The following is a 55263-nucleotide window of genomic DNA, read 5'->3' on the forward strand; positions in this document are numbered from 1 at the left end:
CGAAAACAAGGTAGCCTTTCTGATTATCCAGTTTTTCGATGCCTACGTTCACGAGGTGCGTAAGCACATGGAATACGAAAACGAGAAAGTGTTTACGTACGTCGACCAACTGTTACGCGGAGAGCATCCTACCGAGTATAACATCGGCGTGTTTGCCCGTCATCATGACCAGATAAATGCAAAGCTCACCGAACTGAAGAATATTATCATCAAATATTATCCGGCGGGTGCCGACAATCAGTTGCTGAACGCCACGCTGTTTGATATATTTAGCTGTGAAGAAGATTTAGACTCGCATAACCGGGTAGAGGATTACTTGTTTGTGCCTGCCATTATGGAATTGGAAAAAGAAATAAAATGAAATCGCAGGAAACCATACATGTAGCCATAGCCGAAACGTCGTTGATAATCCGGGGAGGACTGGCCGTGGCATTGAAACGTTTGCCCGAACTGAATGTCCAGACCGTCGAAATTACATCGAAGGAAGGAATTTTACATTGCATGGAGGCGCATCAGCCCGATATACTGATTATCAATCCGCTGTTCGAAGGCTGGTTTGATGCGGAAGATTTTAAGGCGCAATATCCCCATTCGGAAATGAAATTAGTGTCGCTGATATCCACGGTAGTCGACGCCAACCAGTTGAAAGGCTATGATGAAAGCATCAACCTGTTCGACGACATCGACTCTTTGGAACATAAGATAGCCTCATTGATGAACGTCGATAACGAAGAGGATAATGACCAGAACTCGTTAAGCCAACGTGAAAAAGAAATCGTGGGCTGCATCGTGAAAGGAATGACGAATAAAGAAATAGCAGAAAAACTTTTCATCTCGGTACATACCGTGATAACCCACCGGCGTAACATTACGCGCAAGTTACAGATACATTCTGCCGCAGGTCTTACTATTTATGCGATAGTAAATAAGCTGGTAGAACTGAATGAGGTGAAGCTAAACGAGTAAATACCAAGATTTAGGTATTGCGCAATACGCCCGAACCCCTTAACTTTGCAGTGTTAGTCATATAGAAATTACGTAAACCACAAAAAGTAAAAGAAGTTAGTTATTAGTTGGGTACGCCTTGCGAAGTGATTCGCGAGGCGTACGCATGTTTATCCGTTAGTTTTTTATTTTCATCCCATAGAAATACGCCGTAAAACGCTACCCGTAGCGTTGCCTGTTTCTAACGGTAGGACTTACCAATTCATGCGGTAAGACCGGGCAGTCCTACCGCATGTGTTTCTCCGCCTTTTCGCAGGCATTTTAAAAGCAAATTTTTTCCGTTTTTGATTTTAATGCCTACTTTTGTGCTACCGCATGTAATGTAAACCGAATTTAAACAAAAAAGCACATGAAACATTTATTCTTTATTCTACTATTATCCTGCTGCATCGGGTGTTGGGCAGCGCAAGAAATAACCATTATTCCGAAACCCCTCCGCCTCACCGTAGAGCAAGGTAAATTCTTGCTTCGCCCCCAAACGGTTATCAGTTACGAAAAAGAACTGTATCCGCAGGCAGCATACTTGCAAGAGGTCATCGGCGGATCTACCGGTTGGGACTTGAAATTGCAGGAAGGTACTGCTGAGGGAAGTGCCATTCATCTGGAGACGGCCGATAAGATACGCTGTGCCGAAGGTTATGAACTGACGGTACAGCCCTCCGGAGTACGGATAACGGGGGCAGACGCGGGCGGCGTGTTTTACGGAATCCAAACCCTGTTACAACTGTTCCCGTCAGAAATATACAGTCCTCTCCGCCAGAAAAACATCGTTTGGGAAGCTCCCTCAGTGAGTGTTTATGATGCTCCCTCCCATCCGTGGCGCGGGATGATGCTCGACGTGGCACGCTATTTCTTCGATAAAGATTTTGTAAAGAAATACATTGACATGATGGCGATGTATAAGATGAATAAGTTCCAATTCCACCTGATAGACGATTCCGGCTGGCGGTTGGAGATTAAGAAATATCCGAAACTAACCGAAGTAGGGGCGTGGGCTGGTAAAGACCAGAACCGTTTGGGCGGATATTATACACAAGAAGACATCAAAGAGATTATAGAATATGCCAAAGTAAGAAACGTGGAAGTCATTCCTGAAATAGAGTTTCCTGCCCACATGCTTTCGGCAGTGGCGGCTTACCCGTGGCTGAGCTGCAAGGGCGAACCGCGCGAAGTACCCACCCAGCACTTCATCAGTCGCGATTTGATTTGCGTGGGAAAAGAATCTTCTTTCCGCTTCCTGCAAGATGTGTTAGACGAAATGGTGGCGCTTTTCCCTTCTCACTACATAAACATCGGAGGCGATGAGGCGGTTTACGATAATTGGGAGAAGTGTCCCAAATGTCAAGCCGTAATGAAAGAAAACGGACTGAAAGAGGCTTCACAGTTGCAAGGCTATCTGACTAACCGTGTGCTTCAGATGATGAAAGCAAAAGAGCGTACGGTAATCGGTTGGGAAGAAATCATCAAGCGCGGCGATTTGGACGGGCAGGTGGTTGCACTGATTTGGCACAATGAAAAAGACACTGTGATGGCGGTGGAAAAGAATCACTTGGCTATTCTTACGCCTGCCACCCATGCGTATCTCGACTTTCCGGAAGGTAAAACTCCGGGAGAAGTGAAAGCTGCTACGTGGATGCCTCCTATTTCGATAGAGAAAAGCTATTCGCTGGCAGCCAAAGACTATTCGGAGGGGTCGCATGTACTGGGAGTGCAAGGCTGTATGTGGTCTGACCAGTTTATCCACGGAACCATTCTGCAAGAGATTGTGCCGATTAACGAAAACCGCTCAGAGAATTATGTGGAATACTTCACCTTCCCAAGAATGTTGGCTCTGTCGGAAGTTGGTTGGACGAAAGAAGCCAATAGGGACTACGGTGATTTTGCGCATCGCCTGACTTACCATTACGCGCGTTTAGACCGGAAGGGGTGTAACTATCGCGTCCCCGAACCGTTTATAGCGTCGATGAAAGAAACGCCTGAAGGTGTTACATTCACGTTGTCAGAAAGTGTGAAAGGAGCTTCCATCCGTTATACTACCGATGGCAGTTATCCCACCATACATTCTCCGCTTTATACATCACCGGTAACCGTCGATACAAAGAATAATTTTCACGCCATAACGGTAGTCTCTAACCGTCATTATTCGTTACCCATACATTTTGCATATAATTATGAAGACTATAAGCAGTACGGCGAGTTTGCAGCAGAATGGAAACCGGCGCTTGTATCTGCTGAGAAACCAGCTCCGTGGAAAGTAGACGTAACCGGAAAGGTTTCGGGAAATGGAACTTACGAAGTTACTTTTGTTCAAACAGAAGGTAACCACGGTTTGGCGGTGAGCGGCATCAATGTATTCAAACGTGACGAACGGTTAGTGCATATTGCTCAGACGCAGACGGTAAAGAAATCGCAGGTAGCTGCCTTCCGTTTTAAAATCGATTCGTTTGAGGCAGGTACTCCATTTTATTTAGACGTGCAAATGGCAGGCGTAGGAGGTACTAACACAAATGGTGCGGTATTTATTAGAAAGATATCCGAAGAATGATGTCAGAGGATATTTAAAGAAGCGAAACAAGTTTTCATACAGCAAGAAAGCAAATCCCGCTATGCCGGGGTTTGCTTTCTTGCTGTATGAATGTCTCAACCAATAGTTTTCTTATCGTCCATAGCCCGTTTTTTAGCTATGTGTTTGGCTTGTACTTCCGCCAGTTGCTCACGGGTAAGTCGTTGTTTCCTGTTTTGCGCCGATGCTGCGCCGTTGAAAGCTGTAAATGAAATAACGAATAGCAATAATCTGATGATATGTTTCATATTTCTTTTTTTTATTCGTTTATGAATACGTCTTCTTGATAGACTTCAAGCAGATAGGTCTGGTCCTCATGACTGAGGTTGGCGAAAGCCTGTTCCACTTGAAGAATTGCTTTGTGCTGATAATGAGCTTGTTCTAAAATTTCGTCCGGCTTGCTCCGGAGGCTGAAAAACGCTTGCGGTAGAACAGGTTAACGCTATGGGAAGAAATGGTCAACACATCCGCATGGGATGAGTGACGCTAACGGTAGCGTTTTATATTGTAAAATAGGGCATCTCAGAAAGCCTTCTGAAAAAGTGTATTATATGTGATTTGGGTAGATTTTGCTTTGATTTGGGTAATTTCTTTTCAAAATAAAATCCCGAACTTTGCAATGTGTAATAATAATAAATAGAGAACCGTAATGAATAATAAGTCTTTTCTTTTAACATTTATAACTGTAGCAATGTTTTCCGGCGGTGCGTCGTGGGCACAAAGTGATACAACCCGCATTACCCGTAACTTTTCGCTTGACGAAGTGGTGGTTACCGGTACACGAAATGAAACAGACGTGCGCCATTTGTCACAAACGGTATCTGTGGTCGATCGCCTGACGATTGAAAACAGTATGCAACCGTCGCTTTTGCCTGTGCTGACCGAACAAGTACCGGGGCTTTTCGTAACCGAACGCGGCGTGATGGGGTACGGTGTTTCCGATGGAGCTGCCGGAGGTATTTCTTTGCGCGGACTGAGTGGGGGAAGTGCCCGGCTGATGGTGCTGATAGACGGGCATCCGCAGTATGCCGGTATTTTCGGACATCCCATTTCGGATGCCTACCAGTCGCTGTTGGCTGAGCGGGTTGAAGTCTTGCGTGGACCCGCTTCCGTTCTTTACGGTTCTAATGCGATGGGAGGCGTTATTAATATTGTAACTCGTAAGATGCACGAAGACGGGGTGCGTACCAATCTTCACGCGGGTTATGGTTCGTATAACACGTTGGAGACAGAGCTGACTAACCGTATTCGCAAAGGGCGTTTCAATAGCGTAGTGAGCGGTTCGTATAATCGTACAGACGGACACCGCGCCGACATGGGGTTTGAACAGTATGGCGGTTATGCCAAGTTGGGTTACGACATGACAGATAACTGGAATATGTATGCCGATGTGAACGTGACGCACTTTAATGCCTCTTACCCCGGACCGGTATCGGCACCGTTGGTAGACGGTGACCAGCGCATCACGCGCGGGGTGACTTCTTTTTCACTCAATAATAAATACGAGAAAACTTCCGGTGCGCTGAGTTTCTTCTACAACTGGGGAAACCACTGGATTAACGACGGCTATACGCCCAGTGCAGGTGAAACATCGCAGGACGGGCGTTTCAATTCACGCGATAACATGATGGGGGTATCGCTCTATCAAAGCACACAGTTTTTTGAGGGAAACCGTATAACGTTAGGTTTCGACTGGTTTCGTTATGGTGGTAAGGCTTGGACGGACTATGTGGCAGGAGAGAACGCAGGAACACGCAATGACTTGGTGGATAAGCATGAAGACGAAGTAGCCGGATATGTAGATATCCGTCAGGACATCGGACGCTGGCTGACGCTGAACGCCGGACTGCGTGTCGATCACCATTCGCGCGTGGGCACGGAATGGGTTCCGCAGGCAGGGCTTGCTTTCCATTTGCCACACGCCTTTGAACTGAAAGCATCAGCAACAAAAGGTTTCCGTTACCCCATCTTGCGTGAAATGTATATGTTTCCACCACAAAATCCTGACCTCAAACCGGAGTCTATGTGGAATTATGAAGTATCTTTGTCGCAGACGCTCCTGAACGGACGTTTAAGTTACGGGATAAACCTGTTTTATATTGATGGTAAAAATCTGATCGTAACATTACCTAATCCGAACGGAACGGGGATGCTTAATCAGAATACCGGCACGATAGACAATACCGGTGTAGAGCTTCAGGCGGCTTACCGCATCAATCAAAAATGGTCGGTGGATGGAAATTACAGCTATTTACACATGGAGAACCCTGTAATAGCCGCACCTGAACATAAGTTGTATGCCGGAGCAAGTTTTAGCAAAGGACGTTGGAACGTGGCTTCCGGACTGCAATACATAGCCGGATTGTATACAGCAGTGGGCGATAATCCTCAAACGGAAAATTTTGTCCTTTGGAATTTGCGCGGTTCTTTCCGTGCTGCCAAGTGGTTGGATATTTGGGTGCGTGGAGAAAACCTGCTGGCACAAAAATACGAAATCAATGCCGGCTATCCGATGCCGAGAGCAACAGTAATGGGAGGTATAAATGTCACTATTTAAAAATAATGTACAATGAAAACAACAGTAAGACTTTATGATTTAGGCTATGCCGAAGTTAGAACTTATTTGGCTGCCGTATTGTTCATCGTTGGTAATGTAGCTCTGCCGCAACTTTTTCATCTGATTCCGCAAGGGGGTGTAACGTGGCTGCCTATTTATTTCTTCACCCTTGTAGGGGCTTACAAGTACGGTTGGAAAGTGGGACTTCTGACAGCAGTCTTTTCACCGGTAGTCAATTCTTTGATGTTCGGTATGCCTGCATGGGGAACACTTCCCGCCATCGCTCTTAAATCTGTATTGTTGGCTCTTGCTGCCGGATATGCAGCCCGCAGATGGCAGAAGGTATCTTTACCGCTTGTGCTGGCTGTGGTATTGTTTTATCAGTTTTTCGGAACGTTAGGCGAGTGGATGATGCAAGGCAGTTTCTATAATGCCATTCAGGATTTTAGAATAGGCATTCCGGGGATGTTGTTGCAAATTTTCGGCGGTTATTTGTTCGTAAAATACCTGATACGCAGATAACGATGTTTGAAAGACGGATGCAATTATTTAAGTAAATCCGTACGTTTCCTGCAATTATCTCACAGATTTTATGTAAGTTTGCCGACGAAATAGATATATAAAGAAGAGATAATAACAGATGATTACAGTATCAAACGTAGCCGTACAGTTCGGTAAAAGAGTGTTGTATAACGATGTGAACATGAAGTTCACCAATGGTAATATTTATGGTATAATTGGTGCGAACGGAGCTGGAAAGTCAACTTTTCTGAAAGTAATTTCCGGAGAATTGGAACCTACAAAAGGAAGTGTTACTTTAGGTCCGGGCGAGCGGCTTTCGGTATTGAGCCAAGACCACTTTAAGTTTGATGCTCATACGGTACTCGATACCGTATTGATGGGACATACCGTTTTATGGAACATCATGAAAGAGCGTGAACAACTTTATGCCAAAGAAGACTTTACTGATGAAGACGGCATTCGCGCAGCGGAGCTTGAAGAAAAGTTTGCAGAACTGGAAGGATGGAACGCCGAAAGCGATGCGGCTATCCTGCTGGGAGGCTTGGGAATTAAAGAAGACAAACATCAGATGTTGATGGGCGATTTGAGCGGTAAAGAAAAGGTGCGTGTGATGTTGGCTCAGGCGTTGTTCGGAAATCCCGATAACTTATTGCTCGATGAGCCTACCAACGACCTCGATATGGATACTGTAACATGGTTGGAAGAATATCTTTCAAACTTCGAGCATACAGTGCTTGTGGTGAGCCATGACCGACATTTCCTTGACTCGGTTTGTACGCATACGGTGGATATTGATTTTGGTAAAGTCAATCTCTTTGCCGGAAACTACAGCTTCTGGTATGAATCGAGCCAGCTTGCTCTTCGTCAGCAGCAGAACCAGCGTGCGAAAGCCGAAGAAAAGCGCAAGGAGCTGGAAGAGTTTATCCGTCGTTTCTCTGCCAATGTAGCTAAGTCGAAACAAACTACCAGCCGCAAGAAGATGTTGGAAAAACTGAACGTCGACGAAATCAAACCGTCTTCTCGCAAATATCCGGGTATTATATTTACTCCGGAACGTGAACCGGGAAATCAGATATTGGAAGTATCGGGATTGCGTGCCGAAACAGAAGACGGGGTTGTATTGTTCAACGATGTGAACTTCAACGTAGAAAAAGGCGACAAGATTGTATTCCTGAGCCGTGACCCGCGTGCCATGACTGCTCTGTTCGAGATAATCAACGGTAACCGCAAGCCTCAGGCTGGACATTATAATTGGGGCGTAACGATAACTACGGCTTATTTGCCGCTCGATAACTCCGATTACTTTAACTGCGACCTTAATCTGGTAGACTGGTTGAGTCAGTACGGCGAAGGAAATGAGGTTTATATGAAAGGATTCCTCGGCCGTATGCTTTTCTCAGGCGAAGAGGTGTTGAAAAAAGTAAACGTACTTTCCGGAGGAGAGAAGATGAGATGTATGATAGCGCGTATGCAGTTGCGTAACGCCAACTGTCTGATATTGGATACGCCTACCAATCACCTTGATTTGGAATCAATTCAGGCTTTCAATAATAATCTGAAGATTTATAAGGGGAATATACTCTTCTCGTCTCACGACCATGAGTTTATCGAAACGGTAGCAAACCGTATTATTGAGCTTACTCCGAATGGCATTATCGACAAGATGATGGAATATGATGAATACATTACGTCCGACCACATTAAAGAGATGCGGGCACGGATGTATGGTGATAATTAAACATATAGCAAAAGCGACACAAACTTACGGCTGTATATTGGCGGTGGTTTGTGTCGCTTTATTTTTTTAATTGTCCGCTAACTTTATTCTATGGAAAACGCAAAACCTATGCTTAAACGCGAACACATCGTGTGGTTAGACGTTGTTCGTTTCGTGGCAATGTTTACGGTAGTATGTTGTCATTCTGCCGATCCGTTTAACTTTTATCCGGGAGAACCTCCCGCTAACATCGACGACATCAAGTTTTGGGGAGCAGCTTACGGCGCATTCCTGCGTCCTTGCGTCCCGCTTTTCGTAATGATAACAGGCGCATTGTTGCTTCCTGTTAAAGGAGATACTTCGGCATTTTACAAGAAGCGTATTAGCCGTGTGTTTTTTCCTTTTCTTATTTGGTCGGTTATTTACAATCTGTTTCCGTGGGTAACAGGTTTGTTGGGACTTTCTCCGCAAGTCATTCTCGATTGTTTCCCTTATTCGGGCGAAGAAGTCATGCGCCGTTCGTTGGGAGTTTCGATGGAGTACATCTCGCAGATACCTTTTAACTTCTCGTTGCTTGATGTACACATGTGGTATATTTACTTGCTGATAGGCATGTATCTGTATATGCCCATATTTTCTGCGTGGGTGGAGAAAGCAAGCCGCCGGGCAAAGCTCTGGTTTCTTGTGGCGTGGGGTGTGACGTTGTTCGTACCTTACTACCGTGCGTTTGTCGACCCTTATATCTGGGGTGCATGTTCATGGAACGAGTTTTATATGTTATATAGTTTTGCCGGCTTTAACGGCTATTTGTTGCTGGGGCACTATTTGCGTAATCAGCAATGGAGCTGGGGCAAAACGTTAGGCTGGGGGATTCCGATGTTCGTAGTCGGTTATCTGGTGACGTTCTTCGGCTTTCGCCGTATGACGGCTGCTCCCGACTGTACCCCCGAAGAGTTGGAACTGTTTTTCTACTATTGCTCGCCCAACGTGGTGATGATGACGATTCCTTTCTTCATGATAGCCAAGAAAGTGCAAATAAAGAGCGAAACCGTGCGGAAGGCATTGGCTAACCTCACTGTCTGCGGATTCGGTGTTTATATGATACATTACTTCTTTACCGGTCCTTGTGTGATGTTGGCACGCGCTTGCAGTGTTCCGGTTTCACTCCAAATCCCGTTTGCGGCAGTAATCGCGTTCTTTGTGTCATGGATATTGGTTATCCTGCTTCGCAAACTCTTCGGAAAGTACGCCAAGTACGTGGTAGGTTGATTAAGCCGAGAGACTTTAACTTCATGCCCTGAATCCGATTCGTCGGCGGGGCATTATTTTTATCGTTGCTTTGGGTTGCAGAGTTCCGATAGCCTGTTCGATGTCACTGCGCTCGATGGTGCGGTAAAGCTCGGCGTCGCCGGAAGGCTGTTGCATGACGCGCTGTGCCATAGCCGGCAAGATGCCTGACGCAATGAATTGATTTATCCAGCGTGCATTAGAAAAACAACGGTCTTTGGCGGCTAATGTTTGGGCTACGGTTTCGCGCAACAGTTGTTCCGCTTCGTCTGATAATAGGTAATCGTTCCGTTTAAAGAATCGGGCAGCTATCTGCATCAGCTCATCGGCAGAATAATCTTCAAAGTGAAGACGGTAAGAGAATCGTCCCTTTAGTCCGGGATTGGATTGCAACATCCGTTCCATTTCGTCTTCATATCCCGCCAGTACGATTATCATGTCGGGATGAGGCTCGGCAAGTACGGGGAGCAGCCCCTCTATGATACGGCTGCCATAATCGCGGTGGTCGTCCGAATCTGTATATAGATTATAAGCCTCGTCGATAAAGAGTACGTTACCCCGTGCGCGTTCCAACAGCTTGTTTACCTTCTCTTCCGTCTGACCGATGTAAGTTCCTACCAGTTCGTTGCGTCCGGTGGTAATGACTTCGCCTTTCGACAGAATGCCCAGTGCGTGGAATACCTTCCCCAGCAGTTGTGCCACGGTAGTTTTCCCCGTTCCGGGATTTCCCGTAAAAATAAAGTGGTAAGCACCGTGCGCTTCGGCAGGAAGTCCCAGCCGGCTGCGGTGTTCGTTAAAACGTATCCGGCAGAAAATGGCAGAGAGTGTATCTTTCAACGATTGGAGGCCTACCATTTCGTTTAGTCGGTTCATGCTTTCAGCGAATGACTGTTCGATGTCGGTACAGTTTCCGTGAAAAGCATATTCTTTTCGGTTGGCTAACCATGCATCCAGCGATATGTCTGCTGCGCTTAATACCCCCAAGTTGCTTTGCTTTATTTCCTTACCGTTTATGAAATGCGTATAAATGCGCTGCCTGAGCTGTTTTACCATTCCTTGCATGACGAAACACCGCATCTCCTTTTGTGTCCATGTGTTGATGTTGTCAATATGGCGGTAAACCTGCAACGCCAGCCGGTTTTCGGCTTCGGAATCCAACGAGATACCTGCTTCACCTAATTGGTCTTGCATGAGGTGTACCACTTCGGCTGCCGAGGGAAGCCCGATTTGGATGCGGTATTCCGGACAGACGTACTGCTCTAAAGTGGGGGAGATGGCGAATAGGCGTTTGATTTCATCCGCAGTGCCGCAAAGGGTCAGTGCCCAGTACACACCGGTTTCTTTTACGGCACTCTCTAAGGCTGCCAAACACCCGGCTCCTTTTTCGGAGCAGAGGATTCCGACGTTGTACAGCGTAAAAGCAACTTCCTTGCGCGATTCCAACAGGCTTTCCGGTGCCTCGTCCTTCACCCATTGGGCACAGTCTGTTTGTTTATATTCGCTTATCTGGTATCCCGACAGTTTAGGAAGGCAGAAAGCTACTTGCTTGGCGCGAAAAGTAGTCAGTGAGCTGATGCTCACGTAAGGATTTACTTTCAGTGCCGCCAACTGTTGATTTTCGCAAAACCGGTTGTATTCGCTTATGCGCAACAGGTTGGTCAGGTAAGGAGTCAACCGGGCGAGACCGATACATTTATGTAATAACTCCGGCGTGTTGCCGTCCGTTGCCCGATTATTTTTGGCAACATGATAAGCGACATCCTGAGCAGAAAGAGGACGACACGTGCAGGGGGTAACCGTTTTACCCTGATAGCTGAAATCGATGGCGGCAAACGGTTCGCGGTTATACATCAGGATAGCCGTATAGCGTCCCGCCATCCAGATTTTGCTCCAGCGGAAACAAAAATGCCGTGTCGTTTGGGAGCATTTACGAGGGGTGACCAGCCGTTTGTCGCAGGCTACAAACTCCCAGTCTTCGGTATAACAAATGGCGGTCAGTTCGTGCATTTCCCGGATAGGGTGAGCCAGTTGGAGCTGCAATCGCAACGTTCCCGAAGTATAACCCTGCGTCCGGCATTCATCTTGCGGGCGGACGGCTTTCGCTGTTTCAACGGCAGGAAGTGTCGACTTGTCTCTGCTTTTCAGGATAAAGAACGGAAGAAATAATCGTCCGTCCTGCCATTCAAGTGTCAGGTCGTTATCCTCTAAAGCCGCATCAAACAGTAAAAAATAAGCTCCTGCATCCAATGGCTGTGTCAGTGGCGGAAACTTGGCTTCAAAGTAATATCCGGTTTGCATTGCTTCGGTAACCGTCAGCACGGGCAACTCTTCTCCTACACGGTAAATGTGGAATGTTACCTCGTAAGTAGCGTTTAAGTCATCCCCGCAGTCGGTTTCGTCCATTCGGATAGAGAGTCTGCAATCATTGTCAGCATCCGAAACGATAAACATCCGTTCTTCATGTTCGCTTCCCGAAAAAGACTGCTCGCCTGATTCTAATTTAAATCCTGAAAAACGGATGGTGGGATTACTGTTGCAGCAGGTAGGAATAAGGTAAGAATAACCTTTGTAAGTAAAAGAATCATGGTTTGTTGTCATAGCTTCAAATGTTTTAGGTGAATAAAAAAGCATTCCGAACGGAATGCGTACTAATGAACGATGCGTCGTCAAGACTCATCGGGGCAGAAAAGATGCCCGGCTTTCCGGCTGCCATGATTCATAAGGTCACACTAAACCCATGAATTGCCGGGGCTGTTCAATGATTCAAAGAACATCGTGCAATGTAAAAAAAGAGTAGGGCGGAACAGCCTATATTCCTCCTTCACGCATTGCATGTAGATTCTTTGAATTATGAACGAAGCTATGATTCATATATATAATTATTGTGTTGCCGTTCCTACGGCGGTCAATATTGCAAATATAAATGGTTGGTTTGGAATGTGCAAATTTTGTGTATAAAAATTGATAATAAAAATACCTTGAGTCGCATCAAGCCCCCTCTTCAAACGCTACGAATAGAACCTTCTTACTTATGCGGTAGTGTAAGGGAAAACTACCGCATGAGTAAGGACATTCTACCGCATGAATTTTTTTCGATGAACAGCTAAATGGAATTGTTTGATTATAAACTGTTTATCCAATTTGCGATATCTGAAAGCACTTCGGGCGAACATGTTTCCTCTATCTTGTAATAATCCAGCGCATTGTTAAGTTTACAATGCTGGAACAGATGGTTCAGTTCCGGATATTCTTTAAAGAAGTTTTTCTCGTTTTTGCTTTTCAATAATCCTTTAATGACGGTCAGGTTGCTCGTGGGCAGCACTTGCATGTCGTGGCTGCCGTTGATAGCCATTACGGGGATAGTTATTTTTGCGATGGCGGTGGTAGGGTCGTAATTCAGAAAGTAATCCAACCATGCGTTTTTAGGCTTCGCAGCAATTTCTTCCCTAACCTGTTCCACTGTGCGGTTTGCAGGCATTCCGTTGATACGCAAGATGGCATTCTGCTGTTCGGCAATCAGCGTATCTCCTTTGATGGCAGACCCTGCCATGCTGACTATGAAGTCGGCTTCCTTGTCTGCTCCTATCATGAAAGCTATCATGCCTCCCTCGCTGTGTCCCAATATTCCTACTTTCCCGAACTTCTTGCTGCTTCTGAGCCATGCCAGTCCCGCTTTTGCATCGTTGGCAAAGTCGGCAGAAGTACAAGCCGACGGGTTCCCGGTAGATTTTCCTACCCCTCGGTCATCGTAACGTAACGAAGCGATACCCTGTTTGGCAAGGTAATCGGCGATAACCAGAAACGGTTTGTGCTCAAACAGTTCCTCGTTGCGGTTTTGTGCACCGCTGCCTGTCACCATTAAAACTACGGGTACCTGTTTCCCTTCGGTATATTCCGTGGGGTAAGTCAAAGTACCGGCTAATGTCGCATTGTCGGCAGCGTTAGTAAATGTTACTTCTTCCGTTTTATAATCGAAAGGTTCTTTAGGTTCTTGGGGGCGGTTGGCTTTTTTAGCTTCGCCCGATGTCAGGTTAAGCGGTAAAGTCATTCCGTTTTGTTTGAAAGTGCCTTTCAGCGTATCGTTTTCCAATGTAGCGGAGTATGCAAGGTTTATGGCGGGGATTTCTAAGCTGACGGAACTTTTGGTCAGTTGCGACAGGTTAACCGGAATATTGCGTGCGCCTTGCTCCGGAATGTCCATCTTGCAAGAGTTCTTTCCGTCATCCGTTTTGCCGAAATGGAAAATGATTTCCAGTTGTTGTCGTCCGGCATTTAATTTACCGTGCCATGTCCCGGTAATTTCTTGTGCATACGATATGGTCGGATACATTAAAGCGACAAGTATCCATAGTAAAGTGTTTTTCATAGAAAGTATGTAATTATAGTTTGTTTGATAGCAGTATATTGCGAATATACGGAAAAAATATGAAATCTGTAATTCTTTCTTCTATTTCTTAACTGTATCTTCATGATTGTTTTGCTATTGTAACATCGTTAATTGCATTGTAACTTGGCTGTATCCCTCTTTTCACGGGGTTGTTGTTTTTGTGTAACCGGAAAAGTAGACTTTTGCTACCGAAAACAAAAGACCTGTTTCAGATGAAGAAAGCAAAACTATGGATTGGAGCTGCGGCGTTTATGTCGGTCATTGCAACAGACCTGTTTGCCGCAGATTTGAATGTAAATGTAAGAGGACGTGTTAAAGATTATGAGTCGAAAGAACCTTTGATTGGAGCTACCGTGCGGATTGTTGGTAGTAGCATTGGTGCCGTGACGGATATAGATGGTAATTTTCAGCTTTCAGGCGTGGAAGATGGAATTTATGATATAGAAATTAAATATGTGGGTTATAAGACCGTTGTTAAACGGCAGATTAAAATAGAAAACAGCCAAGTGACTACGCTCGACTTTGAGTTACATTCGGATGCACAGATGCTATCAGACGTAACTGTTGTGGCAAAAGCGAACCGCGAATCGGAAAGTGTTACGCTGATGGAACAGAAAAAATCGGTGGTAGCCATCCAGTCGGTAGGAGCGAGAGAGCTTTCCCGTAAAGGGGTAGGCGATGCACAAGGAGCTGTGACAAAGATTTCGGGTATTTCAAAACAAGAAGGTGTTAAGAATGTGTTTGTACGCGGGTTGGGCGACCGTTATAATATTACCACGCTGAACCGATTCCCGATTCCTTCGGAAGACCCGGAATATAAAAACATTGCGTTGGACTTTTTCTCGACCGATATTATCCAGTCGGTAGATGTCAATAAAACCTTTGGGGGAGGTATGTTGTCTGATGTGGGCGGAGCCAATATCAATATCTCTTCGAAAGAACTGGTAGGAATGGGCGAACTGAATGCAAGCGTTTCGGGAGGTGTAAACACGAATGTCGTGTCGTCAGATTTTATGAAGATGGACGGTGTGAATGCTTTCGGATTTGCCGACAGCAAACAGCCGGGAGACGATTTGGGCGTGTACGGTTTCCGTAATAAGTTGGATCCCTCGCGCAAGAGTGCGCCGGTTAATCAGAGTTACACGCTGTCGGGCGGAAAAGAAATCATGCTGGGCGATAATCCTTTCTCGTTCTATCTTGTTGCAAATCACAATAAAAACTATTCTTACTACGATGAGGAGGTGCGTAATTCGATTACTTCCGGCGATTTGTCGCAAGATATGCAGGGCGAGATATCAAACGTAGAGACATCGCAGATTGTGATGGCAGATTTGGGTTACCGGCATAACAACAAACACCACATACAATATAACTTCATGATGGTACATGCCTCGCGTGAGTCGGTGGGCGATTATTTGGGTATGGATGCCGATTATCAGTCGTCTGATACCTACGAGGGCTTCATGCGTCGTCAGCAGGCGAACGACAACCTGTTGTTTGTCAATCAGCTGAGAACGCAATGGGAACTGTCGCCTCGTTGGAACTTGGATGCCGGTGTATCTTATAATAAGATAAAAGGACTTGAGCCGGACCGTAGAATTAATAATCTGGTTAAGACAGACGAAGGCTATGTCCCGATGCGCGGTACGGGTGTGCAGCAACGTTATTTCTCTGAACTGCATGAGGATGACATTAACTTGCGTGCCGGACTGACTTATAAGCTCCCGGATAAATACGACCAATTATCGAACATCAGTTTTGGATACATGGGACGCTTGGTCGATGATAGTTTTTCGGCAACCGAATACGACTTGTCGGTAGTGCGCCGTTTGCCTTTTGATATATCAGATTTGTCATTCGATGAATATTATAACCAGACAAACCTCGACGACGGTGTTTTTACTCAAGATAAGAATGTCGACGAGTATGGAGTGAACAAAAATATCCATTCGGCATACGTAGAAGCTACTTACCAGCTGACCCACGGACTGGTGGCAAACGTCGGTGTAAAGTATGACAACGTAAATATAGATGTAAACTATAATGTGAATCGCGGAGGAACACAGGGCGAACGGAGCATTGATAAAAACTATGTACTGCCCAGCCTGAATTTGCGCTATAATTTTAATGATAAACATGCGCTCCGTCTGGCAGCCAGCAAAACATACACCTTGCCTCAGGCTAAAGAAATATCTCCTTTCCGTTATGTCAGTGTCAGTTTCAAGAGTCAGGGTAATCCCGATTTGAAACCTTCCGACAACTATAATGTGGATTTGAAATGGGATTTTTATCTCTCGAACAGCGAACTGCTGTCGGTGGGCGGATTCTATAAATACATTAAAAACCCGATTTCGCGCATTGAAATAGCCAGTGCCGGAGGTTTCCTTTCTTATGAAAATATTGCCGACCACGCAACGGTGGCAGGTGCAGAAATCGAGTTCCGGAAAGACTTGTTTTCGCGCCAGATAACTGACGGGGTAAACAAGCTGTCTTTCGGCTTGAATGGCTCTTATACCTATACTCATGCCAAAGTGCCTTTGGCTACCGACCCTACTGGCTCTCAGTTAGAAGGTGCTGCGCCGTGGATTGTGAATGCTGATTTGAGTTATCGTTTGCAGAAAAAGAAATGCGACCTTACAACCACGTTGGTGTTTAATTACTTCAGTGACCGCATTTACACCATCGGTACCGAAGGTTTCCAAGACATCATAGAAAACGGAATCCCGACACTCGACTTTGTGGCATCGGCAAAGATAGGAAATCACTTCGGACTTTCACTGAAAGCACGCAACCTGCTTAATTCTGCCCGCCAGCTTACTCGCACCGGAAATGATACCAACGAGGAAGTAATTCTGAGTAAATATCGCAAAGGAATGGAATTGAGCCTCGGCGTAACGTATGAATTTTAAGAATGAAGAAATTATAATGCTTTTTTAAACCCAAATTATTAATCAGATGAAAAAGTTATTTATGACAGCTATGGCGTTTGCTGCATTGATGAGCGCGCCTGTTTTGACTTCTTGTAGTGACGATAACGAACCCGCCAACGGAGGTGAAGGAGGCGGCGATACTACCGTTGAGACTGTTGAGCTGAGCGGCTCGGTGGAAGGGACGCTTGATTTGGATGCTACGAAAGAATATATCCTGACAGGTACGCTGACCGTGCCCGATGGAGCTACGCTTAATATCCCTGCCGGAACTACGATTCGGGCTCAAAAAGGTTTTGATAAATACATTATCGTGGCTCAGGGTGGTACAATCAATGCAAACGGAACGGCTGGAAACCCGATTATATTTACGGTAGACGATGAGGCGAATGCAGAACCGGGCTACTGGGGTGGCTTGATTATCAACGGTAGAGCACCTATTTCAGGCGAAAGTGCAGGAACTACTGCGGCTGCCGAAGTTGACAATGACCAGATGTATGGAGGTACAGATGCTGCCGATAATAGCGGTACGATACAATATGTAGAATTGTTGTACACCGGAGCTCGCTCAAGTGCCGATATCGAACACAATGGATTGACATTGAACGGTGTGGGTAGCGGAACAACCATCAACAATGTTTACATATCTGAGGGTGCTGACGATGCCATCGAGTTTTTCGGAGGTACGGTAAATGTAAGCAATGTGTTGGCTGTAAACTGCGACGATGATATGTTCGACTTTACGCAGGGGTATAGCGGAACACTGGATAACTGCTATGGCGTATGGGAAGAAGGATTCACCAGCACGGAAGAAGACCCGCGCGGGGTAGAAGCCGACGGTAACTTGGACGGTGATTATCCGGGACATACTCCGCAGTCGAATTTCCACATCCAGAACATGACCATCGCTACGTATGCTACCGGTCAGGAAATGCAAGACGCTATCAAAGTGCGTCGCGGCGCTACGGCTACCATCGAAAATGCGTTGGTTACCGGAAACGGTGTAGTGGCAGACTTTATTGACGTGACCGACGGAAACGGAGCTGCTGCGGAAGCTACGGTCATGAGCGTAACAAATCAGCTTGCTGCGGCGATTACGGGTTCGGAAGTCCACACTCCGGAAGGCTCGGCTTACGACGGCATACAGGTAGAAGCAGGAAATACGGGTGCTGACCAGTCTGCTTTCGCATGGACAGGATATGCTTTCTCAGGAACAACTGAAACTCCGGCTACTGAAACTTTGCCGGCAAGCATCGACGAGGATATGACGCTGAACGCAAGTACCGAATACATTATTTCGGGTTCGGTGATTGTTAATGACGGTGCTACACTTACAATTCCTGCCGGAACTACGCTTCGCGCTACGAAAGGTTTTGCCAGCTATCTGTTGGTGGCTCAAGGCGGACGAATCATGGCTGAAGGTACGGAAGAAGCTCCCATTACGTTTACCGTCGATGACGAGTCGGCTGCCGAAGCAGGTTATTGGGGTGGCTTGATTATCAACGGTAGAGCACCTATCTCCGGAGCAAGTGCAGGAACTACTGCGGCTGCCGAGGTAGATAATGACCAAATGTATGGCGGTACGGATGCTGAAGACAATTCAGGTTCGTTGAAATACGTGAGACTGCTTTACACCGGAGCACGCTCAAGCTCTGACATCGAACATAACGGATTGACCCTGAACGGTGTGGGAAGCGGTACTACGATTGAAAACATCTATGTGGCAAATGGAGCAGATGATGCCATCGAATTCTTTGGCGGTTCGGTAAACGTAACCGGACTGTTGGCTGTGAACTGCGATGACGATATGTTCGACTTTACGCAAGGATATAGCGGAACACTGAAAGATTGCTACGGAAGATGGGAAGACGGTTTTGTCAGCACAGAAGAAGACCCGCGTGGCGTGGAAGCCGACGGTAACTTGGACGGTGATTATCCGGGACACACTCCGCAGTCGAATTTCCGTATCGAAAACATGACTATCGAAAACCTGAGTACCGATGGTGAAATGCAGGATGCTATCAAGATTCGTCGCGGAGCAACGGCTACGGTTACCAATGCGCTGGTAAAAGGTGCAGGACTGATTGGCGACTTGGTTGACCTGACCGACGGAAATGGTACTGCTGCTAACGAAACCACGATAAGCGTTACAACCGAAAATGAAACCAACAGCGTAAACCGTGGCGAATGTACTGCCACCGTAACCGTTGAAGACGGAAACACCGGCTGTACCCTTGATTTCGGCTGGACCGGTTATACACTTTGATAATGAGTTATTTGCTTTAGGTTACAATATAGTTTAGTGAATTTTTCTTTAAAACTAAAATCCTCTTTTAGTTTTGCGGTAGTATGATTGGAGCCGTCTGCCTTGCGAAGGGCGGACGGCTCGCTTTTTTATTCTAACGCAGTGAATGGGCTATGCTGCTCATAGAAAACCTTGGTTGTTTGGGTAGAAATCCAAGATTCTGTAGGTAGAAATAAAAGGTCGGCAGAAACTTATTTGTTTTATATCTATTTTTTCCGTTACTTTGCACGATAAAAACAAACGAAGACCGTGAATTTAGTAATAGATATAGGTAATACGGTGGCAAAGCTGGCCGTGTTCGACGGCGATAAGGTGGTAGAAGTGTTACGCGGTTCTAACCACTCTTTAGACTGGCTTTCCATGCTCTGCCATAAATACCATATAGAAAGAGGTATCATCGCTTCGGTGATTACGCTTAGTAATACGATTAGGAGGCAGTTGAAAAGCGTGAATTTCGATATCATGGAATTAGACTATCGAACCCCCGTACCTATTCGTAATTTCTATAAAACCCCTCAAACGCTTGGCATGGATCGGCTGGCAGCCGTTGTGGGAGCCAATTATTTATGCCCGGGCAAAAACTTGCTGGTCATTGATGCCGGTACTGCACTTACTTATGAGTTTATCGACGCGCAAGGACAATACTGGGGAGGCAATATCTCTCCCGGCATTTACACTCGCTTTAAAACGCTGAATGCTTGTTGCGACAAACTCCCCCTGATAGAACGAAATGGCGATACGCCAGAGTTTGGATATGATACCGAAACGGCGATACGTTCGGGCGTAATCAAAGGTATGGAGTTTGAAATAGCAGGCTATATTACGCTCATGCAAAAGAAATATCCCGATCTTTTGGTTTTTTTAACTGGCGGAGATAAATTTTCTTTTGATACAAACTTAAAAAGTATCATATTTGCAGATAGATTTTTAGTATTAAAAGGTTTAAACAGAATATTGAATTATAATGTTAAGAAATAGAGCACTCATCAGCGCGTTGTTTGCTGCCGGGGTTCTTACCGCCGGTGCGCAAAGCTCTGATTCTTCTCCAAGTACGAATTCTCCTTATACGCGGTATGGATTAGGCGACTTGTCGGATATGGTATTTACCAACAATGCAGCGATGGGAGGTGTAGGTTATGCCCTCCGTACCAGTGAACATATTAACCCGATGAATCCGGCGTCGTATACGTCGGTTGATTCTCTGTCATTTATGTTCGACGTGGGTATGACCCTGAAAAGTTCTAACTATCAGGAGGCGGGTGTTAAATCGAATGCTAAAAATTCAAGTTTTGATTATATCGCAGCCCAGTTTCGTCTGCATCCACGCTTGGCCATTGCGGTAGGTTATATACCTTATTCTACGGTGGGGTATAGCTTCAGCCGTTCGGCGGAGATAGAAAACAGCGGCGGGGTTACAAATACCAATACCTTTTTTGGCGAGGGAGGTACACAGCAGATATTGGGAGGCTTAGGCTTTAAAATATTGGATAACCTTTCGATAGGAGCTAATATCAGCTATCTGTATGGAACGTTTGATTATCAGTCTGCCGCGATTCCGAGTAATGGGGGTGACCGTACGGTGGTATACAATACGCTGTCGGTAAAAAGCTATAAGGCTGATTTTGGTTTGCAATACACGCATCAGATCAATAAGAATAACAGCCTGACGTTGGGACTTGCTTACAGTATGGGGCATCAGTTGAACTGTACCGATACGTATGGAACGCAGGTGATAGGAAGATCGGAGGAAACAACAAGCAGCGGAACCACAGATAGTTATGTTGTGTTGCAATCCAGCGAGTCTTACGCACGTGACGGGTATGGAATCCCACATGTTTTCGGAGGTGGATTGGCTTGGAACTACTCAAAGAAGTTGACGGTAGAAGCTGATTATACTTTGCAGAAATGGAGTAGCGTAAAATATAACAATCGCACCGGTATGTATAAAGACCGTTCGAAAGTGGCGTTCGGCGCGGAATATTTGCCCAACGAAATCGGACGCAGCTATTTGGCTCGTATGAAATACCGGGTAGGTGCATATTATTCTACCCCGTATGTGAAAGTGCCTTATCAGGGAAACATGATTGACGGCGCGACAGAGTTTGGCGTGAGTGCAGGATTTGGTTTGCCGTTGCAGTTGTATCAACGTAACAGCATCCTTAGTATTACAGGACAGTATGTTCGTGTAAAGCCCTCTGTTACGGGAATGCTTTCAGAAAACCGTTTTGTTATTAAATTGGGGCTGACGTTTAACGAACGCTGGTTTATGAAATGGAGAGTGAATTAAACTATAAAAGGCCCAATGAACAATAAATCTTATATACGATGAAAATGAAGATGTTTACAATGCTGTGTGTGCTGTCATTCGGTGCAACAGCTTCTTTTGCTCAAAAAGGAGTGGAAGACGGTTCCAGATTTGGACATGGAGAAGATAGTGTCCGTTGTCTGCAGAATATCAGTATTTACAGCGAATATGTAAAGACTGATAATTTCCAAGATGCTTATAAGCCGTGGAAAGCAGTATTTACCGAAGCTCCCGTGGCTCAGGTAAGTACGTATACTAACGGAGCTAAGATTTTACGTGCATTGATTGCCGCATCGAAAGATGGAGCGCAACAAAAGGCGTATCTTGATGAATTGATGGCTGTTCATGATCAGCGTATCAAGTATCTCGACCAGTTGAACAAGTTGGTTAAAACTCCGGCTACCAAAGGATCGATACTTGGCATGAAAGCTCATGATTATATTGTTTTTTCTGGTGCAAATGCAGATGTAAACAAAGCCTATGAAATGGTAAAAGAAGCCGTGGATTTGGAAAAAGCTAATTCAGACTATTTTATGTTTCAAGACTTGATGGATATATCATCTCGGAAACTGAAAGTTGACAATGCACATAAAGAACAGTTTATCCAAGATTATCTGACGGCATCATCGTATGCCGATGAGGCTTATAAGAAGGCTACCAAGAAAAGAGACCAGCAGTTGCTTAAAACCGCAAAAGATAATGTAGACGCTTATTTCATTAACAGTGGAGCGGCTACATGTGGAAACCTGCAAGCCATTTATGGTCCGAAAGTAGAACAGAACAAAACAAATTTGGATTACCTGAAACAGGTGATTACGGTTATGCAGTTGCTGAAATGTACTGAAGAAGAGGCTTATTTCGCTGCTTCTGAAGCTGCTCATGCCATTGAACCTACAGCGGCTACGGCAGCGGGTTGCGGTTATATGTATTTCAAAAAGGGGGATATCGACAAGAGTATAACTTACTTTGACGAAGCAATCAATCTGGAACAAGATGTGGCAAAGAAAGCCGATTATTGTTACAGTGCTGCGATGGTTATGTTCAGTAAAAAACAGTTGAGCAAGGCAAAACAATATGCTAATAAGGCTATTTCGTTTAAGAATGATTGCGGTAAGGCATATATTCTGATTGCTCAGATGTATGCGTCAAGCCCTAACTGGACGGACGAACCGGCATTGAACAAATGTACTTATTTTGCTGCCATCGATAAATTGCAGCGTGCGAAAAGTGTTGATCCCAGCGTAGCGGAAGAGGCACAAAAACTGATTAATACTTATTCTGCCCACACTCCCGGTGACGAAGATTTGTTCTTCTTGGGATTAAAGAAAGGTAATTCTGTGACCATTGGTGGCTGGATAGGCGAAACAACAACCATCAGATAACTTATGTCAGAAAGACAGATTAATCTGTATAGAGGAATAATTAGCATAACAGTCGCTGTATGGGCGGCTGTTATGCTTCTTTTTTTGCCGAGTTGTGGAGGCAAGGATAAAAACATGGCTGAGGCAATCAATGAAGATGACTCTCTGCCGGATATGCGTACTTTAGGTGTGACGAGCTGGGTGTCAGACTCCGGTATGATACGTTATAAGATTGTTACGGAAGAATGGTTGGTGTATAGTAAGCGGAATCCACCTTTCTGGGCATTTGAAAAGGGTGTTTATTTGGAGAAATTCGATACTCTTTTCCATGTAGACGCCAGCATCAAGGCAGATACGGCGTATTATTACGAGCAGAAAAAAATATGGGAGCTGCGTGGAAACGTACATATACAAAGTCAGCGCGGAGATAAGTTTGATACGGAACTGATGTATTGGGATCAGGATAGGGAAAAGATATATTCCGATAAGTTTATCCGTATCGAACAGCCCGAAAGAATACTTACCGGTTATGGATTTGAATCGAACCAAGAAATGACCGAGTACCAGATATTTAATAATGCCGGTATTTTTACCGTGGAAGATACTGCCCCTACTGATACGGCTGCCGTAGGTTAGTATAAAATATGCGATGATGGAATTTGTTACACAATTAATTATATCCATAGTTTTTTCAGCTTTCTTCTCAGGCATGGAGATTGCTTTTATTTCTTCCAACAAATTGCGTTTTGAGATGGGGAAGGGAAAAGGGTTATCGGGGAAAATTTTATCTGTTTTTTATCGTAATCCTAATGATTTTATTTCCACCATGTTGGTGGGCAATAGCATTGCACTTGTTATTTACGGCTTTTTAGTGGCGCAAATTCTCGAAAACTATTTCTTGGCAGGAATCGTTACAAACGATGCGGTGATGCTTATTGTTGAAATTCTCATTGCTGCTTGTCTGATTCTGATTACCGGAGAGTTCTTGCCCAAAATCTTATTTAAAATCAATCCGGAGGTGATGCTTCGGGTTTGTGCATTGCCTGCTTATTTTTGTTACCTGATACTTTATCCGGTCAGTCGCTTGTCCGCTCGCTTGTCAGCAGGCGTATTGCGGTTTGTTGGTGTGAGAGTGGATAGAGAGCATTCTGAAAAGGCTTTCACGAAGATCGATTTAGATTACCTTATTCAAAGTAGTATAGATAATTCTGCCAATGACGATGAAATCGACCCTGAAATAAAAATATTTCAAAACGTACTTGATTTTTCGAATGTCAAAATACGCGATTGCATGGTTCCTCGTACCGAGATTATTGCGGTTGATATGGATGTGGAATTAGATGAACTGAAGAATGCTTTTATAGCGCACGGCATCAGTAAGGTAATCGTATATAAAGGGAGCATAGACCAGATAATAGGTTATATACATTCATCCGATTTGTTTAAGAATCAGAGCGATTGGCATAAAAGTATACGTCCGATTCCCATTGTGCCGGAAACGATGAGCGCCCACAAGTTAATGCAGCTTTTTTTGCAGAAGAATCGTTCGTTGGCTGTGGTTGTTGATGAGTTTGGCGGTACGTCGGGAGTTGTTTCTATGGAAGATTTGATGGAGGAAATATTGGGTGACATTGAAGATGAACACGATACAAACTCGAACATAGCGAAAGCCATAGGGCCGGACGAATATATTTTATCAGGCAGGTTGGAAATAGAAAAAGCGAATGAAGAATTTGATTTGGATTTGCCCGAAAGCGATGAATACCAAACCGTGGGCGGACTGATACTGAATGAATATCAAAGTTTCCCGAAAGTCCATGAAGTAATACTTGTCGGCGGCAAGTTTAAGTTTACAATAATCAAGGTTACAGCAACAAAAATCGAACTTGTTAAACTGAAAATCGAGAAATAAACGTTTTTTTCGGCATAAAGATAGTGACTGAACGGCATTTTTTGTATCTTCGTGCGCTAAAGTGCAAACTAATAAAAAACAATAAACAAAAAATAATAACTTTAAATGGCAACTTTACAAACAATCAGAAGCAAAGGACCTTTATTGGTCATTGTAATTGGTCTCGCCCTTTTTGCCTTTATAGCAGGCGATGCTTGGAAGATACTCCAACCGCATCAGGGAGCGCAGAACGTTGGAGAGGTAAACGGTGAATCACTATCCGCCCAAGATTATCAGAAAATGGTGGAAGAACTCAGCGAAGTGTATAAACTTACAAGCGGTTTGAACTCTTTGTCTGACGAACAACTAACCGGCGTGAAAGACCAAGTATGGAGAACGTATGTAGAAAATCAGCTTATCGCAGCACAGGCCGAAAAATTAGGCTTGACGGTTACGAAGGCAGAAATTCAGGCTATCATCGATGAAGGTACTCATCCGCTGTTGGCTCAAACCCCGTTCCGTAATCCCCAAACCGGAGCTTTTGATAAGGATATGCTGAAAAAATTCTTGGTAGATTATGCAAACTTAGGCAAAAGTCAAATGCCTGCTCAGTATGTAGAATACTATCAGAAATTAGGTACATTCTGGCAGTTTGTGGAAAAAACACTGGCACAATCTACGTTGGCTGAAAAATATCAGAACTTAATCGTAAAATCTTTGATTTCAAATCCTGTTTCGGCAGAAGATGCTTTCAAGTCACGTACAGAACAAAGCGATATGTTACTTGCCGGAGTTCCTTATACTTCTATTAATGATTCTACGATTCAGATAACCGATGATGAAGTAAAAGCACTGTATAACGAAAAGAAAGAACAGTTCAAACAGTTGGTTGAAACCCGTGACATCCGTTACATTGACGTACACGTAGTTCCGTCGGATGCCGACCGTCAGGCTGTGTTGGAAGAAGTAACAACTGCCAGCAATCAGTTGTCAGAAACAAACTCCGATTATGCAGCATTTGTTCGTGCTAACGGTTCTTCTGTAAATTATTCAGATATTCCGGTAAACAAGTCTGTATTGCCGTTGGATGTAGCTGCACGCTTGGATTCGGCTTCAGTTAATGAAGTGTATGGTCCGTATTACAATCAGTCTGACGATTCTTACAATACTTTCAAGATTATCTCCAAGACTACGGCCCCCGATTCAATTCAAGTACGCCAGATTCAGGTATATAGCGAAACGATAGACAAAACAAAAACATTGGCAGACAGTATTTATAATGCACTGAAAGGCGGAGCCGACTTTGCTGAAGTGGCAAAAATTTACGGCCAGCCGGGTGAAGCAGCTTGGATAAGCGCACGTAGCTGGGAAGGTGCGGATTTAGACGCAGAAAATGCCAAATATGTCAGCACATTGATTTCGCAGCCGGTAAACGAACTTGCTAATCTTGAAATCGGACAGGGACGCTTGATTCTTCAGGTAATGAATAAGAAGAGTATGCAGCCTAAATATAAAGTGGCAGTAGTAAAACGTCCGGTTGAATTCAGCAAAGAAACTTATAACGCTGCATATAACAAGTTCAGCCAGTTTGTAGCTCAAAATACTACATTGGAGTCGCTTGAAAAGAATGTAGAAGAAAGTGGTTACTCATTGATTCCGCGTTCGGATTTCTCAAGTGCAGAACATAATGTAGGCGGTATAAAATCTACTCGCGAAGCTTTGAAATGGGTGTTCGATGCTAAACCGGGTGAAGTATCTCCTTTGTATGAATGTGGAGAAAACGACCACCTGATGGTAGTAGCTCTTGAAAGAGTAAACAAAGCCGGTTATCGCAACATCAACCGTGTAGCAGACATGTTGAAAGATGAAATCCGTCGCGACAAGAAAGCTGAAAAGATAATGGGCGAAATGAAAAACTTTAATTCTGTTGCTCAAGTAAAAGAAATGAAAGATGCTGTCAGCGATACGGTAAAACATGTAACCTTCTCTGCATCGGCTTACATTGCCGCTACCGGAAGAAGCGAACAGGCAGTTAGCGCAGTAGCTGCAAAAACAGCGGTAAACCAGACCAGCGCTCCTATCAAAGGCAATGCAGGAGTCTATATGATTCAGGTTTACGGCAAAGAGAATGGCACAGAAGAATTTGATGCAAAGAAAGAAGAAGAAACCCTGTCAAATACAGCTGCAAACATTGTAGCACGACAGCTGATCAATGATTTGTATCAGAACGCAGGTGTGGTAGATAATCGTTATCTGTATTTCTGATGCTGATTTTATAAAGTCAGATTTTTTTAGAAAAATAGTGAGCCCGTCCTTCAAATGAAGCGACGGGCTTTTTTATGACTTGTCTTGAAGAAGACGGCGGCACGTTCTTTCAGGAACTAAAGTTATACGTGTCCGTTCGAAAAGCCTGTTTTTGTAACAGCTTGTTTTATTATTTTAAACTGTCGGAATACAATATTCTCAATTATTATGCGTATTTTTGTTCCAAAGAAAACATTTTTACTTTAATAGAAAATACCTTAAAATTATGAAAGAGAGAATTTTGGTTACAGGAGGAACCGGATATATTGGTTCACACACTGTCGTTGAACTACAAAATAGTGGTTATGAAGTTGTTATTGTAGATAATCTTTCAAATTCCCGCGCCGATGTAGTTGACCATATCGAACAAATCACCGGAATCCGTCCGGCTTTTGAAAAAGTAGACTGTTTGGATTATGCAGCGTTGGATGGCGTATTTGCCAAATATCCGGGAATTAAAGGTATTATTCATTTTGCAGCAAGTAAAGCAGTTGGTGAGTCGGTTCAGAAACCTTTGCTGTATTATCGGAATAATATTGTTTCACTGATTAACTTGTTGGAATTGATGCCGAAACATGAAGTGAAAGGCATTATCTTCTCTTCTTCATGTACCGTTTACGGACAGCCGGACAAACTTCCGGTAACCGAAGAGGCTCCGATTAAGAAAGCTGAATCTCCTTATGGAAACACGAAACAAATCAATGAGGAAATTATCCATGATACGATTGCTTCGGGAGTTCCGGTTCAGGCTATCCTGTTGCGTTACTTTAATCCGATAGGCGCACATCCTACGGCGTTGATTGGTGAACTGCCGAACGGAGTTCCTCAAAATCTGATTCCGTATCTTACTCAGACTGCAATGGGTATCCGCGAAAAACTGAGCGTGTTTGGCGACGACTATAATACACCCGACGGTTCTTGCATCCGCGACTATATTTATGTAGTGGATTTGGCTAAAGCACACGTTACGGCGATGAATCGTATCTTGGAAGACAAGCAGAAGAGCAAGGTCGAGGTATTCAATATTGGTACGGGTCGCGGACTCTCTGTGCTTGAGCTGATTAAGGCTTTCGAGGCTGCAACGGGAGTGAAACTGAATTATCAGATTGTGGGTCGCCGTGCAGGAGATATCGAGCAGGTGTGGGCAGACCCCACATACGCAAACGAAGAGCTGGGTTGGAAAGCCGAAACTCCTATCGAAGAGACTTTACGCTCGGCATGGAACTGGCAGTTACACTTGCGCGAAACAGGAGTAATGTAAAAAATTAAAGAATAGTTGAACAAAAACGTTTATCAAAACGTTAGTATCATGCAGCGCATTTAGAGCATTCGCACGTATGTGAATATAGGCTAATGCTTTCTGCCTCTGTAAAACAGGGACGGAGGGTGCTGATTGCATAGTAGTTTTGTCGTGTTTTATTTTGTGTTTGTGTTGTGGCTGTTCTCCGGCGTGAGCCGGGGAACAGTTTTTTTATTTGCGGGTATATGGTGTTGATTTAATTTATACATTTGCATCCGAATTGCAAACAAATAAAACATTATGGAACCGATACATAAGATTAATAAGGTAGAGTTGCGCAATCTTCAGATGGAGGATTATGCACAACTTTCCCAATCGTTTACGCGCGTGTATGCCGATAAAGATGTGTTTTGGACGAAAGAACAAATCAAAAAGCTGATAACCATCTTCCCCGAAGGTCAGATAGTAACCGTGGTAGATGACAAAATCGTAGGCTGCGCGCTGTCTATCATCGTAGATTATGACATGGTGAAGGGCGACCATACCTATGCGAAAGTTACCGGAAACGAAACTTTTAACACGCATAATCCGAAAGGAAACATCCTGTATGGCATCGAGGTGTTCATTCACCCCGAATACCGTGGGCTGCGTTTGGCACGTCGTATGTATGAGTATCGTAAAGAACTGTGCGAAAAGCTCAACTTGAAAGCCATCATGTTTGGCGGGCGAATCCCGAACTACTACAAGTATGCCGATAAGATGCGCCCGAAGGAATACATTGAAAAGGTGCGTTCGCGCGAGATTTACGACCCCGTGCTTACCTTCCAGCTTTCGAACGATTTCCACGTGCGCCGTGTGATGCGCAATTACCTGCCCAACGATGAAGAGTCAAAACATTGTGCCACGCTGCTCCAGTGGGATAACATCTACTATCAGCCGCCTACGGATTCTTACGTCGACCGCAAGACGACGGTGCGTGTAGGGTTGGTTCAGTGGCAGATGCGTTCGTATAAAACGCTTGACGACGTGTTCGAACAGGTTGAGTTCTTCATTGATGCCGTGTCCGGTTACAAAAGCGACTTCGTATTGTTCCCCGAATACTTCAACGCTCCGCTGATGGCGAAATTCAACGACATGGGCGAGGCGCAATCCATCCGTGCGCTGGCGCAGTACACCGAGGAGGTGAGAGACCGCTTCATAGCCCTTGCCATCAAACATAACATCAACATCATCACCGGCAGTATGCCGTATGTGAAGAAAGAAGACAATGCGCTTTATAACGTAGGTTTCCTCTGCCGCCGTGACGGAACGTATGAGATGTATGAGAAAATTCATGTGACACCCGATGAAGTAAAGAGTTGGGGACTGAGCGGCGGAAAGCGTGTGCAAACCTTCGATACCGACTGTGCGAAAATCGGTGTGCTGATTTGTTACGACGTGGAGTTCCCCGAACTGTCGCGCCTGATGGCAGATCAAGGGATGCAAATCCTTTTCGTTCCTTTCCTTACCGATACGCAGAACGGTTATTCGCGCGTAAGGGTCTGTGCGCAGGCGCGTGCCATTGAGAACGAATGTTTTGTGGTGATAGCCGGTAGCGTGGGCAACCTTCCGCGCGTGCATAACATGGATATCCAGTACGCCCAGTCGGGAGTGTTTACGCCGTGCGATTTCGCTTTCCCCACCGACGGACGCCGTGCGGAGGCCACTCCGAACACCGAAATGATTCTGGTTTCAGACGTAGACTTGGATTTGCTGAGCGAGCTGCATACGTATGGCAGTGTGCGTAACCTGCGCGACCGCCGGAACGACCTCTACGAACTGAAGATGAAAAGAACGAATTAATCCTTATTATACTATTGGCGGGTTGACAAATTATGAAGCGTCTTTTCTGATTTGCCAATCCGCCAATTCCTTTTATTCCCCTCTTTAGTGTTTTTTTAAATCGTCTGATTTACAATATAATAATCCTTCTCCTAAACTTGAAAAATTCTTCCCATAGAACCGAGGCGTTCTATGGGAAGAATTGGTAAACGCTACCGCATGGGATGAGTTACGCTAACGGTAGTGTTTTAAGAGAATATAAATTCTTATTTCCCAATCTTTTACTAAAGGAATAGGCAAGAAAACATATCGCCATCTAAGAGCCTGTTTAAATTTTCCGATTAAGTATTTTATCCGCCCCCTTTTTGAGTTTGTTTCCGGTCTGTTTTTCTGTTTTCACTCGTCAGATAGCCCGCTATCCTCCTCGTAAAAAAGGAAAAACATCCTCGAAAACAATTCTCAAACTGAGCATAGTAAAATTTAAACGAAGCTCTAAAGTTTAGATGTTATTTCGGTTCGATGATAATGTAATAACATTCTTTGTGAAAGTCCTTACAACTGACCTATATAGAACTTAGGGTCGATCGTACAAAATGAAAGCTGATTTTTTAATGACCGATTGGATTAAATAAGCTCAAATAAAAATCAAAAAAGTAAGTAAAAATTTGTTTATGTAAAAGAGTTTCTTTACTTTTGAAGTAAAGAATATTTTTCTATTGGCGGAAATTCCTTTTATACTATAAAACTAATTTCTCTGTATTATTAACTTCTAAATCTGTAGTATTATGAAAAAAGTTCGATTTCTTGCCCCGGTAATTTGTTTTAATGATGACTTTTAGTTGCAACAATTCTGTACTACGAGTCAAAGCGCAACTACTTCGCAAGAGATAACTACCGCACCGGCTCTTTATCTTGACGGCTGTCTGATAGAACCTATTTCAGAGCCTAAGACAGAAGCCGAAGCTATTTTCGGACAGCAATATTGATACCATGAAAGTGAAAACAAAGATAAGATTGAAGCGTATTGTGGTTATCCTTTTAATTCTTTTGTATTGTTTTTGGGTTGAATACAGCGATTATGGAAAGGCACATCATGAGGTGTTGGCTAATATTCGGTTTATACTGATGATATTATATCCTATCTATCTTTATTTCGATGAAAGGAAATATAAAGATGATAAGTCTAAGTGATGAGTTGTTTAGCGAAGTGAATCAGTTTTTTATTTGTGCCATGAAAGTAAAAACCAAGTTAAGGTTAAGACAAATAGTACTCTCCCTTTTGTTCATTGTTTATGTTTATTGGGTTGAGTATAGTGACTTTGGGAAAGCACATTATGATGTGTTGGGCAACACTCGGTTTCCATTAATGGTGTTGATTAGTATCTATTTTTATTTCGATGAGAAAAGATATAAAAAGAATAAAGGTTAAGATGGTCGGTTGACGGAATGTTTATGCGTTTCGTCAACCGACTGTATTGTCAATCAAACAGCCATTCAGCGTCTTTCAGCAGCGGATGGTGCTTGTCTTTCTCTGAAAGAATAACCTTGTCGGCGGGAATACGCCAATCGATGCCCAATGCCGGGTCGTTCCACGCGATGGCACCTTCGCTTTGAGGCGCGTAAAAGTTATCGCATTTGTATTGGAAAATGACCTCGTCGCTTAATACGCTGAAACCGTGGGCAAAACCATGCGGGATGAATAGTTGGCGATGATTGTCCTCGGTCAATTCTACCGCCACGTGCTGCCCGAACGTGGGCGAACTCTTGCGGATGTCTACCGCCACATCCAATACCGCTCCCTTTACCACACGTACCAGTTTGCTTTGCGCGTATGGAGGCTTCTGGAAATGCAGTCCGCGCAACACGCCGTAACTCGACTTGCTTTCATTATCCTGCACAAAACGTACCGTGCCTACTTTTTGGTCGAAATCGCGCTGCGAAAACGACTCAAAGAAATATCCCCGCCCGTCGTTAAACAAGCGAGGTTCGATGATAACTACCCCCTCGATGGGAGTTTTGATTACTTCCATATAGCTTATAATTCTGTTGAGTATTCTTTTTGGTTACGATTCAGTTCGTCTATCACTTTCAGCAGATACTGTCCGTATTGGTTTTTCAGCATCGGCTGCGCCAATTCACGCATCTTCTCCTCGGTAATCCAACCTTGCCGCAAGGCGATTCCTTCCAAACACGCTACTTTCAGCCCCTGACGCTTCTCGATTACTTCAATGTAAGTCGAAGCCTCGGCAAGCGAATCGTGCGTACCCGTGTCGAGCCACGCGAATCCTCGTCCCAATGTCTGCACCTTCAGTTCGCCATCGGCAAGAAAAAGCTGGTTGACAGTGGTTATCTCCAACTCGCCGCGAGCAGACGGTTTGATATGTTTCGCTATATCTACCACCTTGTTCGGATAGAAATAAAGTCCCGTAACGGCGTAATTCGATTTCGGATGCGCAGGCTTCTCTTCGATGGAAAGACAATTCCCGTTGCGGTCGAACTCTGCCACTCCGTAACGTTCCGGGTCGCTCACCCAATAACCGAACACCGTAGCCTTGCCTTCCTCCTCTGCTGTGCGGACCGCCTCTTTCAGCATGACGGTGAAACCGTTTCCGTGAAAGATGTTGTCGCCCAAAACAAGGCAGGCTGCATCATTGCCGATAAATTCTTCGCCGATAATGAAAGCCTGAGCCAATCCGTCGGGCGACGGCTGCTCGGCATATTCAAAGCGGACTCCGAAATCGCTTCCGTCTCCTAACAGGCGGCGGAATCCCGGCAAGTCGTGCGGCGTAGAGATTATCAGGATGTCCCGTATCCCGGCAAGCATCAACACCGAAATCGGGTAATATATCATCGGTTTGTCAAAAATAGGGAGCAACTGCTTTGATACTCCTTTGGTGATGGGGTAGAGGCGTGTGCCCGACCCTCCGGCTAAAACAATGCCTTTCATAAGTGTCGTGAGTTAATGATTTATTGTCGCAAAGTAATAAGTTTTTTCGGAAATTACAATGTTTTATCGGCTAAACTCGTGAAAGTAAGCCTGTGTTTCAGCTAAAAGTTTGTATATTTGGGCAGGTGCTACTTTGATTATGTAAAGAAAACATAAAAGGATATGAAAAAAGTTGTGATGGCTCTTTTTATGATGTTGAGTTTCGCTTCACTTCAGGCACAAGAAAAGTGGAGCCTCAATTTATCCGGCGGTTACGAGAACTTTCCGGAGAATCCTTATAATAAAGACGGTTACCGCTTGGGCGGAGAAGTGCGTTGTTATTTAAAAAGTCAGCTATATGCACTGTTTGATTTCTATGTTGGTTCTAATCAAGGAAGCAAAACGCTGTCTTATCTGGATTTGAATTCAGAAATGCAGCGGGGTAAACTTGATTGGAAGCGGCGTGAATATGGTATCGACTGGGGCTTTGGTTGGGAATTTATGCAGCTTTACCAGCATTCGCTTTATGTACAAGGCTCGTTGGGCGTACTGATATGTAACGAGCATCGTCCGAAGCAAGACTGGAACGGAAACTTGCTTAGCGAGGTGGAAAAAGGCAGAGAGGTACATACTTCCATTGGTTTGTCGTTAGGCTATGACTACCATCTGACCGATCATTGGTTAGTGGGTGTGAATTATACCGGTTATTTGCATTGGGGTGGGTTAGATAAAGTGGTATCGCTCTGGATACTGGATAACTCTACTTACTTTCAGCATACGATAAATGCCCGCATTGGCTGGGTGTTTTAATCAATTTATATCATCCGAAGAAGAACAAAGAAAGATTATATGAACAAGAAAAGTTTTTTGGCAGCGGCAGTCTGTTTGATGACGCTTGCCGGTTGTACACAGAAGACGGAACTTCCGGAAAACCCTCAAGATAAGGAGGAATATCGTGATAGTCAGGGAAACAGTTGGATTTACAATGCAATGCTGATGCGCTGGGCACTGATGCCTTCGCCTATGAACGGATTAACCACTACGCATTATTATTATCCGCAGTCCGGTTCGTGGACCGATGCCAACGGTCAGCGTGTCAGTGCTCCTTCGAAAGTGAATGTCAGCAGAAATACATCGTCAAAATCGAGCGGCAATGTATTCGGTACTACGCGCCGTTCAAATTCTATTCATGCTTAATGTATCTGCAATATGGAGCGTATATCAATTTCGCCTCGCCGTGATTACCAGACGAAGATAGAGGCATTGGGATTTGATTTTCACGGAAGTTATTGGCGCGAAGAAGCCTATTACCGTTTATCGCCTGAAGAAACCGAACGCTTGGAGACGGCTACCGTAGAAGCATACAGGATGTATTGCGATACTGCACAATACATCATCGAAGAGAAGCCGGAGTTTATGGAGCGTATTTTAAATCTTCCTCCGGAAATCATCGAGCGCATCCGTCAGTCGTGGAATGATGACGAACTGAGTCTTTACGGGCGTTTCGATTTCATGTTTGACGAAGAGGGGATACCAAAGATATTGGAATTCAATGCCGATACTCCTACATCGCTGTTAGAGGCTTCCGTCATCCAGTGGCAATGGAAAGAAGATGTATTCCCGGAACTCGACCAATATAACGGCATCCATGAAGGGTTGGTACAATCGTGGAAAGACATCTTCCCGCAAGGCAGTGACATACATTTTGCCGGAGCATTGGAAGAATCGGAAGATACGGGTACGTTACAATACCTTGCCAGTACGGCAATGGAAGCCGGTTTCTCCACGCGCGTGCTGGATATCAACGCACTTAACCTTCAAGACGGGAAGTTTACCGACCCTTCGGGGGAATTGGTGAAGCGTTGCTTTAAACTCTATCCGTGGGAATGGATGGCAGATGAAAGTCCCGACGGTTGTCTGGCAGACGTGGTATGGCTGGAGCCGATTTGGAAGTTGGTCATGTCGAATAAAGCAATTCTCTGTACACTATTCGAATTGTTTCCGGATTCTTCCTATGTGCTTCCCTGCTTCTTGTCACGTCCTAAAACGGGAACATTCTGCAAGAAACCGGTGTTCTCCCGCGAGGGGCATAACGTAAGTATTGTAGATATTCGCGATTGGGAGGAACATTTCCTGCTTCCCGAAACCGAGGGCGATTATAATACGGGGGCTTATGTTTATCAGCAATATGTGAAGCCAACCACTTACGCCGGGCGTTACCCTGTTATAGGTTCATGGGTGATAGGTGGCGAACCGGGTGGAATCGGCATCCGTGAGAATCGTACGGAGATAACAGACAATCTGTCTGAGTTCGTTCCGCATGTAATAGCCGGATAATGATAAGAAGATTCAGCAAATAATAAAAACGAAAAAGGCTGCCCTTTCAGTGAGCAGCCTTTTCTGTGTTATTATGTGAAGTGAAGATTTATTTCTTTCCTTCCAATTGTTCTTTCAATGCAGCCAGAGCATCGATGTCTCCCAGCGTAGTTGAAGCAGCTTGGTTTTGAATCATCGGAGTATCTTCTTTCTTAGAAGCCTTCTTAGCTTTCTTTTCTGCCTTTTCTTCTGCCTTAGCAGCATCTTCGAAGATACGGCTGTGAGAAAGGATGATACGTTTAGCATCTTTGTTGAATTCAATAACCTTGAACGGTAATTTTTCGTCCAACTGAGCTTGTGTTCCGTCTTCTTTAACCAAGTGTTTCGGAGTAGCGAAACCTTCAACGCCGTAAGGCAATGCTACAACAGCACCTTTATCCAACATTTCGATGATAGTTCCTTCGTGGATAGAACCTACTGTAAATACAGTTTCGAATACATCCCACGGATTTTCTTCCAACTGTTTGTGACCGAGGCTCAAACGACGGTTTTCTTTGTCGATTTCCAGAACTACTACTTCAATGTCAGCACCGATTTGAGTGAATTCAGACGGGTGTTTGATTTTCTTAGTCCATGACAGGTCAGAGATGTGAATCAAACCGTCAACACCTTCTTCGATTTCTACGAATACGCCGAAGTTAGTGAAGTTACGCACTTTAGCGGTGTGTTTAGAGCCAACAGGATATTTCTCTTCGATAGTTTCCCATGGATCCGGTTTCAGTTGTTTGATACCCAAAGACATCTTACGTTCTTCGCGGTCAAGAGTCAGGATAACAGCTTCGATTTCGTCGCCTACCTTCATGAAGTCTTGAGCTGAACGCAAGTGTTGTGACCATGACATTTCTGATACGTGAATCAAACCTTCAACGCCCGGAGCGATTTCGATGAATGCACCGTAATCAGCCATTACAACTACTTTACCCTTCACGTGGTCGCCAACCTTCAAGTTCGGGTCAAGGCTATCCCACGGATGCGGAGTAAGTTGTTTCAGACCCAAAGCGATACGTTTCTTTTCGTCATCGAAGTCAAGGATAACAACGTTCAACTTCTGATCCAACTGAACTACTTCATGCGGATCGCTTACGCGGCCCCATGACAAGTCGGTGATATGAATCAAACCGTCTACGCCGCCCAAGTCGATGAATACGCCGTAAGATGTGATATTCTTGACAGTACCTTCCAGTACCTGACCTTTTTCGAGTTTGCTGATGATTTCTTTCTTCTGTTGTTCCAGTTCTGCTTCGATAAGTGCTTTGTGAGAAACAACAACGTTCTTAAATTCTTGGTTGATTTTAACAACCTTGAATTCCATAGTTTTACCTACGAATACATCATAGTCGCGGATAGGTTTCACATCAATTTGAGAACCCGGCAAGAATGCTTCGATACCGAATACGTCAACAATCATACCGCCCTTCGTACGGCATTTGATGTAACCCTTGATAATTTCTTCGTTTTCAAGCGCAGCGTTTACGCGGTCCCAAGAACGAGTAGCGCGTGCTTTCTTGTGAGACAAAATCAGTTGGCCTTTTTTGTCTTCTTGGTTTTCGATGTACACTTCTACTGTGTCGCCAACTTTCAAATCCGGATTGTAACGGAATTCGCTCAACGGAATGATACCGTCTGATTTGTAGCCAATGTTAACTACAACTTCGCGTTTGTTCATTGCGATTACAGTGCCGTCTACTACCTCACGGTCGCTTACTTTGTTCAGCGTGTTGTCATAAGCCTTTTCTTGTGCTTCTTTGCTTTCGGCAGTTGTTGAATCGCCTTTTTCATAAGCATCCCAGTTGAAATCTTCAATGGGCTTTACGTCTTTTAAGTTTTCCATTAAATTGATTAATTGTTTGTAAATAACTAATTGTGTTAGACTTTATATTGATCTAATTCGGGCGCAAAGATACGATAAAAAGTTGATAACTAAAAAAAATGCCCGATTATTTTGTCTCATTCTGTAAAGTTATTTGTTGTATGTATCGGTAGACGGTTTCTGAAATATCGGCTATGATTTGCGCCGTGGCTTCGGGTGTTTCTTCCGAGTCTTTTACGAATACGGCGATGGTGTATCGCTGTCCGTTGGGGAGGACGACGAATCCGGCATCGTTGATTCCGATGATTTGCCCGCGGGGGTTGCGGTCGCCTGTTCCCGTTTTGTGTCCGATGATTGCCCCGGTGTTTTCCAGCGGGCGGAAGAGGCGGTCTTTTCCGGTTTGGCAGGTGACGAGGGTCTGTCTGACAAACGCACGATAACCGTCTGCGGGGAGGCGGTTGAGGAAAATTTCAAACAGACGTGCTGCCGCGAGGGGAGTGGTCCAGTTCTCGTAACAGTGGCTTAAATCTTGGTGCATCTCGTCTTCGGTCATGCGGATGGAAAAGTCGGTCACACCGAGGCTGCGGATATAGCGGTCGGTTTCTTGGGGACTGACAAGACGGTGGAAAAGGATGTCGCAAGCATTGTTGTCGCTCAGTTGCAGCGTGTAAGTCAGCAGTTCCGCCACCGATAGGCTTACTGTTTCATTGCCTGCATACTTGTCGCGCAGCGGACTGTACGTGTCGGGTTTCAATTCTTCGTTGCCGATGGTTATCAGGCTGTCGAGCGAGCGGTTGTTTCGCCGTAAGTAATCCGTGACGGCAAGTGCCTGATGAAATTTGAATACGCTCATCATCGGATAACGGCACTCGTTGTTCACGGTTATCGTGTCCGTTCCGTTACGTATCACGGCTACGCCCACTTCCGCCTTCCGTTGGTTGGCGATGCGTTGTATTTGTTCCTCCAGACTCACTTGTTGAGCGGTTGCGGCGATGGGCTGTAAAAAGATACCTCCCCAGAGGAGTATAGCGATGCGGAAAATTTTTCTCATGATTCGGGTTCTGTTTGGGATTACTGTCAGGCAAAGTTACAGATTTTTATTCTTCGTTCTATCAGAAACTGTTTTGAATTTATCGCCCAAAGCACACACGAAAAGGGAATGCATCAAGGCGAGAAAAACTTTTTGGAGAAATTCAAAACAGTTTCTCAGTTTAGTCGGGAAAAAGCCTGCGTTATGTACCATCCGTTCCGGCGAATCATCTCCGGCGGGCGGCGTGAACCAGTGAAAGTACCGTCAGCAGAATGCCCAGTCGGTAGTGCCACAGACCGATACCGGAGTTCGCCCCGCTTACATACGCCAGCAGCATGATACCCGTAACCGTTACTGTCAGGAAAGTTGCCGACAAGAAAAGGGTTGTCTTGCTTTTTCTGCCGATGCCTTTTCGGGCAAGGGATTTATACCAATACCGGTGTCGCTTTACGTGAAAACTTACAGACGCGAGCCAGAGCAGGCTGGCTGCTACGTGTGCCGCGTTCCAAATGTGCCATGCCTCGTGGTTGGTTCCGTGCCCGGCAATATGCAGGCCGATGCCCGTAACTGCCGACATTACAAATGCCAACGGCAACAGCCGCTTCATGTAAAATGATGTCTTTCCCATTCTTCTTTTTTTGACGGCAAAGTTAGAGTAGGCGAACAGAAGAGGGAATAGACAGAATAAGGTTATACTTGTACTATTTGAGGTTTCTTTGTCGGAACGTGCTCGGACTTATTCCCGTTGCCTGCGTAAACAGGCGTGAGAAATAAGCATAGTCATCGATGCCGAGGCGGTTGGATATTTCCTTTACGGCGAGGTCGGTGTGGACAAGCATCCGCTTGGCTTGCAGCACCACCTCATTCTTTATATATAAGGTAACGTTCATCCCCGTAACTTTCTTTACCGCTTCATTCAGATATACGGGCGAGATGTTCAGCAGCGAGGCGTAATAAGACGGGTAGCGGTTTTCGGCAAGGTGTTCGGACAACAAGCGGCGGAACGACAGCACGATTTCAACTTGCCTGCGGTTCTGTTTTGCCTGCTGCAACCCGATTTCGCGCACCACCTCTGCTACGATGCCCGTAAATGCTTCGGTCAGCCGTCGTACCGTGGTCTTCATCAGCTCATCGGCTATGCAGTCTATTCTGTCGGCAAGGATAGATGCTATCTGTTTCAGCTCGTCCATCCGCCGTTTGTCAATCCTGACCGACGAGGCAAACAGTGAAAAATTATCGAAAATGTTCTTTTCCATACTCCCGATAAAGCTGCTGTCGGCAAACAGCAGCCAGCCTTCCACCTCTTCCGAACTGACAAAACGATGCACCTGACCGGGCTGTATCAGGTATATGTCTCCTTCGGAAAACCGACATTCTTTGAAATCGATGATGCCGCATCCCGTTCCCTTTTCCACCAAACCGATGATATAGTAATCGTCTTGATGGCTGTACGACACGGGCACGGCTTCACCCCGTGAGGGAGTCACCCTGCGGAGGCGTATCCCGAAGTCGGAAAACATAAGGCTTTTATGTTGTGGAAGTTGTTGCGGCATATCGTTTGCGTTCGGTTTCGGATACAAAGGTATTTTTTACTTCGGAAACAGCGAACAGGAAGCAAAGAAAAAAGCGGAAAAATTCATGCGGTAGCGATGCTGCTCCCTTGCGGTAGAAAGTGTTGTCACATGCGGTAATGTAAGGTAACGCAAGCGGTAGAATTTTACGGCGGATACAAAAAAGCTACCGCCTCTGCCGAATGTTCTCTTGCTCAGGTTGTTAGCAGAAAATCGGCAGCGACGGTAGCTGCAACTGAAAAACGGTTATTCCTTCCAGCCTCCTCCGAGTGCTTTATAGAGGTTTACCATTGTAATTTGTTTGTCGCGGATGGCATTGCTCAGACTGATTTGTGCATCTAAATATCCACGTTGCGCATCCAGCAAATCCATGTAACCGATAACCCCGTTCATGTATTGCAGTTGGGCAAGCTCAAGCGTACTTTTCGACGATTGCTCCAATCGCAGGCGGGTTTCGTAGATTTCTTTTATCTTATTAAATTCGGCTATTGCGTTATAAGCATCCTTGAACGCATTCAGCACCACTTTCTCGTAGGCATACAGCGCCTGTTCGTAAGCGGCTTTGGCTGCTTTCAGGCGGGCGCGGTTTTTCCCCATTGCAAAAATAGGCTGGGTCAGCGTACCGGTAATCAGGTGATGAGGCGATTTAAGCAGTTCGCTCAGCAGTTCGCTTTCCGCCCCGTAAGTAGCCGTCAGCGCAATGTTGGGGAACAGGCTGGTGTAAGCCACGCCTACCGAAGCATTGGCAGCTATCAGCGCCTGTTCTGCCTGTCGCACGTCCGGACGGCGTTCGAGCAACGCCGAAGGCAATCCAACCGGAAGGCTGACCGGAAACATTACGTCTTCGGGTAAAACCGAACGGTTGATGTGGTGCGGATATTCGCCGGTAAGAAAAGCGATTTCGTTTTCTTTCAGTGTGATTTGCCGTTCCAAATCGGGGACGAGGGTGGCAGTACGCGCCAACTCCACTTGTGCCTGACGGAATGCCGTTTCGGAAGTCAGACCTCCTTCGTAGCGGATGCGAGCCAGATGAAGGCTCTCGCTGCGGGCATCCACCGTCTTTTTTACAATCGAGAGTTCGTTATCGAGTGCTACCAATTCAAAATAAGATTGCGCCACTTGTGCGATAAGGCTCATCTTCAAGGCACGCTGGTTTTCTACCGAACCCACAAATTCCGCCACGCTGCGGTCTCTTGCCCAGCGGAGTTTCCCCCACAAGTCGAGTTCCCATGCCACAGTACCTTTCAGGTCAAACTGGTCGTCCATGCTTACATGGTCGCCTCCGTAGTTCTCTCTTTCACGTTCTCCGTACACCCGTAAGCCTACCTGCGGAAACATGTTGGCATAATCGATGCGCTTTTGTGCAGCCAGTTGTTTTACCCGCGCCGCAGCAATCAACATATCCTTATTATATGTCAGCGTTTTGCGAATCAAGGCTTGCAGGGTAGTATCGGTATAAAGCTGTTCCCATGCATAATCGCCGATGGAGGTAGTGTCGACGCTCAGGCTGTCGAGTGTCTCGGGTAATTCGAGTTGGGGGCGCGTATAATGTTTTCCTAACTTACAGCTTCCCAAGAGAAGCGAAGCTGCAAACAGGAAAAATAAAAAGCGATATCTTAATAAAGTTTGTATCATGACACACATATAATATTAGTTAGCATGTTTTGCTTTCAGTTTGTTTTTAGCTTTATAAATCATCACGAAGAAGAACGGAACAAGGAAGATTCCTATCGTAACCGCCGCTATCATTCCGAAGAACAAACCTGTACCGATGGCCTGACGGCTGGCTGCTCCCGGACCTGTGGCGATGACCATCGGAACCATACCGAGGATAAAGGCAAGCGAGGTCATCAAAATAGGACGGAAACGCAGGTGGGCAGCGTGAAGCGTGGCTTCAATCAAATCTCGTCCGGCATCTACTTCATCTTTGGCAAACTCTACGATTAAGATGGCATTCTTTGCCGCCAATCCCATCAGCGTAACCAGACCAATCTGGAAATAAGTATCGTTTTCCAATCCGCAGAGTGCAACTCCGGCGTATGCTCCTAACGCGGCAACGGGCAGTGAGAGCAATACGGCGATGGGGATGCTCCAGCTTTCATAGAGAGCGGCAAGGAAAAGGAATACGAAAAGGAATACCAGCGACATAATCATGCCCGTTTGTCCGCCTGCCTGTTTTTCTTGGTAAGACAGACCACTCCATTCTACTCCGATGTTATCGGGCAGATGCTCGCGCGCCACCTGTTCGATGGTCTCCATAGCCTGTCCCGAACTGTATCCGCTTGCAGCGGTTCCGCGTATCACTGCCGTATTAAACATATTGAAACGCTTGATGCTTCCCGGACCTGTGGTATATTCGGTTGTTCCGAGTGCGGTAAGCGGAATCATCGAACCGTTGCTTCCACGTACGAAAAACAGATTGATGTTATCTCTGTGTTCGCGGTAAGGAGCTTCGGCCTGAATGTATACACGGTAAATACGGTTAAACATGTTGAAGTCGTTTACGTATACCGAACCGGTGTAAGCCTTCATCGTAGCAAATACGTCCGACATCGGTACACCTGATAATTTAACTTGGTCGCGGTCTACATCAAAGTAAAGTTGCGGAATGGCAGCCTGTAACGAAGATGACAACCCGCTTAACTCTTCCCGCTGCGAAGCATAATACATCAGCGTGTCGGTAGCTTCCACCAAGTCATCGTAGTTGGCATCTCCACGCGCTTCAAGCTGCATCTCAAATCCTCCCGAAGTACCCAATCCCGGAATAACGGGTGGGGTAGAGAGGTATACCTTACATTCCGGATATTGTGAAAATTCCCGTTGAACGTCTGCCATAATCTCCTCAATGGTCGTATCATCGCGTTCGGTCCACTCTTTCAATATAACGGTAAGCTGGCTTCGTGCCTGACTTGTTCCCACGCGCGGACTTGTACCTGTAACATTCTGTACATATTCCACTGCCGGGTTTTTCATTAAATAATCTATGGCACGATTGGTCACGATGCGGGTTCTTTCCAGCGTGGTTCCCTCCGGCAGCTCTAATTCCACAGTGAAATATCCTTGGTCTTCCGTGGGGAGGAAGCTGGTCGGGATGAGGCGGTATAACAAGAAGATAAATACGATAACCATTCCAAATCCGGCAGTTACTCGTTTGGGATTCTTTATAATGCGTTTGATACCCGCTACGTATTTATTGTTTCCCAAATCCAGCCAGCGGTTTATTGTTCGGAACACCCGGTTCTTGGGTTTATTAGGGTCGTTGGGTTTTAATATCAGCGAACACATTACCGGGCTCAGCGTCAGAGCTACCACGGTAGAGAGCAATACGGAAATGGCAATCGTAACACTGAACTGGCGATATAATTGTCCTGTAATTCCCGAAAGGAAACTTACCGGAACGAATACGGCAGCAAGCACCAAAGAAGTGGCAATCAAAGCCCCCGTCAGTCCGTCCATCGCCTTTTTGGTAGCCTCGTAAGGGCTGAGGTGTTCTTCTTCCATGATACGCTCAACGTTTTCCACCACCACAATGGCATCGTCTACCACCAGTCCGATGGCAAGAACCAATCCCAACAGAGTTAATATGTTGAGTGAAAATCCGAAAATAAGCATAAATCCGAATGTACCGATCAAAGAGATTGGCACGGCAATGGTCGGGATAAGTGTGGCACGCCAGTTCTGTAATGAAAGAAATACCACGATGATAACCAATATCAATGCCTCGAACAAAGTTTTATATACTTCATGAATGGATTCGGAAATGTAATTCGTCATATCGAAAGGAATCTCATATTTTAATCCTTCCGGGAACGTTTTACTCATTTCCTCCATTGCTTTCTTAACATTTTCTGCCACTTCCATGGCATTGGCTCCCGGTAACATATAGATACCCAATACAGCAGCATTTCCATCGTTGATACCACTTTCTGTATTATATGATTGAGCTTCCAATGATACACGTGCTACATCGCGCATACGAATAAGCGACCCGTCGGCATTAGCGCGAAGTACGATTTCTTCGAATTGCGATGCACTCGATAAACGTCCCTGCGCAGTGATGGGTATCGTAATGTCTAATCCCGTGACAGGCTGTTGTCCCAATACACCAGCAGCCGACTCCCGGTTTTGGTCTTTCAACGCATTCTGTACATCCTGTACCGTCAGTCCGAAATTGGCAAGGCGGGCAGGGTCTACCCATATCTGCATGGCATAGTAACGGCTACCGATATTTGATACACGCCCCACTCCCGGAATACGGCGGAGAAGGTCGAGTACGTTGATTGTAGCAAAGTTACTCAGATAAATTTCATCAAATTTAGGGTCGTTTGATGTTAAGCAGATTGTCATTAACTGGCTGGCTGCTTGTTTCTCGATTTCGATACCGTTTTGGATAACCTCGGCCGGCAATCGAGACTCTGCCAACTTGATACGGTTCTGGATTTCTACCGCAGCCAAATCAGGGTCGGCAGAGATATCGAACGTTACGGTTGCCGAGAATCCTCCGGAGTTCGAACTGTTTGACTCCATATACAACATGCCCGGCGTACCGTTCAACTCTTGTTCGATAGGAGTAGCCACAGCCTGCGACACTGTTAAAGCGCTTGCGCCCGGATACGACGCACTGATTCTTACCACAGGGGGAGTTATCTGCGGATATTGGTCGATGGGAAGCATTGTTAAGCCAATGATACCCACGATAACGATAAGTATAGAGATAACAGCCGAAAAGACCGGTCTGTCAATAAAGAAATTTACTTTCATGAGATATTTTGATTTGCCGTTGCTTTATTATAGGCTGTCTTTGCCATCTTTGTTTTCATCTTCGGTAAGAGCTTCTGCTACCTTTACTTTAGCTCCCGGAGTTAATTTATGGTATCCCTCACTAACAATCAGTTCACCGGGGATAAGTCCGCGTTCTACCACTACATCGTTACCAAATTCAGGACCCAATTCGATGAAACGTCTTTCTACGGTGGAATCTTTACGCATCACAAAGATATGTGCGCCTCCTTTTTCAATAATGAGTGCCTTTTGCGGAACTACCGTGGCATGTTCGCGCACATCTAATAATAAGCGTACTTTGGTAAATTGTCCCGGAAGCAAAACATGGTCGGGGTTGCTCATTTCCGCACGTACTGAAAATGTTCCGGTTTTCGGGTCTACTTGCGGAGAGGCAAAATCCACCAATCCTTTATAAGGATAAACGCTGTTGTCCGGCAAAGTAATGGTTACGGTAGGCTGCCATGAGCGGGTTGAGTCTTTCTGTCCCAACGTAACGTTACGCTCCTTGCTTTTCAAGTAATCGAGTGCAGTCATGCTGAAGTCCACCTGTACGGTGTCACTCTTTACGATGGTGGCAAGCAATGACTTTCCGCTCGTTCCTACCAGTGTACCGAGGTCAACGTAGCGCTCACTGATTTGTCCGGATATCGGAGAACGTACTACCGTATACCCTAATTCTTGTTCAGCTTGGTCTAAATCGGCTTGGCTCATGCCTACACTTGCGATGGCCGTTTCGTAAGCGGCTTCTGCGTTGTCTAAATCCAGACGGCTGGCAGCATTTTGTTCGTAAAGCGGACGGATACGAGCCAAGTCGCGTTCTGCTTTGCGCGCCGACGCCTCGTCTTTCTTCAGTTGCGCACGGGCTTTATCCACTTTTGCCCGATATTGGTCTTGGTCAATAACGAAAAGCACTTGGTTACGTTTTACCTGTGTTCCTTCTTCAAAGAGCATTTGTTCGAGAAAACCTTCCACACGCGCCCGTACTTCGACGAATTGCTGTGCGCTGATGCGTCCTACGTAATCGCCATAGATTTCCACATCCTGCTGTTGTGCCGGGGTAACACAAACGACAGGTAGTTCTGGCGTAGGAGTAGGTTTGCGTGTCAAAAACAAATACAATACGATAATTACAATCACGCCAATTCCGGCATAAATGGTTTGTTTTCTTTTTACCTTTAATTCCTTCTTTGTTAAAAAACGTCTCATACTTTTTCGTTTAATGGTTTAGATGCCATTGGCTTTTCATAACAATATACGTGCCAAAGGTACGGATTTTTATTTTAATAGTGATAATCAGCAAAGTAATACTTTAAGCCAAAACGTGTTTATTGAGGATTTTTTTATACAGTGTGGAAAAATTCCTCACTTTATCTCGTTCCAAATATGTTTTATGGCGATGACGGGATGTAAAAATAACATACGTACCCCTGCGTAACGCATTACGTTTTGCATCTTCTTTTTCATTTCCGGCTTGTAACAGTGAACCGGGCAAAGGCGACATGTTTTTTTCTCTGCTCCAAACGGGCATTTGGATAAGCGGATATGTGAATATTCCAACAGTTCTTTGCAAGAAGGGCATAGTTCGGCATTCCCCTCTTTGTATCGGCAGTAAAGCCGAATCATGGTTTCAACCGTTCGTTTTTCTTCTTCTATCTTTTTCGATTTATTCATTGGTGTTTGATTATCAGCAGGATGGCAGTTAAAACTTAACTTTAGCCCTCTTCGGTTTATTGTCTTTTTTTATTTCTGTCGTCAACTTTAGCAGGCAAAGTTAAAAATTAATGGGGATATTTTTTTACCTTTGCGCCCCGAAAACATTTTTGAATAAAATATGGCGTTAAACGAACATTTAGAATCGACGGTAAAGGCCTACGACCAGCAGTTGCATCGCAGGGTAGACCTTTTGTTGCGTACAGGAAAACTTTTAGTGGAGAGTTTGGCAGATACCAACCGTATCGTGAGAAACATGAAGCGTACGGCTGCTTATTTAGGTATCCCCGAAGAAAAACTTCATATAAACGTCAGTTTCACCATGCTGATGGTTAACGTAAGTGACGGGGATTATTCGTTTACCAAGTTCCAGCGCATCGATGGGCATGGAGTTAACATGACTGCCATTTCGGAAGTGAGCAAACTTTCGTGGAGAGCGATTGAAGAAGATTACTCACTCGACCGTTATGAAGAAGAGTTAGAGAAGATACGTACCAAGAAACGTAATTATACTCCGTGGCAGGTGGCTATCGGTGCCGGATTTGCCTGCGGAGGATTCTGTATTCAGTTCGGTTGCGACTGGATGGCGTTCCTGTATGCTTCCATTGCTGCCATCATTGGTATGCGTGTCCGCGCCAAATGTAACGAATCGGGATTAAACCATTATATGGGGATTGCAATAGCTGCATTTATATCTACGTTAATTGCGTGGGCATCTACTTTGCTTCCTGCCGAATGGACTGATACTCCGTGGCATCCGCTATTGGCATGTGCATTGTTTATTGTGCCCGGCGTGCCTTTGATAAACTTTGTCGACGATATGCTCGATAATTATATTCAGGTAGGTATTGTCCGTGCCGTCAATACGTTGCTGATGGTTTCGGCGATGGCGTTCGGTATTGCTTTTGCTGTGAAACTTTGTCATATTGAAGACTTTTTCCCTACCATAAGCATGGTTCCGCATCATGAGTATTGGGAATATGCTTTGGCGGCGGCAATCTCGGCTATGGGATTCTCGATGATTTTTAACATCCAGCGCCGTCTGTTATGGGTAGTAGCCATTGGCGGTATCCTTGCGGTATGTACCCGTAACTTTGTCAACCTCGGTCCGAGTACCGATAACATCGGTCTGGATATGGGACTGGTTATCGGTTCGTTCTCAGGTTCGGTATTAGTCAGCCTGATAGCAGTGAAGGCAGTTCATTGGTTTCATGTCCCCAATCACGTACTAACCATCCCTTCGGTTATTCCGATGATTCCGGGAGTATTGATGTATCGGATGCTGTTCGGGCTGATAAACATGAATGTTACTGACATCGATAAAGTAACCACGCTGATGAAAGCCATTGAGTGTGGGGTTAATTCAGGACTGGTTATCATGTGTATTTCTGTGGGTGTAGCTATCCCTAATATTTTTGGACGTAAATATATAGCATCTTCCAAGAATAAACATTTGGCAGAAGTGCTGAAAGAACGCAGAGCACGAGGTAAATTCGTGGAATGGTAATTTGAAGTCGTTTTGTTTTCGGGTTTTTAAACCCAGCCATTAAATACGTAAAAGTTCATGCGGATAGGCCGTGAGGTTTGTCCGCATGTTTTTTTATCCCCACCGGTGATGCAAGCCTGTTTGAATGTTACTGTCCGGTGGAAATCATTCATCGGGATGACCCTGAAAACGCTAACGGTAATGTTGCCGTGTCTTTGCGGTAGCGTTGCCCGGTTCTACCCATAGAATCCACGGGTTCTATGGGTAGAATTTTTCCAAGCCCCGGATAGGGCGGAATAGCGTTGGAACAGGCTTTACATAGCTCTCTTGTCGACTTAAAAAATTATAGAAATTTATTAATCTGCCTTTCAGATATATTCAATATTCAATTTAATTTGTATTTTTGTCGCCACTATGAGCAGAATATTAGCGATAGATTATGGAAAAAAGCGAACCGGCATAGCGGTGACAGACCCTATGCAGATTATAGCGAGTGGTCTTACTACCGTGGCGACCACTGAACTGATGGACTTTCTGTTAAAGTACACGTCGCAAGAAAAAGTAGAGCGTATTGTGGTAGGTCATCCCAAACAACTGAATAACGAGGATTCGGAAAACATGAAACGCATCGTTCCTTTTGTAAACCAGTTGAAGAAAAAACTGCCGGACATACCGGTAGAGTGGGTTGACGAACGGTTTACCTCCGTGTTGGCACATCAGGCAATGATAGACGGTGGACTGAAAAAAACAGCACGTCAAAACAAGGCGTTGGTTGACGAGTTAAGCGCAACCATCATCTTGCAGTCTTATTTGGAATCGAAAAGATATAAATTATAAATTAAAAAAACAGAACGTAAAAAAATGATTTTACCTATTTATGTATACGGCCAGCCGGTGTTAAGACAAGAGGCTGAAGATATAACTCCGGATTATCCGAATTTGAAAGAACTGATTCAAAACATGTTTGAAACGATGGACCGCGCCGACGGGGTGGGACTTGCTGCACCGCAGGTGGGATTGCCTATCCGGGTAGTGGTAATTAATTTAGACGTATTGTCTGACGACATGCCCGAATTTAAAGATTTCAGACACGCCTATATCAATCCTCACATTATCGAAACAGGCGAAGAAATGGTTTCGATGGAAGAAGGGTGTTTAAGTCTGCCCGGCATCCACGAAAGTGTGAAGCGTCCCGACCGGATTCATGTAACTTATCTTGATGAAGATTTGAAACCTCACGATGAATGGGTGGAAGGTTATCTGGCACGTGTGATGCAGCATGAATTCGACCATTTGGACGGAACCATGTTTATCGACCACTTATCTTCGTTACGCAAGCAAATGATTCGCGGCAAACTCAATAACATGCTGAAGGGGAAAACACGTTGTTCTTATAAGGTGAAAACGGTAAAATGATTAAACGTTTTTTATACATAGTGCTGGCAGGTCTGCTTTTGCCATTGTCTTTATTTTCTCAGATTAATGCGGAGAGAGTAATGACAATCGGCAAAAACGCACTGTATTTTGAAGACTATGTACTTTCTATCCAATATTTCAATCAGGTAATCAATGCCAAACCCTATCTTGCCGAACCGTTTTTTTTTCGCGGGCTTGCAAAGTTGAATCTCGATGATTTCAGGGGGGCGGAGTTAGATTGCTCGGAGGCTTTGCAGCGTAATCCTTTCGTTGTCAATGCCTATCAGGTGCGTGGCATTGCCCGTATCCAACAGAAAAATTATAAGGATGCCATTGAGGATTATCTCAAAGCGTTGAAGTTAGATCCGGAAAATATCAGCTTGTGGCATAATTTGGCTTTATGCCGTATGAACGAGAAAGATTACGTTACAGCGCGTGCCGATTTAGACACGCTTATTCGTATTTCTCCTCGCTATACGGATGCGTATTTGATGCGTACGGAGGTGTCTTTGAAACAAAAAGATACGCTTCAGGCTATGACCGATGCCGACAAAGCGATTGAAATGGACCGCTATAATCCGGATACATGGACATCGCGCGGTATGCTTTTTTTGCAGCGGTCGAAGTACAGCGATGCCGAATCGGATTTGACGGAAGCAATCCGGCTTTCGGTGCGTAATGCCGGTGTGTATATCAATCGGGCATTGGCGCGTTATCATCAGAACAATTTGCGCGGGGCGATGTCGGATTATGATATTGCTCTGGATATCGACCGCAATAATTTCATCGGCCACTATAACCGCGGATTGTTGCGGGCACAGGTGGGCGATGACAATCGTGCCATTGAAGATTTCGACTTTGTGCTGAATATGGAGCCGGATAACATGATGGCTACCTTTAACCGCGGGTTGTTGAGAGACCGGACGGGAGATTACCGGGGTGCCATCGAAGATTATACAAGAGTGATTGAAGAATATCCTAACTTTCTTGCCGGTTATCAGTACCGTGCGCAGGCACGCCGGAAAACGGGTGACTTGAAAGGGGCGGACGAAGATGAATTTAAGGTGTTGAAAGCACAGATAGATGCCCAAAACGGAACGAAGAATCAAGCTACGGCTTCGGCGGATAAAACTCGTAAGAAATCGGATAAAAACATGAACAACTACCGGAAAATGGTGGTGGCAGACGAGGATGCCAACGAACGTAAATATAAGACGGATTATCGGGGACGTGTGCAAGACCGTAGCGTAAATATCTTGCCGCAGCCGATGTTTGCACTGACATATTACGAGCGTCAGGACGAAGTGCGCCGGCAGGTTAATTACTCGAAAGCGATTGACGACCTGAATAATCGCCATGTGTTGCCACACCGGTTGCTGATTACGAACAATGAGACATCACTGACCGAGGAACAGGTGAAACAGCATTTTGCTTCGGTCGATGCCCAGACGTCGGTAATTGTGAATCATCCCGACAGTGCATTGAGTTATTATGCGCGTGCATTGGATTTCTATCTGGTGCAGGATTTCGATAATGCCATTGCCGATTTGGATGAAGCAATCAAGCAAGACTCAACGTTCTTCCCGGCTTACTTCTCGCGTTCGCTGATTTATTATAAACAGTTGGAATACCGTAAGCGAGACAAGACGTTCGATATTGAAACGGTTAACGACGATAAGAATGCGCAAATCCGTTCTTACGATTACAATCGCATACGTGAAGATTTGGATGAAGTGATTCGTTTGAATCCTGATTTCGTATATGCTTATTACAATCGGGGAAATGTTCATGCGTTGCTGAAAGACTACCGTGCAGCACTGGCCGATTATGATAAGGCAATAGAACTCGATTCGCGTTTTGCCGATGCGTACTATAACCGTGGACTGATGAATATTTTCTTGGGAAACAACCGTCAAGGCATTCAGGATTTGAGTAAAGCTGGCGAGTTGGGTATCTTCTCGGCGTATAACGTAATCAAACGTTTTACAGCGGCAGAATAACTTCTGCGGAAATAATGTGTTATGATGAATTATTTGGATGAATTAAACCAAAGTCAACGCGATGCCGTGCTTTATAATGAAGGCCCTTTGCTGGTGATAGCAGGAGCCGGCTCCGGCAAAACCCGCGTATTGACCTATAAGATAGCTTATTTGCTCGATAACGGTTACGAGCCGTGGTCTATCCTTGCACTGACTTTTACCAACAAGGCAGCACGCGAAATGAAAGAACGTATTGCCCGTCAGGTGGGTATGGAGCGGGCGCGTTATTTGTGGATGGGTACTTTCCATTCGGTCTTTTCGCGTATCTTGCGGGCAGAGGCTGCTGCCGTGGGCTTTACTCCCAATTTTACTATTTACGATGCTGCCGACTCGAAAAGTCTGGTGAAGTCTATCATTAAAGAGATGAAACTTGATGATAAGACTTACCGTCCGGGGATGGTATTAGGACGCATAAGCAACGCTAAAAATCATTTGGTGTTGCCCGATGCCTATGCCGCCAGTGCCGAATTTTATCGGAGCGACCAAGATGCGAAGATTCCGCTGATGCGTGAGATATACGCCCGTTACTGGGAACGCTGTCGTCAGAGCGATGCAATGGACTTCGATGATTTGTTGGTTTATACCTTTTTATTGTTTAGGCAGCATCCCGACATTTGCCAGCGCTATGCCGAACGCTTTCGTTATATATTGGTAGACGAATATCAGGATACGAACTTTGCCCAGCATAGTATTGTGCTTCAGCTTACGGGTACTCATAGCCACGTATGCGTGGTGGGAGACGACGCTCAGAGCATCTATTCGTTTCGGGGTGCGAACATCGACAATATCTTGAAGTTTACCCAACTGTATAAAGATGCACGCCTGTTTAAGCTGGAACAGAATTACCGCTCCACGCAAACCATCGTAAAAGCAGCCAACAGCCTGATAGCCAAAAATAAGGAACAGATTCGAAAGGAGGTGTTCTCGGAAAAGGATAAAGGCGAACCTATTCCCGTGTACTCGGCGTATAGCGACATGGAAGAAGGTGAAATCGTAGCCAACAAAATCGGCAGGCTGCACGCACGCGACGGATATGCGTATAGCGACTGTGCCGTTTTGTATCGTACGAATGCTCAAAGCCGTATCTTTGAAGAATCGCTCCGCAAACATAATTTGCCTTATCGCATTTACGGCGGATTATCGTTTTATCAGCGCAAGGAGATAAAAGATGTAATAGCTTATTTTCGTCTGGCAGTGAATCCGAACGATGAGGAAGCCTTTAAGCGAGTGATTAACTATCCCACACGCGGAATAGGTGATACAACGCTGAATAAGTTGATTGAGGCTGCCACCCGGGAGAAAGTAAGCCTGTGGGCGGTTTTAAACGAGCCGTTATCTTATAATGTATCTATAAATAAAGGTATGCACACCAAGCTGCAAGGATTCCGCGATCTGATAGCGGATTTTGTGGAAGGTGTGGAAACAAAAGACGCCTACGAACTGGGCAGCGGGATAATCCGGCAGTCGGGCATTTTGGGTGATATTTACCAAGACCGTTCTCCGGAAAATTTAAGCCGGCAGGAAAACATCGAAGAACTGGTTAACGGCATTCATGATTTCTGTTCGATGAGGCGGGAAGAAGGAAACGACCGAATCCGTCTGACCGACTATCTTTCTGAAATATCCCTTCTGACGGACCAAGACAGCAATGCAGATGAAGACCAGCCGAAGGTAACTCTGATGACTATCCATTCGGCAAAAGGACTGGAGTTTAAAAATGTCTTTGTGGTAGGCATGGAGGAAGGGCTCTTTCCGATGAAGTCTTCCGATTCTTATAGGGCGTTGGAAGAAGAACGTCGGCTGTTCTATGTAGCGATAACCCGCGCTGAGGACCATTGCTTTTTATCGTATGCTAAGAGTAGAAGACAATATGGGGAGACAGAATTTTGTTGTCCCAGCCGTTTCCTGAAAGACATTGATGCGCGTTACCTGAGCTTGCCGCAGGATACGTCTTTAACGCGGCAGGTGGACGAATACTCTTCCCGCTTCCGCAGCAACTTCTCGCGTAGAGATGAAAGTCCGGTATCTGCCACTGATATGTTCGCGGATGAACCGCGTAGGTTTGTGAAGCCTCAACCTCAACGCACATTGCGTAAAGTTCCGGTTTCATCTTCCGCCTCGGTCGGTGCAGGAGGAACGGCTCCCGTATCGCCCGGTCAGCAGATAGAGCATGAGCGGTTTGGCAAAGGAGAAATCTTGCGGGTAGAAGGTACGGGAGATAATTGCAAAGCCACCGTCCGTTTTCAGAACGCAGGCGAAAAACAACTGTTGTTGAAGTACGCACGCTTTAAGGTGATAGGCTGAAAGCGGCGATAAAAATGCTTGGTGTGTAAACATTTCCGCCCGATGAAAATGTAAAAAAAATCTCCGGCATCATGCCCCGAAAACGCTAACGGTAGCATTGCCCATCCCAAGCGGTAGCGTTGCCCGGTTCTACCCATAGAACACATCGACGCTACGGCTTGCGTTTTTTAAAGTTCCGAGAAAAGTCGGATGACTTTTTAATAAGTTAAAAATGAACTGATTATATATAATATAAAAAGTATGTCTATGTTGAATCCCGACAACGTTCCTTCTCCGTGCTACGTCATGGAAGAAGATTTGCTGAGAAAGAATCTGAGTTTGATAAAACACGTGGCAGATACGGCAGGCGTAGAAATTATTTTGGCCTTTAAAGCCTTTGCGATGTGGAAGTCATTTCCTATATTCCGCGAATACATCGACTATACTACCGCCAGCTCGGAGTATGAAGCCCGACTTGCTTACGAAGAATTTGGCAGCAAGGCGCACACCTATTCGCCGGCATATACAGAAGCAAATTTTCCGGCTTTTATGCGTTATAGCAGTCATATCACTTTTAATTCACTGTCGCAATTCAATCGTTTCTACCCGCAAGTGAAAGAAAGCGGAGCGCCGATTTCGTGCGGCTTGCGTGTAAACCCTGAATATTCGGAAGTAGAAGTAGAGCTCTATAACCCTTGTGCGCCGGGAACACGTTTTGGAGTGACTGCCGATTTGTTGCCCGATGTGTTGCCCGAAGGCATTGAAGGATTCCACTGTCACTGCCATTGCGAATCAAGTTCTTACGAGTTGGAACGTACGCTGGTACACATCGAAGAACACTTCTCACGCTGGTTCCCGCAGTTGAAGTGGTTGAATCTGGGTGGCGGACATTTGATGACTCGCAGCGATTATGATACCGACCATCTTATCCGGTTGCTTCAGGGATTAAAAGCACGTTATCCCCATTTGCATATTATTTTAGAGCCCGGTTCGGCTTTCACGTGGCAAACAGGTACATTGGTTTCTACGGTAGTCGACATAGTGGAAAGTCGGGGGATACGGACCGCAATACTCGATGTCAGCTTTACTTGTCACATGCCCGATTGTCTTGAAATGCCGTACCAGCCTCGCGTCAGAGGAGCAGAATCTCTTCCGTCCGATGCCGTGAGATCCGCAAAAAAAGAAGAACATATTTACCGGTTAGGCGGAAACAGTTGTTTAAGCGGAGACTATATGGGCAGTTGGCGCTTCGATCATGAATTACAAGTAGGAGAGCGGGTGGTTTTCGAAGACATGATTCACTATACAATGGTGAAAACCAATATGTTTAATGGCATACATCATCCTTCGATAGCATTGTTGCACAGTAGCGGAGAAGTTGAAATCTACCGTACATTTAAGTACGAAGACTACCGCGACAGGATGTGTTGAAAAGTTTTCGGAAACATAATTTGTTACTTTTTGCGTTCTTATTCGTTAAAAAAGTATCATAAGTATTTGGTATTTTCAGAAAAAGCACTACCTTTGCACTCGCAATCGGGAAAGAGTTCCGGTTGTTAGTAGAAAGATTGCGGAAATAGCTCAGTTGGTAGAGCATAACCTTGCCAAGGTTAGGGTCGCGAGTTCGAGTCTCGTTTTCCGC

Annotated in this window: 40 protein-coding genes, 1 tRNA gene and 1 pseudogene (1 of these 42 cut by a window edge); 29 read left to right on the forward strand and 13 right to left on the reverse strand. The window is 45.2% G+C overall.

Annotation, left to right across the window (positions count from 1 at the left end; all coding sequences use genetic code 11):
- From H9626_RS00240 to H9626_RS00250, 3 genes are all read left to right on the forward strand, one after another.
- Positions 1-361, forward strand: partial view of a hemerythrin domain-containing protein gene (locus H9626_RS00240; RefSeq protein ID WP_191709827.1) — the 3' portion only. The gene continues 338 nt to the left of window position 1, outside the view; 361 of the gene's 699 nt are visible here — the last part of the coding sequence; the start codon falls outside the window, past its left edge; its stop codon occupies positions 359-361.
- Positions 358-966 (forward strand): response regulator transcription factor, encoded by a 609-nt coding sequence (locus tag H9626_RS00245; protein ID WP_178256833.1) that lies wholly within the window; start codon positions 358-360, stop codon positions 964-966. The genes H9626_RS00240 and H9626_RS00245 overlap by 4 nt, the downstream gene beginning before the upstream one ends.
- Before the next feature lie 388 nt (positions 967-1354).
- The gene (locus H9626_RS00250; protein WP_191709195.1) at positions 1355-3550 is read left to right on the forward strand and encodes a beta-N-acetylhexosaminidase; all 2196 of its coding nucleotides are present in this window, start codon (positions 1355-1357) and stop codon (positions 3548-3550) included.
- Positions 3551-3645: 95 nt separating this feature from the next.
- Here the strand turns inward: H9626_RS00250 and H9626_RS00255 are convergent, their stop codons facing one another.
- On the reverse strand, positions 3646-3816 hold the full coding sequence (locus H9626_RS00255; RefSeq protein WP_191709197.1) for a hypothetical protein: 171 nt from the start codon (positions 3814-3816) through the stop codon (positions 3646-3648).
- Positions 3817-4259: 443 nt separating this feature from the next.
- Here H9626_RS00255 and H9626_RS00260 point away from each other — a divergent pair, with 443 nt between their 5' ends.
- The 4 genes from H9626_RS00260 (at position 4260) to H9626_RS00275 (ending at position 9633) form a co-directional block, all read left to right on the forward strand.
- Positions 4260-6125, forward strand: coding sequence for a TonB-dependent receptor (locus tag H9626_RS00260; RefSeq protein WP_225230884.1), 1866 nt, complete (start codon positions 4260-4262; stop codon positions 6123-6125).
- 12 nt (positions 6126-6137) lie between these two features.
- The gene (locus tag H9626_RS00265) at positions 6138-6647 is read left to right on the forward strand and encodes an ECF transporter S component (RefSeq protein WP_178256829.1); all 510 of its coding nucleotides are present in this window, start codon (positions 6138-6140) and stop codon (positions 6645-6647) included.
- 118 nt (positions 6648-6765) lie between these two features.
- Entirely contained in the window at positions 6766-8385 is a 1620-nt protein-coding gene (locus H9626_RS00270; protein WP_178256348.1) for an ABC-F family ATP-binding cassette domain-containing protein, read from the forward strand.
- A 108-nt stretch (positions 8386-8493) separates the two neighbouring features.
- Complete coding sequence (locus H9626_RS00275; protein ID WP_225230826.1) at positions 8494-9633, forward strand: acyltransferase; 1140 nt, start codon at positions 8494-8496, stop codon at positions 9631-9633.
- A 21-nt stretch (positions 9634-9654) separates the two neighbouring features.
- Here the strand turns inward: H9626_RS00275 and H9626_RS00280 are convergent, their stop codons facing one another.
- Together H9626_RS00280 and H9626_RS00285 are read right to left on the reverse strand one after the other, a co-directional pair.
- Positions 9655-12249 carry an AAA family ATPase gene (locus tag H9626_RS00280; RefSeq protein WP_191709201.1) on the reverse strand — a complete coding sequence of 865 codons (2595 nt, stop codon included), beginning with the start codon at positions 12247-12249 and terminating at the stop codon, positions 9655-9657.
- 523 nt (positions 12250-12772) lie between these two features.
- On the reverse strand, positions 12773-14017 hold the full coding sequence (locus H9626_RS00285) for an alpha/beta hydrolase family protein (RefSeq protein ID WP_178256345.1): 1245 nt from the start codon (positions 14015-14017) through the stop codon (positions 12773-12775).
- Positions 14018-14250: 233 nt separating this feature from the next.
- On the opposite strand from H9626_RS00285, the gene H9626_RS00290 reads away from it, so the two are divergent.
- The 12 genes and pseudogenes from H9626_RS00290 to H9626_RS00340 all read left to right on the forward strand — a co-directional run bounded on the left by H9626_RS00290 (position 14251) and on the right by H9626_RS00340 (position 31383).
- The gene (locus H9626_RS00290) at positions 14251-16947 is read left to right on the forward strand and encodes a TonB-dependent receptor (protein WP_178256344.1); all 2697 of its coding nucleotides are present in this window, start codon (positions 14251-14253) and stop codon (positions 16945-16947) included.
- Positions 16948-16993: 46 nt separating this feature from the next.
- Positions 16994-18175, forward strand: a pseudogene (locus tag H9626_RS00295) (beta-helix domain-containing protein); the annotation flags it as partial.
- 54 nt (positions 18176-18229) lie between these two features.
- Positions 18230-19231 carry a beta-helix domain-containing protein gene (locus tag H9626_RS15550; protein WP_497801152.1) on the forward strand — a complete coding sequence of 334 codons (1002 nt, stop codon included), beginning with the start codon at positions 18230-18232 and terminating at the stop codon, positions 19229-19231.
- A gap of 288 nt (positions 19232-19519) precedes the next feature.
- Complete coding sequence (locus H9626_RS00300) at positions 19520-20248, forward strand: type III pantothenate kinase (protein ID WP_191709202.1); 729 nt, start codon at positions 19520-19522, stop codon at positions 20246-20248.
- The gene (gene bamG, locus H9626_RS00305) at positions 20235-21557 is read left to right on the forward strand and encodes a BamG family beta-barrel-assembly machinery protein (protein ID WP_191709204.1); all 1323 of its coding nucleotides are present in this window, start codon (positions 20235-20237) and stop codon (positions 21555-21557) included. The genes H9626_RS00300 and bamG overlap by 14 nt, the downstream gene beginning before the upstream one ends.
- 38 nt (positions 21558-21595) lie before the next feature.
- Entirely contained in the window at positions 21596-22957 is a 1362-nt protein-coding gene (locus tag H9626_RS00310) for a tetratricopeptide repeat protein (protein WP_178256341.1), read from the forward strand.
- A gap of 3 nt (positions 22958-22960) precedes the next feature.
- Entirely contained in the window at positions 22961-23572 is a 612-nt protein-coding gene (lptC, locus tag H9626_RS00315) for an LPS export ABC transporter periplasmic protein LptC (protein ID WP_191709205.1), read from the forward strand.
- A 16-nt stretch (positions 23573-23588) separates the two neighbouring features.
- Positions 23589-24848: a hemolysin family protein gene (locus H9626_RS00320; RefSeq protein ID WP_191709828.1), complete on the forward strand. Its 1260-nt coding sequence runs from the start codon at positions 23589-23591 to the stop codon at positions 24846-24848.
- Between the two features lie 105 nt (positions 24849-24953).
- Positions 24954-27092 (forward strand): SurA N-terminal domain-containing protein, encoded by a 2139-nt coding sequence (locus H9626_RS00325; RefSeq protein ID WP_191709207.1) that lies wholly within the window; start codon positions 24954-24956, stop codon positions 27090-27092.
- Between the two features lie 265 nt (positions 27093-27357).
- A complete protein-coding gene (gene galE, locus H9626_RS00330) occupies positions 27358-28392 on the forward strand; it encodes a UDP-glucose 4-epimerase GalE (protein ID WP_178256338.1) in 1035 nt (344 codons plus the stop codon).
- A 279-nt stretch (positions 28393-28671) separates the two neighbouring features.
- Positions 28672-30213, forward strand: a complete 1542-nt coding sequence (locus tag H9626_RS00335) for a carbon-nitrogen hydrolase family protein (RefSeq protein WP_191709209.1) — start codon at positions 28672-28674, stop codon at positions 30211-30213.
- 969 nt (positions 30214-31182) lie between these two features.
- Positions 31183-31383 (forward strand): hypothetical protein, encoded by a 201-nt coding sequence (locus tag H9626_RS00340; protein ID WP_191709210.1) that lies wholly within the window; start codon positions 31183-31185, stop codon positions 31381-31383.
- 287 nt (positions 31384-31670) lie between these two features.
- Here H9626_RS00340 and rfbC read toward each other — a convergent pair whose 3' ends face one another.
- The gene (rfbC, locus tag H9626_RS00345; RefSeq protein WP_178256336.1) at positions 31671-32222 is read right to left on the reverse strand and encodes a dTDP-4-dehydrorhamnose 3,5-epimerase; all 552 of its coding nucleotides are present in this window, start codon (positions 32220-32222) and stop codon (positions 31671-31673) included.
- 5 nt (positions 32223-32227) lie between these two features.
- Positions 32228-33139, reverse strand: a complete 912-nt coding sequence (gene rfbA / locus H9626_RS00350) for a glucose-1-phosphate thymidylyltransferase RfbA (protein ID WP_191709212.1) — start codon at positions 33137-33139, stop codon at positions 32228-32230.
- 162 nt (positions 33140-33301) lie between these two features.
- Between rfbA and H9626_RS00355 the strand changes: the two genes are divergently transcribed.
- Genes H9626_RS00355 through H9626_RS00365 form a run of 3 tightly spaced genes read left to right on the forward strand, consistent with a single transcriptional unit; the run spans position 33302 to position 35455 of the window.
- Positions 33302-33928: an outer membrane beta-barrel protein gene (locus H9626_RS00355; protein WP_191709213.1), complete on the forward strand. Its 627-nt coding sequence runs from the start codon at positions 33302-33304 to the stop codon at positions 33926-33928.
- A gap of 39 nt (positions 33929-33967) precedes the next feature.
- A complete protein-coding gene (locus H9626_RS00360; RefSeq protein ID WP_191709214.1) occupies positions 33968-34315 on the forward strand; it encodes a hypothetical protein in 348 nt (115 codons plus the stop codon).
- A 12-nt stretch (positions 34316-34327) separates the two neighbouring features.
- Positions 34328-35455: a glutathionylspermidine synthase family protein gene (locus H9626_RS00365; protein WP_191709215.1), complete on the forward strand. Its 1128-nt coding sequence runs from the start codon at positions 34328-34330 to the stop codon at positions 35453-35455.
- A gap of 88 nt (positions 35456-35543) precedes the next feature.
- Here the strand turns inward: H9626_RS00365 and rpsA are convergent, their stop codons facing one another.
- The 8 genes from rpsA to H9626_RS00405 form a co-directional block, all read right to left on the reverse strand.
- Positions 35544-37325, reverse strand: a complete 1782-nt coding sequence (gene rpsA / locus H9626_RS00370; protein WP_178256331.1) for a 30S ribosomal protein S1 — start codon at positions 37323-37325, stop codon at positions 35544-35546.
- 106 nt (positions 37326-37431) lie between these two features.
- Entirely contained in the window at positions 37432-38358 is a 927-nt protein-coding gene (gene bla / locus H9626_RS00375) for a class A beta-lactamase (RefSeq protein WP_438616930.1), read from the reverse strand.
- Positions 38359-38560: 202 nt separating this feature from the next.
- The gene (locus tag H9626_RS00380) at positions 38561-38962 is read right to left on the reverse strand and encodes a DUF4405 domain-containing protein (RefSeq protein ID WP_191709217.1); all 402 of its coding nucleotides are present in this window, start codon (positions 38960-38962) and stop codon (positions 38561-38563) included.
- A gap of 73 nt (positions 38963-39035) precedes the next feature.
- On the reverse strand, positions 39036-39887 hold the full coding sequence (locus tag H9626_RS00385; RefSeq protein WP_225230827.1) for an AraC family transcriptional regulator: 852 nt from the start codon (positions 39885-39887) through the stop codon (positions 39036-39038).
- A 264-nt stretch (positions 39888-40151) separates the two neighbouring features.
- Entirely contained in the window at positions 40152-41540 is a 1389-nt protein-coding gene (locus H9626_RS00390; RefSeq protein ID WP_178256327.1) for an efflux transporter outer membrane subunit, read from the reverse strand.
- Between the two features lie 15 nt (positions 41541-41555).
- Complete coding sequence (locus tag H9626_RS00395) at positions 41556-44666, reverse strand: efflux RND transporter permease subunit (RefSeq protein WP_178256326.1); 3111 nt, start codon at positions 44664-44666, stop codon at positions 41556-41558.
- 27 nt (positions 44667-44693) lie between these two features.
- Positions 44694-45893 (reverse strand): efflux RND transporter periplasmic adaptor subunit, encoded by a 1200-nt coding sequence (locus H9626_RS00400; protein ID WP_178256325.1) that lies wholly within the window; start codon positions 45891-45893, stop codon positions 44694-44696.
- Between the two features lie 156 nt (positions 45894-46049).
- Positions 46050-46358, reverse strand: a complete 309-nt coding sequence (locus tag H9626_RS00405; RefSeq protein ID WP_178256324.1) for a nitrous oxide-stimulated promoter family protein — start codon at positions 46356-46358, stop codon at positions 46050-46052.
- Positions 46359-46518: 160 nt separating this feature from the next.
- Here H9626_RS00405 and H9626_RS00410 point away from each other — a divergent pair, with 160 nt between their 5' ends.
- From H9626_RS00410 to H9626_RS00440, 7 genes are all read left to right on the forward strand, one after another.
- On the forward strand, positions 46519-47904 hold the full coding sequence (locus H9626_RS00410) for a threonine/serine exporter family protein (RefSeq protein WP_178256323.1): 1386 nt from the start codon (positions 46519-46521) through the stop codon (positions 47902-47904).
- A 393-nt stretch (positions 47905-48297) separates the two neighbouring features.
- Complete coding sequence (gene ruvX, locus H9626_RS00415) at positions 48298-48720, forward strand: Holliday junction resolvase RuvX (RefSeq protein WP_191709219.1); 423 nt, start codon at positions 48298-48300, stop codon at positions 48718-48720.
- 24 nt (positions 48721-48744) lie between these two features.
- Positions 48745-49299 carry a peptide deformylase gene (gene def, locus H9626_RS00420; protein ID WP_178256321.1) on the forward strand — a complete coding sequence of 185 codons (555 nt, stop codon included), beginning with the start codon at positions 48745-48747 and terminating at the stop codon, positions 49297-49299.
- Positions 49296-51299, forward strand: coding sequence for a tetratricopeptide repeat protein (locus tag H9626_RS00425; protein WP_191709221.1), 2004 nt, complete (start codon positions 49296-49298; stop codon positions 51297-51299). The genes def and H9626_RS00425 overlap by 4 nt, the downstream gene beginning before the upstream one ends.
- A gap of 21 nt (positions 51300-51320) precedes the next feature.
- Positions 51321-53642 (forward strand): ATP-dependent helicase, encoded by a 2322-nt coding sequence (locus tag H9626_RS00430; protein WP_191709223.1) that lies wholly within the window; start codon positions 51321-51323, stop codon positions 53640-53642.
- Positions 53643-53888: 246 nt separating this feature from the next.
- Complete coding sequence (gene nspC, locus H9626_RS00435; protein ID WP_191709224.1) at positions 53889-55052, forward strand: carboxynorspermidine decarboxylase; 1164 nt, start codon at positions 53889-53891, stop codon at positions 55050-55052.
- A gap of 139 nt (positions 55053-55191) precedes the next feature.
- A tRNA-Gly gene (locus tag H9626_RS00440) sits at positions 55192-55263 on the forward strand.

Source organism: Phocaeicola faecium (assembly GCF_014837055.1).
In the GTDB taxonomy this organism is placed as follows: Bacteria; Bacteroidota; Bacteroidia; order Bacteroidales; family Bacteroidaceae; genus Phocaeicola; species Phocaeicola gallinarum.

Excerpts from the sequence above, each read along its gene's own strand:
- H9626_RS00245 (WP_178256833.1), top strand. The coding sequence starts at position 358 with ATGAAATCGCAGGAAACCATACATGTAGCCATAGCCGAAACGTCGTTG.
- H9626_RS00250 (WP_191709195.1), top strand. The coding sequence starts at position 1,355 with ATGAAACATTTATTCTTTATTCTACTATTATCCTGCTGCATCGGGTGT.
- H9626_RS00255 (WP_191709197.1), bottom strand. The coding sequence starts at position 3,816 with ATGAAACATATCATCAGATTATTGCTATTCGTTATTTCATTTACAGCT.
- H9626_RS00260 (WP_225230884.1), top strand. The coding sequence starts at position 4,260 with ATGTTTTCCGGCGGTGCGTCGTGGGCACAAAGTGATACAACCCGCATT.
- H9626_RS00265 (WP_178256829.1), top strand. The coding sequence starts at position 6,138 with ATGAAAACAACAGTAAGACTTTATGATTTAGGCTATGCCGAAGTTAGA.
- H9626_RS00270 (WP_178256348.1), top strand. The coding sequence starts at position 6,766 with ATGATTACAGTATCAAACGTAGCCGTACAGTTCGGTAAAAGAGTGTTG.
- H9626_RS00275 (WP_225230826.1), top strand. The coding sequence starts at position 8,494 with ATGCTTAAACGCGAACACATCGTGTGGTTAGACGTTGTTCGTTTCGTG.
- H9626_RS00280 (WP_191709201.1), bottom strand. The coding sequence starts at position 12,249 with ATGACAACAAACCATGATTCTTTTACTTACAAAGGTTATTCTTACCTT.
- H9626_RS00285 (WP_178256345.1), bottom strand. The coding sequence starts at position 14,017 with ATGAAAAACACTTTACTATGGATACTTGTCGCTTTAATGTATCCGACC.
- H9626_RS00290 (WP_178256344.1), top strand. The coding sequence starts at position 14,251 with ATGAAGAAAGCAAAACTATGGATTGGAGCTGCGGCGTTTATGTCGGTC.
- H9626_RS15550 (WP_497801152.1), top strand. The coding sequence starts at position 18,230 with ATGACGCTGAACGCAAGTACCGAATACATTATTTCGGGTTCGGTGATT.
- bamG (WP_191709204.1), top strand. The coding sequence starts at position 20,235 with ATGTTAAGAAATAGAGCACTCATCAGCGCGTTGTTTGCTGCCGGGGTT.
- H9626_RS00310 (WP_178256341.1), top strand. The coding sequence starts at position 21,596 with ATGAAAATGAAGATGTTTACAATGCTGTGTGTGCTGTCATTCGGTGCA.
- lptC (WP_191709205.1), top strand. The coding sequence starts at position 22,961 with ATGTCAGAAAGACAGATTAATCTGTATAGAGGAATAATTAGCATAACA.
- H9626_RS00320 (WP_191709828.1), top strand. The coding sequence starts at position 23,589 with ATGGAATTTGTTACACAATTAATTATATCCATAGTTTTTTCAGCTTTC.
- H9626_RS00325 (WP_191709207.1), top strand. The coding sequence starts at position 24,954 with ATGGCAACTTTACAAACAATCAGAAGCAAAGGACCTTTATTGGTCATT.
- galE (WP_178256338.1), top strand. The coding sequence starts at position 27,358 with ATGAAAGAGAGAATTTTGGTTACAGGAGGAACCGGATATATTGGTTCA.
- H9626_RS00335 (WP_191709209.1), top strand. The coding sequence starts at position 28,672 with ATGGAACCGATACATAAGATTAATAAGGTAGAGTTGCGCAATCTTCAG.
- H9626_RS00340 (WP_191709210.1), top strand. The coding sequence starts at position 31,183 with ATGAAAGTGAAAACAAAGATAAGATTGAAGCGTATTGTGGTTATCCTT.
- rfbC (WP_178256336.1), bottom strand. The coding sequence starts at position 32,222 with ATGGAAGTAATCAAAACTCCCATCGAGGGGGTAGTTATCATCGAACCT.
- rfbA (WP_191709212.1), bottom strand. The coding sequence starts at position 33,139 with ATGAAAGGCATTGTTTTAGCCGGAGGGTCGGGCACACGCCTCTACCCC.
- H9626_RS00355 (WP_191709213.1), top strand. The coding sequence starts at position 33,302 with ATGAAAAAAGTTGTGATGGCTCTTTTTATGATGTTGAGTTTCGCTTCA.
- H9626_RS00360 (WP_191709214.1), top strand. The coding sequence starts at position 33,968 with ATGAACAAGAAAAGTTTTTTGGCAGCGGCAGTCTGTTTGATGACGCTT.
- H9626_RS00365 (WP_191709215.1), top strand. The coding sequence starts at position 34,328 with ATGGAGCGTATATCAATTTCGCCTCGCCGTGATTACCAGACGAAGATA.
- rpsA (WP_178256331.1), bottom strand. The coding sequence starts at position 37,325 with ATGGAAAACTTAAAAGACGTAAAGCCCATTGAAGATTTCAACTGGGAT.
- H9626_RS00380 (WP_191709217.1), bottom strand. The coding sequence starts at position 38,962 with ATGGGAAAGACATCATTTTACATGAAGCGGCTGTTGCCGTTGGCATTT.
- H9626_RS00385 (WP_225230827.1), bottom strand. The coding sequence starts at position 39,887 with ATGCCGCAACAACTTCCACAACATAAAAGCCTTATGTTTTCCGACTTC.
- H9626_RS00390 (WP_178256327.1), bottom strand. The coding sequence starts at position 41,540 with ATGATACAAACTTTATTAAGATATCGCTTTTTATTTTTCCTGTTTGCA.
- H9626_RS00395 (WP_178256326.1), bottom strand. The coding sequence starts at position 44,666 with ATGAAAGTAAATTTCTTTATTGACAGACCGGTCTTTTCGGCTGTTATC.
- H9626_RS00400 (WP_178256325.1), bottom strand. The coding sequence starts at position 45,893 with ATGAGACGTTTTTTAACAAAGAAGGAATTAAAGGTAAAAAGAAAACAA.
- H9626_RS00405 (WP_178256324.1), bottom strand. The coding sequence starts at position 46,358 with ATGAATAAATCGAAAAAGATAGAAGAAGAAAAACGAACGGTTGAAACC.
- H9626_RS00410 (WP_178256323.1), top strand. The coding sequence starts at position 46,519 with ATGGCGTTAAACGAACATTTAGAATCGACGGTAAAGGCCTACGACCAG.
- ruvX (WP_191709219.1), top strand. The coding sequence starts at position 48,298 with ATGAGCAGAATATTAGCGATAGATTATGGAAAAAAGCGAACCGGCATA.
- def (WP_178256321.1), top strand. The coding sequence starts at position 48,745 with ATGATTTTACCTATTTATGTATACGGCCAGCCGGTGTTAAGACAAGAG.
- H9626_RS00425 (WP_191709221.1), top strand. The coding sequence starts at position 49,296 with ATGATTAAACGTTTTTTATACATAGTGCTGGCAGGTCTGCTTTTGCCA.
- H9626_RS00430 (WP_191709223.1), top strand. The coding sequence starts at position 51,321 with ATGATGAATTATTTGGATGAATTAAACCAAAGTCAACGCGATGCCGTG.
- nspC (WP_191709224.1), top strand. The coding sequence starts at position 53,889 with ATGTTGAATCCCGACAACGTTCCTTCTCCGTGCTACGTCATGGAAGAA.